Below are 57671 nucleotides of genomic sequence, written 5' to 3'. Positions count from 1 at the left end.
AGATCAGTCAGCTCGTCAGGACCGACGGTGATTTCGCTGAGGACGTCGGCAGGTTCGACCGGGCACAGCGTCAGCGTGTCCGGGTCGAGCCGTGCGCGCAGCACCGGGTGCGCGGCGACGATCGCGGCCAGCGCCGACCGCAATTGTCCCCCGTCGATGTCGGCCGGCACCCGAACCGCCTCGACTTGCCCGAGCCGGCGCGGGCTGCCGTACTGGTAGAGCCACCGGCCGGCCGGCAGCAGTGGCATCGGCCCGTCGTCCGCGACGGCCACCGCGGCGGCTTCGGCAGCTTCAGCGGCTTCACTATCCAAGGCGGCGGCCATGTCCCGGATCGTGGTGCAACTCAATGCGGTCCGCGGACGCAACGACAGTCCGGCCCGGCGGGCCGCCCGCACCATCGCCAACGCCACGATGCTGTCCAGGCCCAGGTCGCGTAGATCGGTCTCGACGCCGGGCGCCGGGCTTTCCGGCCCGCCGAAGATCTCGGCCATCAGCTCGACCAATATCCGCTCGGTCTCGGTGGCCGGCTCATCGCCGTCGCCGACAACGGGCCCGGCCCGGGCGAGGAGCGCCAGCAGCTCTTCAGCGTCCAGCTTTCCGTTGGGGGTCAACGGCATCGACTCCACCACAACGATCCTGGCCGGCACCAGGTACGCCGGCAGCCGGGCACTGACCGCTGTCCGCACCCGGGCCGCGTCCAGGCCGGTGCCGGTGACGAATCCGGCCAGTTGCGTTCCGGTGGCGCCGTCCACGGGCAGCACCGCTGCTGCCGCGACCCCGGTCGCCGCGGCCAGCGCTGCTTCGACTTCGGCGACCTCGACCCGGTAGCCGCGCACCTTGACCTGGTCGTCGGCGCGGCCCAGGTAGATCAGTCGGCCGTCGGTGCGGCGTCGCACCAGGTCCCCGGTGCGATACATCCGGCCACCGGCGTGAAACGGGTCGGCGACGTAGCGGGCCGCGGTCGCGCCGGCCCGGCCCAGGTAGCCGCGGGTGACCTGCGCACCGGCCAGGTACAGCTCGCCGACCACCCCGTCGGGAACCTCCCGCAACGCAGAGTCCAGCACGTGAGCGGTCATGCCCCGCACCGGTTCTCCGATCACCGGCAGTTCGGTGTGAGCGACGTCGGCGACGACAGCCTCCACGGTGGTCTCGGTGGGGCCGTAGCAGTTGTGCACGGCGACCGACGATGCCGCCGCGACCGAACGCAGCCTCGTCCAGACGTGCGGGGCGATCGCCTCGCCGCCGAGCGCCAGCACGGTGAGGCGGTGGGCGGCGTGCGCGTCGAGCAGGCCGGCATCGAACAGCTGGGTGAACATCGACGGCGACGTGTCGATCATGTCCAGCCGGTGTCGGCGGACACCGTCGATGATCGCCTCGGCATCGCGCATCTCCGCTGCCGAGAACAGGTGCACGGTCTGCCCGCCCAGCAGGCCGACCAGCGGCTGCCAGCTCGCGTCGAAACTCAGCGACCAGGCGTGCGCGACGCGCAGTGGCCGTCCCAGCCGGGCCATCGCCGGCGCATACATGCGCTGCTGATGGTCGGCGAAGTACGACGTCAGCGCCCGGTGGGTGCCGATGACGCCTTTGGGCTCGCCGGTGGAACCGGAGGTGAAGATGACATAGGCGGCGGAGTCCGGGTGGATCCCCGCCGGTGTGGGGCGCCGCCGCGCAGCATCGGATCGCAACTGGGCCAACAGCTCGACGGTCAATGTGAGCTTCGGATCAGCTTGGCGCAGAATCGATTCGATCCGCTCCTTCGGAAGATCGACATCCACCGGCACGTAGGCTGCTCCGGACTGCAGCACGGCCAGGATGGCGATGACCGAATCGGCCGAGCGCGGTAGTGCAATCGCAACCCGGTCCTCGGGTCCGATGCCGCGCCCGGCCAGTGCCTGTGCCAGCCGGCTCGACTCGGCCTCCAGTTCGGCATAGGTCAGGATCTGCTGCTCGCCGGTGAGCGCCGGGCTCTCCGGATGGCGTGCTGCGGCGGCGGCGAACAGTGCCGGCACGGTCCCCGCCGGCGCAGCCACCGGCGAGCCGCGGCGAGACCGTTCGACGGGTAACAGTACGTCCAGGTCGGCGACGCGCGGCCGCGCCGGGTCGACCAGTTGGCGCAGCAGCTGCAGCAGTCGCCGGCCCAGGTCCGGCACCGACAGTTCGCCCAAGGCCTCCGGCACCGCTTCCAGCAGCAGGGTGAGCCTGCCGTCGCGCGGCGGGTAGCTGACCACGGTCAGCGGGTAGTGGGTCAGGCTCGCCACGGTGACCGGGATGAACTGCACTCCGTCCGGCGTGGTCACCCCGGCTGCCGCCGACCCGATCGGGGCGTTCTCGAAAACGAGCAGGGTGTCGAAGACGGCGTTACGTGCGGCCCGTTGCACCGATGCCAGGTTGAGGTAGCCCAAGTCGCGCATCGCTGCGGTATCCCGTTGCAGGGCTTGGCAGACCGCGATCACCTCGGCGCCGGCCGGTGTGGCGGCGACTACCGGAACGGTGTTGATGAACAGGCCGACCATGGATTCGACGCCGGTGAGCTGCTGGGGCCGGCCCGACACCACCGCACCGAATCCCACCTCGCGACGGTCGGTGAGCCGTCCAAGCAGCACCGCCCAGGTGAACTGCAGCACGGTGTTCAAAGTCAGCCCGTTTCGGCGGGCCCACTCGGTCAGCCGGGCGGTGTCGTCGGGATCCAGGGCCACCTCGTAGGTCTGCGGCATGACGCTGCCCAGCTCGGTCCGCTCGCCGTCGGCCAGGATCGTCGGCGCGGTCAGTGGCGCCAGATAGTCGCGCCACCGCTCGGTGGCGGCTGCGACATCCTGGGTCGCCAGCCAGCCGATGTAGTCGCGGTAGGGACGCGGCGCGGGCAACGGGTCGGTGCCGCCGGCACGGTAGATCGCCACCAGTTCGTCGAAGAACACCGCCATCGACCAGCCGTCGACCAACAGGTGGTGCACGGTGAGAATCAGCCGGTGCCGATCGGGCGCCGAGCGAGCCAGCACGAAGCGCAGCAACGGGCCGCGGGCCAGGTCGAAACTGGCAGTGCGTTCACTACGTGCTATCTCATCGAATTCGTTTGGTGTCGCGTTGATTTCCCGCCACGGAAGCGTGACCTCGACCGGTACGATCTGCACCGGGTGCGGCAGGTCGACATCCCAGAACGACGCCCGCAGGTTGGCGTGCCGGCCCAGCATGGCCTCGGCACTCCGGCGCAGCAGTTGCGCGTCGACAGCCCCGACGATGTCGATGACGAACTGCACGGTGTAGACGTCAACCCCGTCCGCAGCCGCCAACCCATCGGTGGCCAGCTTTGCCAGTGAGAACAATCCCTGCTGCAGCGGCGACAGCGCCAGCACGTCCTCGATGGATTGCGCATTGCTGCGCTGAGTTGTGGCCTCCGTCACGGTGAGTCGCCCCATGTCGCGGTGAGATCGGCCAGCGCATCGCTGCTCAACCCCGAGACGCTCATCGGGGCGAACGCCGTGTCGACGGCAGTGTCGGTGCCGCCTCCGGTCGCGGCAAGGCGGTCGGCCGCGGCGGCCAGTCCGGCGAATGTCGGGTGCTCGAAGATCATCCGCGGGTCGATGTCCAGTCCGGCGGCGCGCGCCCGGGCGGCCAGTTGCACCGAGAGGATGCTGTCGCCGCCGAGCTCGAAGAATCCGTCACTGCGGCCGATACGTTCGACGCCGAGCAACTCGGCGCAGATGCCCACCAGTGTCTTCTCGGTGGCAGTCACCGGCGGGTCAGCCGCTCCGCGCGTGGCCACCGCCGGCTGCGGCAGGGCCGGCCGATTCAGCTTCCCCGAGTCGGTCAGTGGCATGGTTTCCAGCACCGTCAGCGACGACGGCACCATGTAACCGGGCAGCTCCGCGGCCAGCGCGGCGCGCACCGATGCGACGAACGGCGCCGCGTCGGCGACCGGCTCGGCCGGCACCAGGTAGCCGGCCAGTGTGGTGGCGCCCCGCTGCTCCCAGGTCCGGGCGGCAACCGTCGCCACCCCGGGGGCAGCGCGCAGCGCGGCCTCGACCTCGGCCAGCTCGACCCGGAAGCCACGCACCTTGACCTGGTGGTCGGTGCGGCCGACGAACTCCAGTACTCCATCGGTACTCCAGCGGGCCCGGTCCCCGCTGCGGTAGAGCCGGTCACCGGGGCTGAACGGGTTGGCCACGAATCGGGTGGCGGTCAGCCCGGGCCGCTTCCAGTAGGCCTGCACAATCTGCGGACCTGCGTAGTAGACCTCGCCGACGACACCGGGCGGCACCGGCCGCAGCGCGTCGTCGAGCAGGTAGGCCTGCGAGCCGGGTGTGGGCCGCCCGAGTTTCGGTGTCGGAGGGGTCAACTCGCCGCGCACCGCGGCCCCGGAGGTCTCGGTGGCACCGAAGTTGTTGAGCAGTTGGGTGTCCGAGTCGAGCACCGCGGTCAGCCGGGCCAGCAGGTCCGCGGAGACCGGCTCGCCGCTGCAGACCAGCCGGCGCAGACCTCGTACCGCATCGGGCGCCGAATCCACCAGCACCGAGATCAGGCTGGCCACCGCGGTCACCTGGGCCACCCGCTCGGCCGTGATCAGCCGGGCCAGGGCTTCGGGATCGCGGAACTCGTTGTCGTCGGCCAAGATCATCGTTGCCCCGGCCGCCAGGCCGGCCAACAACTCCATCCCGCCCTCGAGGAACGTCATCGACGACTGGGCAAGCCGGATGTCGTCACCGTGCACCGGGTAGTGGGCCAATTGCCAGTTGAGTCGGGCGCTCATCGAGCGGTGGGTGCCCAGCACTCCCTTGGGCACGCCGGTGGAGCCGGAGGTGAACACCAGATACATCGGGTCGTCCGGGTGCGGCACCGGAAGGACCGTTCCGTCAGGGTCTTTCGCCAGCTCGTCCTGCACGTCCGCGTCGTCCAGGCACAGCAGCGTCGCCCCGTGCGGCATCGCGTCACGCGTCGTCGAGCTGACCACGATCACCTTCGGCGCAACCGGGTCGGAAAAGACGTCGTCGACCATGAACTCCAGGCGCTGCCGCGGATAGCCGGGGTCCAGCGGGAAGTAGCCGGCACCTGCCTTCATGATCCCGACCAGCGCCACGGCCAGGTCCAGGTCACGCCGAACCGACAGGCCCACCAGGGTTCCGGGCTGCACGCCCGCCTCGATCAACAGCCCGGCGAGCCGGTCGGAGCGGCTGTGCAGCTCCGGATAGCTCAGCTCGGCTCCAGCGCAGCGCACCGCGACACCGTCGAAGCTCCGGCTCGGGGCGAGCACCTCGGCGATCGTCTGCGGGTCAGCGTCGCCTATCGACGCTCCGTTGCTCCATTGGGTGAGGATGCGGTCACGTTGCTCGTCGTCGATCAGGCCGATGTCGCGCAGTGTGCGCTCCGGCGCGCCGGCCATCGCCGCCAGCACCCGGCCCAGCCAGTCGGCCAGTCGCTGCACGGTGGATCGTTCGTAGAGGTCGGTGCGGTAGATCAGGTGGCCGTCGTAGCCGGCGCCGTCGCCGCCGGTGGCGGTCGTGGCGAACAGGTTCACCGACAGGTCGGCGTGCGCGATGTCGAACGTCGGCATCACGGTGCGGAAGACCAGGTCGTCTTCACCATCGCCGCTGTCTCCGCTGCTGATGACATGGGTGACCTCGGCGGCGTCGCGTACGTGCACCACCACCTGGAACAGCGGGTTGCGCGACAGCGTCCGGACGGGGTTGAGCGCTTCGACCAGTCGATCGAAGGGCAGGTCGGCGTTCGCGTAGGCCCCCAGCGCCACTTCGCGTGCCCGCAACACGACATCGCGCAGTGTCGGGTTGCCGTCCAACCGGTTTCGCAGCACCAGGATGTTGACGAAGAACCCGACCAAGTTATCCAGGGCGTTGTCGGTTCGGCCGGCGACCGGAACACCGAGCGGGATGTCGTCGCCGCTGCCCGCCAGGTGTAGCAGCACCGCAACCGCGGCCTGCAGCACCATGAACTCGGTGGCGCCGGTGTCGCGGGCCAACGCCGCCAGCCCGGCCCGTACCTCCGGGGTGACGGTGAAGGCGACGGAGTCGCCGGCCCCGTCGGCGGTGGCCGGCCGCGGGAAATCGGGCCGCGGGCCGGTGTCATCGGCCAGTCCGGCAAGTTGTTCCATCCAGTAGCGGCGCTGCGCGTCGATCAACCCGGATTCGTCAAGCAGCAGCTCACCCTGCCAGTGCGCGAAATCGGCATACCGCAAAGCCGGCAGTGGCCACGACGGCGCACTACCGGCAGCCCGGCACCGGTACGCGATCAGCAGATCGGTGAAGAGCACCTCGACCGACCAGTGGTCGGCGGCGATGTGGTGCACCACCAGTGACAGCACCCGCTCATCGCCGGGTAGGTGCAGCAGTGCCGTCCGGATCGGCCAGTCGTGCTCCAAGTCGAAGGCGCCGGCCCGCTGTTCGTCGAGCCGGTCACCGGTCCACCGCTCGACCGCCTCCGGATCGCTTTCCGGGCACCGCAGTTCGGCTATCTCGACCGGTACGGGCGGGTTGATGATCTGGTGGGGCACTCCGTCGATCTCACAGAACGTGGTGCGCAGGCTGTCGTGGCGGGCCACCACGTCGTTGATCGCAGCGGTCAGCGCGGCGGTGTCGCAGGGACCGGTGAGCCGGGCCGACAGCGGGATGTTGTCGCCGGTAGCCCGCGGGTCGAGCCGGTAGGCGAACCAGGTGCGCAGCTGAGACGCGGACACCGGAAGCGGCCCGGTTCGGTCCACTGCGATCAGCGGCGGGCGACCCGGCCCGGAGTCCCCGGCCGGCGCCCGATCGATTGCGGCGGCCAGCCGGGTCACCGTGCTTGCCTCGAAGATGTCGCGGACGCCAATCTCAACGCCGCATCGGGCTCGGATCTCGGCGACCAATTTGGTGGCCAGCAGCGAGTGACCACCGAGGTCGAAGAACGAGTCGTCGGCGCCGACCTGCTCTCGGTCGAGTAGCTGCGAGAACAGTTGCGCCACCGTATGTTCCGTGTCGGTCTGCGGCTCTCGGTAGGGGGCCGACTCGATGGGCCGCGGGTCGGGCAGGGCGGCTCGGTCGATCTTGCCGTGGGCGGTGATCGGGATGTCGTCGACCACCACATAGGCCGCCGGGGCCATGTATTCGGGCAGCGCGGCGGCGACCCGGGCCTGGATCCGGGGGATCTCAACCGTGTCCTCGCCCGCACCACGCTCCGCGGGTGTCAGGTAGGCGACCAGGCTGCGGCCGAGCGCCGGCAGGTCGGACACGACTACCACGCACTGACCCACGCTGGGGTCGACCGAAATGGCCGAGGCCACCTCGCCGAGCTCGATGCGAAAGCCGCGGACCTTCACCTGGTCGTCGGCGCGGCCGATGAATTCCAGGTCGCCGGCAGCGTTGCGGCGGGCCAGGTCACCGGTGCGGTACAGCCGTCCTCCCCGCGTCCACGGGTCGGCGACGAAGCGTTCCGCGGTCAGGCCGGGACGGTCGAAGTAGCCGCGGGCGACATGTGTTCCGCCGATGTAGATCTCGCCGATAACCCCGACCGGCACCGGCTGCAGCGCGTCGTCGAGCAGCCACATGGTGGTGTTGATGTTCGGACTGCCGATCGGCACGACCCGGTTGCCCTGCGCGCCCTCCACCTTGTAGCGCGACGAGTTGACCACCGTCTCGGTGGGGCCGTAGAAGTTGTGCAACATCGCATCGAAGGTGGCATGGAACTTGTCCGCCAGCTCGCCCGGTAGCGGCTCGCCGCCGATCGGGATGCGTCGCAGGGTGCGCCACTGTTTAACCCCGGGCAGCGACAGGAACAGCCCCAGCAGTGAGGGCACGAAGTGCATGGCGGTGACGCCCTCGCGCTGCAGCAGATCGGTCAGGTAGCCGATGTCGCGCAGCCCGTCGGGGCGCGGAATGACCAACCGGGCGCCGTTGCCCAGCGTGCCGAACAGTTCACCGATAGACACGTCGAAGCTGGGCGATGCGACCTGCAGCAGTACGTCGGTGTCGTCGATGCCGTACTCGTCCCCGAACCAAATCAGGTACTCGGTGATCGGAACGTGGGACACCTCGACCCCCTTGGGCAGGCCGGTCGATCCCGAGGTGTAGATGAGATAGGCCAGATTATCCGGCCGGAGCGGGCGCACCCGGTCGGCATCGGTCGGGTCGGTGTCGGGACGGTCGGCCAACGCCTCGGACGTGAAGGGCTCACGCATCACCAGGGCGGCCCGGGCGTCGCCCAGGATGAACTCGATGCGGTCCGGCGGATATTCGGGGTCGACGGGAACGTAGGCCGCGCCGGCCTTGGCGATGCCCAGCGCAGTGACCACCAGGTCGACCGAGCGGCCGAAGAGCACCGCAACCTTGTCTTCGGTGCCGATACCGGCGGCGATGAGGTGATGCGCGATCCGGTTGGCACGGGCGTTGATCTCGGCGTAGGTGTAGCGGCCGTGGTCGTCGACCACGGCGATGGCGTCCGGGGTCAGCGCCGCCCGGTCGGCGACCAGTGCGCCGAGCGTCGTCGGAGTGGCGCTGAAGTCCGGCCCGCGAGAAGCCGTTTCCAGCCAGCGGCGATCGTCGTCTCCGAGCATGTCGAGTTCGCTGACGGCCGCCTGCGGTTGCGCGACGGCGGCGCCCAGCAGTTGCACCAGGTGTCGCAGCAGCTGCTCGACGAGCGCTTCGTCGAGCACGTCGTGCAGGTATTCGGCTTCGATCAGCGCGCCGCGGTCGCGGGAGCCGCCGGCCTCGACCATGATCCCCAACGGCAGCTGGGCGATCTTGCCGCGGTAATCGGCTCGGACACAAGTTATTCCGTCCGGGTGGAAACCTTCACCGCCGCCGGCCCGGAATCCGAAGCTGAGCCGGGTGAGCCGCTCCACGCCCCCGTGCCGGCGGTCCGGGTTGAGCTCACGGACCACCCGGTCGAGATTGATGCCTTGGTGGGCGAACGCACCCAGTGCGCTGTCGCGGGTGCGGGTCAGCAGGTCGCTGAACCGGTCGGATGCGGTGACCCGAGCACGCAGCACCACGGTGTTGCCGAAGTAGCCGATGGTCTCCTCGGTGCCGGCCGTTCGGTTGAGAACGGGTGAGGCGATCAGGAAATCATCGGTGCCGGTGTAGCGGTAGATCAGCGCGGACAGCGCCGCCGCGACCACCATGTAGGGCGTTGCGCCGTAGTCGCGGGCCAGGTCGGTGATGCTGTCCATCAATTCGGCCGGCAGCGGCCGGGTGCACAGCCCGGCCCGCAGGGTGTGGGGCACCGCGGAGCCGCGCGGGCCCGGCAGTTCCAGCGGGTCGGGCGGCGCGGCCAGCAGGGTGCGCCAGTAGTCCAGGTCGGCGTCGTGATCGGAGACCGGCGGTGTGCTGACAACAGCTGCGGGTGGGCGGGCGGCGAACGCGTCCGGGTCGGTGTAGGCGGCGGTCAGATCGGCGAAGAAGACCGGCCAGCAGGCGTCGTCCCAGGCGATATGGTGGGCGACCAGCAGCAGAATGTGTTCGTCGGGCCCGAGGCGGATCACGGTGAGCCGCAACGGGGCATCGGATTCGAGCCGGAACGGGGTGGCGAACTCGCGCTGGGCCAGCACCTCCAGCCGCAGTGCCCGGGCCTGTCCGGCGAGCTCGGTCAGGTCGTGTTCGGTGTAGGCCGGTGTGACCGCTGCGACCACCGGCCGCGGTTCGCCGTTGTCATCGACGCGATATGTGGTGCGGAGCAACGGGTGACGGTCGGCCACCGCGGCCAGAGCTGTGCTCAACCGGTCGCTGTCCAGCCGGCCGGACAGCCGGTAGGAGACCGAGATGTTGGCGACGGTGCCGTCGGGGTCCAGCGCCTGGACGAACCACATCCGGCGCTGCCCATCGTTCATCGCGGGTTCGGCGGGTTCGGTGGCCGGCGCGGTGGCCGGCGCGGTGGCGGCCAGCCCGCGTTCGGCGAGCCTGCGGCGCAGCAACTCCAGTCGCAACTCGGTCGCGTCTGTCGACTGGTCGACGGTGTTAGTCATGGGTGAAAACAGTCCTTTCCGTCGCCGCGGCAGCAGCGGTGTCATCACGGAGCGTCGCGGTCAGTTGCGCCGCGGTCATGCCGGCCAGCAGCGGTCCGAGCGCCACCCTTCTCCCGGTGGTGCGGGCCAGCCGCTTGCGCAGGTCCAGGGCGAGCAGTGAATCCATGCCGAGGTCGACCAATGCCCGATGCATGTCGATGTCGTCGGTGCGGTCCAGGCCGAGCACCGCCGCGAGCTCGCCGACCACGACGTCGCCGACCGGGCGATCCCCCGATATGACACTCGCGGGTGCCGCGGTGACGTCGAAGGGAGAGGGAACGCCCTGGCTGTCGAAGAACACCCCCAGCCGGTCGAAGTCGGCGGCCAAAATCGCCGGGTCGTTCGGCGTGGCGCTGAGCCCTGCGGTGATCGCGGCCTCGGGCGCCATCGGGGTCAGACCCGTCCGGGCGATCCGGGTCTTCTCGTCGCCGCTCACCACGGCCACGCTTTGCCACAATCCCCACCGGATCGAGTTGGCGCTGCGGCCCTGCGCCCGCAGCCGGCTCACCAGGGTGTCGGCCATCCGGTTGGCCGCTGCGTAGAGGCCGTGTCCCGAGCCGCCCCACAGCGCCAACACCGACGAGCAGACCAGCACCCGGGCGTCGGACCGCTGCGGCCAGTGCCGCACCAGATTGTTCAGGCCGATCACTTTGGCGCCGAGGGCGTCCCGAACCGCTGCCTCGGTGATCTGCTCGGCGGCGACCGCTTCCGCCGACGCGGTATGCACCACGAGCCCGGACGGGGCCGGGTGGTGCTCGGCGATCACCGCTGCAAGTGCGGCATCGTCGGTGATGTCGCACCGGATCGCGGTGATGCGAGCCCCAGTACGCACACGCAGGGCATCCAACCGGTCCGCGGTTGCATCGGTGTCGCCGCTGCGGCTGAGCAGGCTGATGTCGCGGGCGCCGTGGTCGGCGCAGAACGCCGCGAAGGCCATCCCGATGGCGCCGGTGCCGCCGCTGATCACCACGACCTCCGGGATTGCGGGCACGGCCGGGGCGGCATCGGATCGCACCAGCCGGCGCACCGAAAGGCGGCCGGCGCGCACCGCGACTTCGGTGTCGGTCAGGCTCAGCGCGGCCACCGCGGCGCCGATGTCGTCGGCGGTCGGATCGACCGGCAGATCCAGGTGCGCGAACGTCTGGTCGGGGTGGGCGAATCCGGTGCTGCGGTGCAGTGCCGCCAGCGCGGCGGCCTGGGGCCGCGGCGGCGGGTCACCGTCGAGTTGCTCGGCGCCGGCGGTGATGAGCCAGACCCGTCGGCAGTGCACTCCGAGCGCCGGTGGCGCCTGGGCCACGGCAGTACCGGTGAACGCGGCTGCCGCCGCGGTGATCTCGATGTCACCGGCAGGGGGTGCGACGAGCACCAGCTGTTCGGCATGTGCCAGGTCCGCGGGGTCTGCGCCCATCGCCGCGATCAGTTCTGCCGCGAGCTTCGGGGATTGCCCGGTGTAATCGATGACGGCCATCCCGGCGGGCCGATCTTCCGGAATCTCGATCGATTGCCATTGTTCGTTCATGACCACCGGCCTCCCTGGGCGCGGCGCGGGGGTTTTCCTGCCGGCCCACAGCCGGGTGGTGTGCATCGGCGCGTGCGGGAAATGGCGCAGCGGCGCGGCGGCCGGCGCGGCGAAATCCCGCCAGCGGTAACCGGGGTCGGCGACGGCCGCGGCGGCGATGTTGGCGGCCAACGCCTCGCCGGCCGGCTGGTCACGGTCGGTGCTGGCCAGCACTTGGGCGGTGCCGGCGACATCTCCGAGCGGCACGAGCAGGGTGGGATGCGCCGACATCTCGATGAAAGTGGTGACACCGCGCGCCACCGCAGCGGCGGCAGCCAGGTCGAACCGCACCTGCTGACGGAGATTGTCGAACCAATACTGCCGGAAGGTCTTTCCCGGCGGTATCGGTCCACCATACACCGATCCGATGAATTCCACCGGGGCGCCGTGGAATTGCGCATCCGGTAACTGCGCGGTCATGCGGTCGCGCAGCGGCTCCAAGACGCTGGTGTGCGCCGGGTAGCGCACCGCCAGCTCGCGGGCGAACACCCCGCGCCGGTCGGCGCGTTCCAGGATCTGCTGCACCGCAGCCCATTCGCCGGAAACTACGACCGACTCGGGACCGTTGATCACCGACAGCTCCAGCCAGCCCGAGACGCCGGCGATGAGTTCGGCGACGTCGTCGGCGGCCAGCGCGATCATCGCCATGCCGAAGCGGCCAGCGGCGTTGTCGGCCAGCAGATCGGTCAGTTCCGCCCGCGCGATCACCACCGCAGCCGCGGCATCCAGGTCCACCACTCCGGCGGTGTAGGCGGCGGCGAGTTCCCCCAGGCTGTGACCGACGGTGATGTCGGGCAGTACGCCGAAATGGCGCCAGGTGGCGGCCAGCGCCGCGGCGTGCGTGAACTGGGCGGCCTGCACCACCACCGGATCCGGATCGTCGGCGCCGCGCAGATAGGTCAGCGGCGAGGCGTGCCCGGCGCGGCGGAATGCATCCTCGCAGCGGTCCGCCTCGGCGCAATAGGCCGCAATTCCGAACAGATCGGCGCCCATGCCCGGCCACTGGTTGCCCTGCCCGGGAAACACGAAGGCGATGCGGGCGGCCTCTTGACGGTGCGACCGGGCCACCAGCGGATGCTCGACCTCGTGGTAGACGGCGTCCAGGCCGCTGATCAGTTCGTTGGTGTCACGCGCCCGAATCACGGTGCGGTACCGGCGGATCGGGCGGGTGGCCCGCAGCGTTTGGGCGACGGCCCCGACCCCCGCGGGCCGGTTGCGCAGGTAGCGTGCCAGCGCGCCGGCTTCGGCCTGTACCAGGTCGCGGGCGTGTGCCGAGATGAGGACGGGGGTGCGGCCGTCGGGCAGCGCGGCCGGGTGACTGTTCAGCACGCCGCCACCGCCTGGCTGTCGCGGCTGTCATCGACAGCGACGATCACATGCGCGTTGGTGCCGCTCATCCCGAACGCCGAGACCGATCCGATCCGACGGCCGTCGCTCGCCGGCCAGGCGGTCAGGGCGTCGGCCAGCGTGATGCCCCCGCCCTCGCCGCCGTCCCAGTCGATGCCGTCGTGCCACCCGTCGTCGACGTGCAGCGTCGGTGGTATCGCCTGGTGTTCGGCGGCAAGCAGCACCTTGCTCAGGCCGAGCGCACCGGCCGCGGCCTGCGTGTGCCCGATGTTGGATTTGACCGACCCGAGCCGCGGTCCAGCGCCCGGTTCGGTGGCTGCGCCGTACACGTTGATCAGCGACCGCAGTTCGACGGGGTCACCGACCCGGGTGCCGGTGCCGTGCCCCTCGATCATGCCGACCTGGCGTGGGTGCACGTCGGCGTCGACCAGCGCGTGCCGGAACAGCCGCTGCTGCGCCTGCTCACTGGGGGTGAGCAGCCCAGTGGTGTGGCCGTCCTGGTTGAGCCGGCTGGCCAGGATCTCGCCGTAGATGTGGCGATGTTCGCGCAGGGCGGCCGACTTGCGCTGCAGCACAAAGATTCCGGCGCCTTCGGCCCATACCGTCCCCGAGGCGGCAGCACTGTAGGGCCGGCAATGGCCGTCGTCGGAGAGCGCGTGCTGCTTGGAGAACTCGACGAAAAAGCCCGGTGAGCCCATCACGCACACACCACCGGCGAGCGCCATGTCGGTGTCGCCGGTCCGAATCGCCTGGATCGCCAGGTGCAGCGCCGACAGCGCTGACGAGCAGGAGGTGTCGACGGTGATCGCCGGTCCGGCCAGCCCGAGGGTGTAGGCGACGCGACCGGAGATCACCGACAACGCGGTGCCGGGTAGCAGGTGACCGCTGTGCTCGGAGAACTGAGCCATGTCCGGGCCGTAGCCGGTAACGGATGCGCCGAGGTAGACGCCGACGTCGTGGCCGGTGAGTTCGTCCGGGTTGATCCCGGCGTCCTCGCACGCACGCCAGGCCACTCGCAGCGCCACCCGCTGCTGCGGGTCCATTGCGACGGCTTCGCGTGGCGCGATGCCGAAGAAACCGGGGTCGAATTCGGTGGCGCCGGAAAGGAACCCACCGGAGTCGCAGAGCCGTTTGAAGCCGTCACGGTGTGATCCGTCGATGAGTTCGCGCACCGCCCAGTCCCGGTCGTCGGGAATGGTGCTCAGCGCTTCGCGCCCGTCGGCCAGCAGTGACCAGTACTGCTCGGCGGTCTCGATACCCCCGGGCGCTTCGACGCCCAGACCGACTATGACGACCGGATCCTCGCACCGGTCAGGCATTGGCGATGATCCGATTCGCGAGAGTGTCAATGTGCTCGTAATGGTAGAAATGCCCGCCGTCGTACAGCGAGATCGTGCAGTTGCCGGTGGTGTGGTCGGCCCAGCGCTTCAGCAGGTCAGTGCCCACCCGGTCGTCGGATCGGCCGCCGAGCACGTTGATGTCGGCGCGGATGGTCGCCTCCGGCGCGCACCGGTAACGGTTGAACGCCTGGTAGTCCGCGCGCACGGGGGTCAGCAGCAAGGCGAGGAATTCCTGGTCGGCGAGGATTCGAGGGTCAGTGCCGCCGAGTTGCTCCAACTCCGCGCGCAGCTCGGCATCCCCGGTCGGCACCTTGCGCAGTCCGGCCACCGCGCCCGGTGCCGGCCCCGCCGAGGCCCACAGTCGCTGCACCTCGATGCCACGCTGTTCGGCAAGGCGGGCGAACTCGAATGCGACGATGGAGCCCATGCTGTGGCCGAACAGCCGCAGCGGGCCGAGTTCCTCCCAGGGGCCGGCGTCGAACAGTCCTTGAGCCAACTCCGGCAGAGTCTCGGCGGCGGGTTCGCGAAACCGGTCGGCGCGCTGCGGGTACTGCATGACGTAGGTGTCGACGCCGCCGGCCAACGCCAGCGCCAGCGGGCGGTAGTTGACGGCCGCGCCGCCGGCGTGCGGGAAGACCAGCGTTGCGGGGCCGGGGCCGGAGAAGCGGCCGATCCAGGTGGGAAAACGCGCGACGGCCGAGATGTCGTCGCCGGCCATCCGATCTCCTCCGCGCACTCGCTGGGTGTTAGTAAAGGCTGCCCTAATTTCCCCGGGTAAGGTTACCCCCATCGGGGGCGGCCGGGAAATCCGGGCGAGCGCTCCGCCGGTTTGCCGGCCGGCGCCCCACCGAGCGTGTACCGGGACCGGTTTCTCGCCGGTTTCATCGCAGGGAATGCGCGTTCGGCAATGGCGGGCCCGCCACCTGGGCCACACTCCTGCCCATGATGGATGTCCGCGCCACGATCGACACCTACCTGCGCGCCTGGATGCAGCAGGACCCAGACCTCATCGTCACGATCTTCACCGACGACGCGACCTACCACGAGCGGGTACTCCAGGAACCGATTCGCACTCGAGCAGGGATCCGCGACTATTGGCAGACCAAGGTCGTGGAAGGCCAAGCCGACATCGACGCCCGGCTGCTCAACCTCTACCGCGCCACCGACGGCACCACGGTGATCGCCGAATGGCAAGCCACCTTCGATGACCGCGTCCAAGGGCAGCGCAAGCGGATGCGCGAAGTCGCCATTCTGGAGTTCGCCGGGGAACAGATCGCCAGCCTGCGCGAATACTGGGCGTCAGAAGTCATCGGCTGAGGGCATCGGCCGCCGCCCCGAATCCCGCTGTGCCACCGCCAGATACAGCTGCCCGGCTGCGTCCATCCGGGCCGGATCGGATTCCGCGGCCGGGCGAGCCGCCTCATCCACGTACGACGACGTTGTCGAACCCGGAGATGCTCACCTCGGGATCCCCGAAGCGGTAGGTCACCCGGTTGTCGACACCGGATGTGGTGATCGCGGGCGTGAAGTCGACGGTGATGATGTTGCCGATGCCCGAGACGGTCAATCCCGCGCACCGGCCGGTGAGCGTGATCGTGTTGCGGACCCCGCTCACCGAGACCTGGTTGCCGGCGCACGCCAGGGTCTTGTCTTGCCCGGCCCCGGAGACGGTGATGGTGTCGGCGCGGCCCGGCGTCGGGTTGGCCGGCAACGCCGGGGCGGGCGGCGCCACCGGGACCGATCGCGATGGTGTCGGCGCCGCAGTGCTGGGCACGGTGGGGAACCCGGGCGTCGTACCGGTTGGTCCGCGCGAGATCAGGAACACCGCTGCGGCGGCGACCGTCACGAAGACCGCCGCCATCGCGCGGACCGCCACGGCGGTCCCGCGCCCGTGGCCTGCCGGCGGCGATGCCGGCTCGGCGCCGGCCGAGGAGACGGTGACTTCGGCGGCTTTGGCGAAGTCCGCCAGCGGGCGCTCCAGTTCCCGGATCCGGGCCTCGGGGTCCTCGTCGGCGTTCACCGTAGGAATGATCGCACGGGAATCAATGGCGATGGCCCGCTACGCCCGGCTCCGCCGCCCTTGCGACCATCGCTGACTCAACGGCGATGGCCCGCTACGCCCGGCTCCGCCGTTCTTGCGACCATCGCTAGCCGGTGTGGATGCGCCATCCGGCGGCATCGTGCTGTTGCCGCCAGAATTCGTCGAAACGCCCGCCGGCGGACTGCAATTCCTCGATCGTGCCGTCCTCGATGATCCGGCCGTCGTCGAGGAACAGCACCCGGTCGGCTTGGGCGATGCTGGCCAGCCGGTGCGCGACGATCACTCGGGTGCGCGGGCGCAGTTCGGCGCCGAGCGCATCGACGACCGCGGCCTCGTTCTCGGTGTCCAGGGCACTGGTCGCTTCGTCGACCAGCAGCACCGGGGCGGGCTTGAGCAGGGCGCGCGCGATGCTGACCCGTTGACGCTCGCCGCCGGACAGTGCCCCGCCGGCCTCTCCGACTTTTGTGTCGGCACCGTCGGGCAATCTGGCGATCAGCTCGTCAACCCGGGCGAGCTCGGCAACCCGACCAAAGGCCTCCTGATCGGCTTCGGGGTCTCCGACCAGGACGTTGTCGCGGATCGTGCCGTCCAGCAGGTAGGGATGCTGGAACACCATGGTGCTTGCCGCTCGGCGTGACACCGCGTCGAGTTCGGCGGTGTCGACTCCGTCCAGTAAGACCCGCCCGCCAGTCGGTTCGTGCAGGCCGGCGATCAGGGCCAGGATGGTGCTCTTGCCCGACCCGGATGGCCCGACGATAGCGGTCGTGGTGCCCGGCTCCAGTGTGAAACTGACCCGGTCCAGCACCGGCTCGCCGGCCGGCTCATAGCCGAAGGTGACGTTGTCGAACTCGATCCGGGGAGCCCCGGCACCAGCGGGCAGCTCACCATCGCCGACCTGCAGCGCCGGGGCGGTCAGCACGGCCCGGATTCGCTCCAGGCTGGCCCGCGTCGATTCCAGTGCCGGTCCCAGCTCGCTAATGGTAGTGAACGGTTCCAGGTAGCGGGCGATCACGACGATCAGCGCGATGGCTTCCGGAACGCCCAGGGTGCCGCGCACGGTCAGCACGGTGGTGGCGCCGGCGAGCAGGATCAGCGCACCCTGGCTGGCCAGGCTGAACAACAGCTGGCCGGGAATCTGCATGAGCAGCAGCCGCATTGCCGCGCCGTGCTGGGCAGTCAGGGCCGCACCGACGGTGCTGCGTTCCGGTTCGACCCGTCGCGCCGCGCGCAGTGCCTGCTGGGTGCGGGCGAACTCGATGATGCGCTCGGTCAGCGCGGTGTTGGCTTCCCCGGCGGCGACGTCGGCGAGGGCACTGAGCCGGTTGGCCGCCCACAGCGCCCCCAGCAGCAGCGGCACGCCGCCCAGGGCGGCCAGACCCAGCTGCCAGGAGACGCCGAGCAGCGCCACCGCGATCGCCGGCGGCAGCAGGATGGCGCTGATCAGCGGGGTCAGCAGGTTGACCACGAGACTGACCAGCTCGGGGCCGGTGGCGGCGATCGCCTGCCGGGCGGTGGCGGTGTTGTCGGCGGTGAACCAGTCCAGCCGGACCGCCGGCAGCCGGTCGGCGACATCGTGCTGGGTGTGGTCGAGGACGGCGAACCCGACATCGAATCCGATTCGTGCGCACGCGAAGTCGATCAGCCAGCCGGCAATGGTCACCGCGGTCAGCCAGCCCAGCCAGCTCAGCGCACGGCTCGGGTTGTCGGAGAACAGCGCGGCCACCAGTGGGACGAGCAAAACGGTGCCCACCGCCCGCGCCACCACCGACAACAGCGTCAGCACGGTGTAGCCCACAAGCCGGCCGCGGCGGTCTCGCGGAATCAGCTGGATCAGGGTGCGGATCACGGTGTCGCCTCCGCTCCCACGCCGACCGCCCGGCGCCCGCTCTCCCACAGCTGCAGATAACGTCCCTCCGCCGCCAGCAGTTGGTCGTGGCGGCCTTGTTCGACGACGGCGCCGTGGTCGAGCACCACGATCTGATCCGCGCCGGTGACGGTGTGCAACCGGTGGGCGATGACCAACACGGTGCGGTCCTTGGTCAGCCGGTTCAGGGCTTGCTGCACCAGGTATTCCGATTCCGGGTCGGCGAAGGCGGTGGCCTCGTCGAGGATGAGCACCGGGGTGTCGGCGAGGATGGCACGAGCGATGGTGAGCCGTTGGCGTTCACCCCCGGAGAGCGCCGCGGCGGCGCCGAGCACCGTGTCGTAGCCGTTGGGCAGCCGCAGGATCCGGTCGTGGATCTGGGCTTGGCGCGCAGCATGGTGCACCTGCTCATCCGTCGCATCGGGCACGGCCAGCGCGATGTTGTCGCGGACGCTACCGTGAACCAGCTGAGTCTCTTGCAACACGAACCCGACACGACGATAGAGGTCGTCGGCAGACAACGACCGAATATCCTGTCCGTCAACGGTTATCGCGCCCTCCTGCACGTCATGGAAGCGAGCCAGCAAAGCGGCCAGCGTGGACTTGCCGGATCCCGACGGGCCGACCAGAGCGGTCACCGTGCCGGGCCGCAGCGTCAGCGACACATCGCGGATCACCGGCACACCGGGGCGGTAACCGAAGCTGACCGCTTCGAAGCGCACCGTCCCGGCCGGCTGCGGTGCCTCCGATGCCGCGGACGCATGCACACCGACCTCGAGTTCGGGTTCATCCAGCGCGATCTGCAGTCGCCGAGCCGCCAGCATGCCGCCGCGGATTCCGCCGACGCCCAGGCCGATACCCAACAGCCGGGCACCGAAGGTGGTGCCCAGCAATAGAAACGGCAGCAGGCTCACCGGGTCCATCCGGTCGAGAATGACAAGCGGGGTACCGGTCAGCATGATCAGCCACAGGAACGTCGACGGGCGGGTGACCAGATCCATCAGCGTCTTCTTGCCGATGAAGGGCCGCTGCCAATCCACCAGAAAGTTGATGTATTCGTCGAGGCGGCGGCGGAAGCTCGAGGCGGCCACCCCGCCGAACACCCGGATCACCGGCTGCCCCTCCAGGTAGGTACCGGCTTCGCCGTTCATCCGCTCGGCCCAGCGCTGCGCCTGACTGATCTTGGGACCCGACTGGGCCATCATCACCGACATCAGCACCAGGTAGATCAGCACCGGCACGAACAGCACGAGCGCCACCCGCCAGTCCACCGCGAACAGGTAGACCAGCACCGCGACCGGCGCCACAACCGCAGCGACCGCATCGGGGATGGCGTGGGTCACCAGATAGTGCAGCGACAGGGTGTCGTCGGCGACCAGTTGCTTGATCGATCCGGATCCGCGCGCGGTGAACCAGCCCAGCGGCAGCCGCGACAGTTTGCTCAGCAATCGAGTACGCAGCGCGCTGGCAAAGCGGGCGTCGACGACATGCAGCCACAGCGTCAGCCCAGCCCCCAGCAATGTGCCCAGGCCCAGCAACGAGAGTGCCGCGATCGCCAGCGTCCACAGCCGTGACTCGTCGGCGCCGGCAACCAACAGCCGGGCCAGCTCCACCAGCAGCACGAACGGGGCCAACTGCAGCAGTGTGATCAATGCCTGCAGGACACCGGAGATGATCAGCGGCACCCGCAGCGGACTAAGCAGCCGGCCCGCCGCCTGGGCACGCCACCTGCCGCGTGGTGTCGCCGCGGTGGCTGCGGGCGTCGCGGCTTCCGGTACGGCAGCAGGTACTGGTTGCTCGGCGGCCGGAGCCTCCGGCCCACGTTGGGTGCCCATGGCACGCCCGGCGGTCCAGTAGGCCTGCGCGTGGAGCTCAGATTTGGGAAACCCGAACTCGTCGCGCAGCCGGGTCCGCAGCGCCTTGAGCGTCGCGGCTTCGGGAGTGGCCCAGGCATACCAGTCCGACCAGTCGCGAGCCTCGATGGCTGCGGCCAGCGAACTCGCATCACGGCGGGGCACCCAGTGCACCCGCAGCCGGGGGTGCTCACGCAGCGGAATCAGCAGGTCCTCGTCATGGTGCTGTTCGAGGTAGAGCTCAATCGGTATCTCCGGCGCGACCGTCCCGATGATCCCGTTGATTCCCGGAATCGACGCCGAATCCCCCACCAGCAGGTAGCCGGCGGGCTGGGCGTCGGCCTCGGGCGCCTCGAAGCGCGAGGAGCCCATCAGCGATACCGCCGCGATGGTGGTTCCGGGTTCCACGGCGCGGGCCCAGCGGGTGGCCGGCCCGGCCGGTTCGTGCAGCACCATGTCGATCGCGAACCGCCCGGTAGCGACGTCACCCTCGGCGATGGTGTACGCGCGCTGGAATTCGGTGTCCGAGCCATCCGGGTCGGGGAACCAGAACCTCAGCCAGGCCGCGGGTTCGACACTCGCCTCGGTGAACAGGGTCGGTGAGTGCATCCAGATGCGGATGAAGTGCGGGGTGATCCAGCTGGTCTCGAGCACCGTTACGACGTGGTCCCGGGCGCCGAAGCCCCTCAGTATCGCGCCCTGCAAACCGCGCGCCATCAAGGTCCTTTCGCCGACGGTTACCCGCCCCGCGGGGTGGGGCCTGGCGCTCGCGCCGCCCAGCCCGACCGAGGTTACCCTATCCTCACTTTGACGGACAGGGCCTCCGGTAGGCTAACGGTTCGTTATGACTGATGCCGCCGCCATCCTGCACCGCGAGCTGACCGACATATCCGACGAGGTTCGCCGCGTCCCTGCTCCCCCGATCCCGGTACTGGCCGAGCCGTACGCGATCCGGGTGGCCGATCCGGATGCCGATGCGGAGATGGTGTCGGAGTGGATGAACCGGCCGCACCTGGCGGAAACATGGGAGTCCGCCTGGCCGCCGGAACGCTGGCATCGGTACCTGAGTGCCCAGGTGGCCGGCACCTTCACTCGGCCGCTCATCGTCAGCCGACACGGACGAGACTATGGCTATATCGAGTTGTACCGGGCCGCAAAAGATTCCATCGCCAAGTACTATGCCGCCGACCCGCACGATCTGGGCATGCACGGGGCCGTCGCCGATGCGGCGGTGGCCAATCGGGGCTTCGCGGCCATCCTGCTGCCGCGCGTCATGACAAGCGTGTTCGACCTCGAACCGCAGTGCCGGCGGATGATGTTCGAACCCGAGTACCGCAATACGGCGATGCGTCGGCTGGCCGAGTATGTGGGCGGTACCTTCCTCGGCGAACACGACATGGGTTATCGCACGATGGCGCTGTACGCGGTACTGCGCTACCCCGACGACGACCCGCTGTCGAACAGCTCGTCGTAGCCGTCATAGTCGGGACGCATCCCGGCGGCCACCAACTCCCAGAGCACTTCGTCGGTGCCGCCGCCGACCCGGGCCAGTTTCATGTCCCGCCACCAGCGCCCGATCGGTGTCTCGTCGACCAGGTAGCCCGAACCGCCGAAGATGTGCATGCATTCGGAGAACACTTCTTCACCGAGCCGGGCGGCGGTAACCTTCATGGCCGCGGCGGTTCGCAGATCGAGCCGCCCGTCGGCGGCGATGCCGTTGAGTGCGTGGCGAAGCAGATCGACACGGGCTTGCAGGTCGGCCACGCGCATCCGTAGCGCCTGGTGCTCGAACAGGGTGGCACCGAACTGTCGGCGGCGCATCATCCGAGCGTGCGTGAGCCCCAGCACCAGCTGGCACGACGCGGCGACCTGCCCGGCGATCGACATGCGTTCATGGGCCAGACCCCAGGAGATCGCGGCCAGGCCGGTGCCCGGGCGGGCGATCAGGGCATCAGCGGGCACCCAGGTGTCGATATCGACCGCGGCGGTGTCCAGCGGTCCGGCCCCCACCTTGCGGTAGGGCTCGTTGACCTGCACCTGGGACGTCGGAACCGCGATCACCATGACGTTGCCGTGGCGGCTGTGCTCGTCGTGGTCCACACCGCGCGCCACCACCACGATCTGATCTGCGATCGGCGACAGCGATACGAACTTCTTGCGGCCGCGGACTTCGAAACCGCCTCGCGCGGAACGGACTTCGGTCTCGACAATCTGCAGGTCGGAGCCTCCGGACTCCTCGGATGCCCCGATGCACAGCACCGCCTCGCCACGAATGGCCTGCTCGCAGATGTCCTTCAGGTACTCCGATCGCCCGAATCGACGCAGGATCGCGATCGCGGAGTCATGCAGGCTCACCCCGACACCGATCCCGGCCGATCTCAGCTGTCCCAGTTTGAACGCCAGCGCCACCAGCTTCGCGACGTCGGGATGCTGCTCGTTGGACCATTTGCCGGCGAACACGCCGGTGCGGCCCAAGTGCTCGATCAGTTCACGTGGAAACCGTTCGGTGACTTCGGCTTCCGCAGTCCAGTCGACAACTCGCTGATCGAACACCTCATCCAGCAAGGCGCGATAAGTCGCGATGTCGGGCCCGGCGGTCACGTCGGTCACTTCATAACCTCCAGGCTCCGTTTGACTTCCAGCCGCCGCAGCTTCCCCGACGATGTCCGCGGCAGCGAGCCCGGCGCCAGGAACACCACATCTGCGGGCACCACCCCGCACTGCGATGCCACCCGGGAGATCAGGTCGGCACGCGCACCGGCCTCGTCGCGGCCGCGGAACTCCGCAGCGATCACCAGTCCCGCGCGGATCCCATCGGTGCCGACCGCCACCACCGCGCCATCGCGGACACCGCGCACCTCGGCGGCCACGCGCTCGATCTCGGTGGGAAACACATTGCGTCCGGCGATCGAGATGATCTCTTTGGCACGACCGCAGACCACCAGTCCGGCGTCGGTGAAGTAGCCGAGGTCGCCGGTGGCGAACCACCCGTCCGGGTCCAACGGCGGCTGGTCCACATAGCCCGACATCATCGACGTTCCGCGGATCTCGATCTCACCGACCTCGCGCTGCGACAGCTCCTCGTGAGGTTCGGCTGCCGGACCGATTCGGACCTGCATCCCGGGAATCGGTTCGCCGAGCACCGCATGTCTGCGCACCGCTGGGGTGTCATCGCTTGCCGCGCCGACGATTTCGTCGTACTGCAGGCCGGTCCCTGGCCGTGGTGCGGTCACCGCGCAGGTGGCTTCGGCCAGGCCGTACGACGGCATGAGAGCACCGGGATCGAGGCCGTATCTGCTGAGTTCGGCGGCGAATCGTTCCAGTCCGGCGCAGTCGACCGGCTCGCCTCCGTTGATCGCCACCCGTAGCCGGCCCAGGTCCACTTCGGGCACCCGACGGGCATACTTGCCGATCACGCCGTACGCGAAGTTGGGTGCGGCAGTCAAGGTTGCCCCGCTGTCGTGCAGCCAGCTCAGCCAGCGAAACGGCGAAGCAGCGAACGCCGCGGTGGGCGCCAGCCACAGCGGGGAGCCGGTCAACGCCGCGCTGAGCAGGAAGGTCAGCCCCATGTCGTGGTAGAGCGGCAGCCAACTGCAGCCGACGTCGGTCGCTGAGTCGACGCTGAGGTGCTCGGCCAGGCCGGAGACGTTGGCCAGCACCGCTGCCGGTGACAGCTGGGCGGTGCGGGGGGTGCCGGTGGAGCCGGCGGTGCCCTGCAGTACTGCCGGCACATCCGGTGCGGCGGTCACCGCGTTGAAGGCCGCCGAAGGCTCGGTGGCCGCGGCGGTGACGTCGTGCACGGTGATGGCGGCGCCGGGATCGTCCAGCAGCTGCCGGGGCCCGCCGTGAGTGAAGACGGTGTCGACACCGATACCGCTGAACCGGTTTCGAGTCGCCTGGGCCCACTGCTGCGGGTCGGAGCCGCGGACCGGCCCGGGCAGGATCGACACACTGCGCCCGGCCAGCCAGGCGCCCTGGATCGCGGCGACCAGTTCGACGGTCGGCTCCCCAACCAGGCCGACCGCGCCGTCGCGGCCGGTGTCGAGAATCCTCGACGCCACCCCCTGGGCGCGGGCGTGCACCTGGGCCCACGGGTGACGCTGCCAGCTGCCACTGGCCTGGTCAAAGACCACCAGGTCCCCGTCCGAGGCGGTCATCGCCCTGGTCAGGGCGCTTGCCAGCGCACTCACGCGTCGGCGGGGGCTTTCGCCCGGATGGCGGCCTCGAGGTCTCCGACGGTGTCGCAGGTCAGCAGATCTTCCTCAGACAGGGCCACGCCCAACCGATCCTCGATGGCGACCATGCCGATCGCGAAAGCCACCGAATCAAGGCCGACCTCATCGACCAGCCGCGACTCCGCCGTCACCTTGGTCAGGTCGACATTCAGATCATCGCGGAGGATCTCCCGCAGCGCGACGCTGACGGCATCGGATGGCGAGGCACTCATGCCGAGGGACGCTACACCACCGTTGAAAGTAAGGTTAGCTTACCCTAGTTTGTGACGGTCCCCACATAGTTAGGTTAGGCTTGCCTAGCGAATAAAGATGTGGTTAACGTAAGCGGGCATTTACAAATACACAGGTACCTCATGCCAGGTTGAGGTCACGATAAGGAGAAGCAATGCAGCTCGCTCTCGTCGCCGGTTCGGCGGACCGCGGCACCGAATCTTACGCCCGAACCACCGGGCTCTTGGCGGCCGGCATCGCACTGGCCGGCGCCGGCATGCTCGCCGTCAGCCCGGTCAGCCCGCTGGCTCCTGCGGTCACCCACCAGCCCGCCGTGGAGCTCACCGCGACCACGGCGGAGAACCTCGACTACATCATGGACCTGCTCAATGGTCCGAACCCGATCGCTACGGCATTGGGCGAGCTGAGCAGCTACTACGGCGAGGTCACCCAGAACAGCCTCGACGGGGTGCAGGCCGGCCTCGAGATCATGTGGTCCGGCGGCGGCCGAGTCCTCGGGCTGGAGAACATGATCCCGCAGGCGCTCGAGGCCTTCCAGAACGGCGACTTCACCGAGGTCTGGAACCTGATCAACAACGACTGGCTGTACAACATGAACAACATCTTCCAGCCGCTCTTCGACCACGTCCCGCGCGGCGAGGACTTCGAGGTCCCCGGCGTGATGGGCATCGGCGCCGACATGACCCATGTTCTGGGGAACCTGCAGGAGCTCTTCGGCGACTTCAGCTTCTGGAAGTCCACCGCCAAGTACCTGATGGAACCGCTCACCGGTTTCGCATTCGCGTTGTCGGAGAACCTGACCGGCGTGCCCGACGGCGTGGCACACGTGGCACAGGACCCGTTCGACGCATTGCTCAACGGTTACATCACCTGGGATTCGGACACCGGCGAAGACACCGGCCAGTGGTGGGGACTACTCACCGAGCAGGGCACCTTCTCCTACTTCCTCGACGTGCTGCCCAGCCGGATCGCCGAAGCGCTGACCGCGAACCTGCCGGTAGACGACGTGGTGGACCCTGACGTCGGCGCCTCGCTGGCAGACCCCAGCCTGTTCGACCTGGACTGGCTGACCGGCCTGTTCAACTAACTGCACACCGCCTGCGCACACACGCAGGTACCGCCTCCTGCGCGAGCGTGCGCGTCTGCGATAGACACGCCGATGTTTACCGCGAAAGCACGCACGCTCGCGCAGTGCGGATGCCGGGCTCGGGTAGCAGCTACCCGGGCCCGGCTCATTACATTGCCGGCCGTCGGCCGTTACCGGCCGGCTCGGCTGAATTCCCCACCATCACCCGTTGGCCGAACCTGCATCGAGTGCCACCATCACGTCGGCCTCCGACATCGCCGCGACTTCGAGATACGCCTCGGCAACCGACTCCATTCGGCCGGCGTCACTTTCCCGGCCGGTGAGTACCTCTGCCAGCGCGGCAACCGTGCGGGCAGCGAACATGTCTGACACCATCGTCCGCGACGAATCGAGCCACACCCGGATCTCGGCCACGACCTTCGTTGCGAGGACCGAATCACCGCCGAGCGAAAAGAAGTCGTCGTGAACATCCACGGCGTCACCGTCACAGCCCAAGACCCCCGCGACGATATGGCACAGCGCCCGCTCCAAGGTCGATCGCGGCCCGGTGACAGATCCCGTCGCGCCGCCGAGTTGGCCGAACTCCTGGTCAAGCCGGCTGGCAACGGCCGCACGGTCGATCTTGCCGGCATCGGTGAACGGGATCCGATCCACCGGCGAGATCCAACGCGGAATCATGTGCGCGGGAACGAGATCGATCAGCGCATCGCGAATCCGGCCTGCCGTCAAACCCGAATCTTCGTCCACGCGGACCAGCGCCGCGAGCCCGTCTGAGCCACCGGGGGCAGGCAGGACCGCAGCCACCGCGGCATGTACGCCGGGAATTCTTCCCAGCGCGGCCTCAACCTCACCGAGTTCGACGCGGTAACCGCTGATCTTGATGCGGTGATCAGCGCGGCCGACGAATTCCAGCGTGCCGTCCGGCCAGTACCTGGCGAGGTCCCCGGTTCGGTACCAGCTGCGCGTCACACCGTGCAGTGGATACTCGACGAAGCGCTCCCCGGTGAGGTCGGGGCGACCGCGGTAGCCGCGGGCGATGCCGCGTCCGGTCACCCAGAGTTCGCCGATCACCCAATCCGGGCAATCGCTGCCGCTTTCGCTGACCACCCGGCAAGCCATGTTCGGCAGCGGCACACCGTAGGGCACCGAGCTGCCGTTCGCCAGTAGCCCCGCCGCCTCGTCAACCTCGAAAATAGTGGCGTGCACCGCCGTTTCGGTGGCGCCACCCAACCCCGCGAAGCGGGCTCGGGGGGCCTGCAGCAGCAGCCGGCGGGCCAACTCCGGGCGCACCCAGTCTCCGCCGACGGCCACGGCCCGCAGCGACGACAACCGTCCCTCACCGACCGCGAGCAGCATCTCGAGCCAGCCGGGCATGAAGTTGAGAGCGGTGACCTGGTGCGCCTGGATCAGGCTGGCCCAGGCGTCGGGGTCACGGCGCTGGTCTTCGTCGACCACGACGATCGCCCCACCCGCACGCAGGTTGGCGAAGATGTCCGGCACCGACATGTCGGACTCCAACGTCGCCAGCGACAGCCAGCGGTCGCCGGCACCGATGTCGAAATGCCGGAGCAGAAACTCGACGGTGTTCATCACCGCGTCGTGCGTGAGCTCCACGCCCTTGGGCTCTCCAGTGGAGCCCGAAGTGAACAGAACGTAGGCCGGCGCTTCGGGATCGCTTGCGACAGAAATCGATTCATCCGGATTCGTCGGGCCGGAAAGCAGCTCGGCTAGCCGGAGCGCGGGCACCGACGACGGTGTCTGCTGCGCGCCGGACAATAACGCCAGGCGGACGGATCCGGTCTGCAGTAGACGTTCCACCCGCTCACGGGGCTGGTCGGCACCGATGGGCAGATACACCGCCCCCGCGGCCAGGATCCCCAGCACGGCCGGCAGCTGCTCGGCGTTCTTCGGTCCCAGCACCGCGATCGTGTCACCGCCCTGCACCCCCTCGGCACGCAGGGCGGCGGTTACCGCCAGTGCCTGATCACGCAACTGCCGGTAGCTCAGATCGCCGGAACGGGCGAAGACCGCTGGAGCATCGGGTTGGCGCTCTGCCTGCCGGAAGAACCCGGTGTGCAGCGCCTCGCCGCTGGAGTCGGCGACGGTGCTGTTCACCGCCGCCCGCACAACCCGCTGGGATTCGGGGACCTCCGGTGGATCGGGCGCGGTCCAGGCGTCGGGGTCGGCAAGCCGGTGCAGTTCATCGAGTTGGTGACCGAACATGGCATCGACGACACCGGGCTGGAACGCCTCCTCACGGACGTCCCAGTTCACCAGCAGGCCGCCGCCCAGCGGTGTCACCTGAGCATCCAGCAACACCTGCGGCCCCTGGGAGATCGTCCACACCGGCGCGCCGAACAGCTCGGTCACCTCACCACCGAACAGATCACCCAGACCGAGTCCACTGGTGAATACGAACGGGGCCAGCGTCTGGACACCGCGGTGGCGGCTCAGCTCGCGCAGCACCGACAGCCCGGAATAGCCGCGGTGGCGCGCGCTGGAGTGCAGCGCCTCCTGTACTGCGACCGCCCGCGACAACGGCGAGTGCGCCTGCGTCAGATCGACATCGAGCATCAACGACGACGTGAAGTCGCCGACCAGCATGTCTACCTGCGGGTGGAACGGCTCACGGCCGAACATCGGCAGGTTCAGCAAAAACCGACGGCTGGTGGACCATCGGGCCAAGGTCCCGGCATAAGACGCCGCGAACGCCATCGCCGGCGTGACGCCGTGGCTGCGGGCCGCAGCGAACAGTGCCTCGCGGGCTGCTGCGTCGAACCAGTGCCAACGCCGAACGCTGCGTCGGGGATTCGACTGCTCAGATGTCGGGACGAGCGGCAACGACGGCGGGCCGGGCAGATTCGGTATCCGTTCGCTCCACCAGGGCTGGTCCTCAGCCGACCGTGCCGCCTCCAGCGGGGCCATGGCGGCGCGATACTCCCGATAGGTGTAGTCCAGCGGCGGCGGGGTTCCACCTGCGTACAGCACCGCCAGGTCGGACATGAATCGGCGGTAACTCACGGCATCACCCGCCTGCATGTCCAGATCGACATGCAGTCGCGTTCGCCCGCCCGGCAGCAGAGACAGGCTCAGCTCAAGCACCTCGCCGTCGAGCAGCTGGTGAGACTTGGCCTCGCGCGTCGCAAGCAGCTGCTGCTCGACGGCCTCGGCGTCCAGGGCGCGCAGGTCACTGATCTTGACCGGCAGCTCACGGTCTCCGATGCGTTGGGTGCCGTCGGTCATGATCTCGACCCGCAACATCGGGTGGCGGGCGGCCAGTTCGGCAGCCGCCGCGGCCAGACGCTCGGGATCGACGCCGGCACCGTCGAATTCGACGTACAGGTGCGCGGCTACCCCACCGAGTTGCTGCTGATGGTTTCGACCCACCCAGTAGGCGTGTTGCAGCGGCGCAAGGGGAAACGGCGCTGCGGGGTCGCCGTGGTCCGCGGACGAGGCGCCGGTCTCCGGCGCGGCGTCGAGCGCGTCGGCCCCCGGAGCGTGCGCGGCAACCAGGTCCGACCACGCCCGAACGGTGGGATCGGCCGCCAGGGTCGCGAAATCGACGTCGATCCCCCGTTTTCGCCAGCGGCCCGACAACGACATCATTCGGATCGAATCCAGGCCCGACGCGATCAGGTCCTGCGCCGGATCAATGGTGTCTGGACTCACGCCAAGCAGTTCGGCGACCTCGTCACGGACCGACTGCGAAGGTGTCGCACCACCGCGCACGACGTCTCCTTAAGTTAGTATAGGATGGCCTAACTTTACGAAGGCTATCTCATGGGGGTCGGTCGCACACCACCATGATTGACCGAGGGGTGGTTCGACTGGATGAGCGCTGTGCTCCAGCCCGAACCCGACGGACTCCTCGCCGGCTTCGTGCCCTTCCCGGCTGACCGCGCCACCGAGTATCGACAAGCGGGTTACTGGACCGGACGCACCTTGGACTCGATCCTCACCGAGGCGGCGGCCACGTGGCCACAGCGGCCTGCGGTCATCGATTCGGCCCGCAGCTATTCCTTTGCCGAACTCGATTCGGCTGCCGACCGATTCGCGGCAGGCCTGGCGCGGCTCGGCATCGCTGCGGACGACCGCGTCCTGCTTCAGCTGCCGAACTCGACACAGTTCGCGCTGGCGTTTTTCGGCATACTGCGGGCCGGCGCCGTGCCGGTGATGTGCTTGCCGGGCCACCGTGCCGCCGAGCTCGGCCATTTCGCCGACGTGAGTGACGCGGTGGCTCTGATAATCGCCGACCGTGCAGGCGGTTTCGATTACCGCGAACTTGCCGCGCGCGTCACCGAAAGCCGCCCCAGGCTGCAGCACGTCATCGTCGATGGAGATCCCGGACCGTTCACGGCGTGGTCGACAGTTGCCCAATGCGCCGGTCCGGCCCTTCAGCGCGTCGATGTCGACACCACCACGCCCGCTCTGCTGCTGGTATCGGGTGGCACGACCGGCATGCCCAAGCTCATTCCCCGCACCCATGACGACTACGTCTACAACACGACCGCCTGCGCTCAGGCGTGCGAACTGACCGGCGACGACGTCTACCTGGTGGCGCTTCCCGCCGGTCATAACTTTCCGCTGGGATGCCCGGGAATGTTGGGCGCGATGTCGGTGGGCGCCGCCACGGTGTTCACCGCCGACCCCAGCCCCGAAGCCGCTTTTGCGCTGATCCACCGGCACGGCGTGACCGCCACCGCGCTGGTCAACGCCCTGGCGAAGCTGTGGGCTCAGGCCTGCGATTGGGAGCCGAACCCGCCGACAGCGCTGCGATTGCTGCAAGTGGGTGGATCACGGATGGCGCCCGACGAAGCCCGCTATCTCCGGGAGACCCTGGGGCCGGGGCTGCAGCAGATTTTCGGAATGGCCGAGGGAATGCTGAATTTCACTCGCCCCGGCGACCCCGCCGAGGTCGTCGAGCAGACGCAGGGCCGGCCGATGTCACCACACGACGAACTGCGCGTCGTCGACGACAACGGCCAGGACGTGGCGCCGGGTGAGGAAGGCGAACTGCTGGTGCGCGGGCCGTACACGCTCAACGGCTACTACCGAGCGGATCAGGCCAATGCGCGATCGTTCAGCCCCGATGGATTCTTCCGGACCGGAGACCAGGTGCGTATCTTCGCCGACGGTCCGCTCGCCGGCAATGTGGAAGTCACCGGGCGGATCAAGGACGTGATTCACCGTGGCGGTGAGACAGTTTCGGCGTCTGACATCGAGGAGCACATCCTTACCCACCCGGCTGTCTCGGCTGCCGCCGCGATTGCGCTACCGGACGAGTTTCTGGGTGAAAAGATCTGCGCTGCAGTGACCTTCAAGAGCGAGCAGATCGGCCTCGCCGAACTCAACCGCTACCTGGACGAGCGCGGCGTCTCTGCCCATTCTCGCCCGGACATGCTCGTTGCGATGCCCTCGCTGCCCATCACCGCCGTCGGGAAGGTCGACAAGAAGCAGATCGTCGCCCAGGTGGGCAGCAGATGACGACTCGCGGCATCCACCAGCACGCCGTCCCCTCCGACGACACTGCCGAACCTATCGCCATCATCGGCATCGGATGCCGACTGGCCGGTGATATCGCCACACCGGCGGACTTCTGGCGGTTTCTGCTCGACGGTCGCAGTGCGGTTCGGCAGGTACCTGCCGAACGCTGGGAGCCGTATCTGCGGCGTGACCCGCGAAACGCCGCGGTGCTGCGGGACACCACACCGTGGGGCACCTTCTTAGACGATCTTGCCGGCTTCGACGCGGAGTTCTTCGGCGTCTCGCCGCGCGAGGCCGAACTGATGGATCCGCAGCAGCGTCTCGTACTCGAAGTGTGCTGGGAGGCAATCGAGCACGCCGGTATCGCACCCCGGTCGTTGGCGGGCAGCGACACCGCGGTGTTGATGGGGGTCAACGCCGACGACTACGGCAAGTTGATCATGGAAGACCTGCCCGGCATCGAGGCCTGGGCCGGCATCGGAACAGCACTGTGCGGAGTCGCCAACCGGGTCTCACACCTACTTGATCTTCGTGGTCCCAGTGTCGCCCTCGACGCGGCGTGCGCCGCATCGTTGGTGGCGGTACATCAAGCGTGTCAGCAATTACGTACCGGCGAAACGTCACTCGCGCTGGCTGGCGGCGTGAGCGCGCTGATCGGGCCCGGTTTGACCCGGGTGCTCGATCAGGCTGGCGCCACCGCACCTGACGGTCGGTCCAAAACGTTCGACATGGCGGCCGACGGCTACGGCCGCGGAGAGGGCGCGGCAGTGGTGGTCCTCAAGCGTCTCGGCGACGCCAGACGGGACGGCAACCCGGTGCTGGCCGTGGTCCGTGGTGGCGCGGTCGCCCATGACGGCAACACGCCGGGCATCATGTCGCCCAACGGTAGGGCCCAGGAAGATCTGTTCCGGCTTGCCTGCGCGTCCGCCGAGATCGAGCCCACCAGCGTTGACTTCGTCGAGGCGCACGGGACCGGTACACCGGTCGGCGATCGGGTCGAACTGGCCGCTCTCGCTGCGGTATACGGCGCCGGACGCTCCTCGACCGCACCGTGCCTGGTCGGATCGGTGAAGCCCAATACGGGTCACCTCGAAGGCGGAGCGGGGGTGGTCGGCCTCATCAAGGCGGCACTGGCGCTCCATCAGGAGGCAATCCCGCCGACAGCCGGGATCAGCAAACTCACCACGGCCATCGACTGGGCGGACAGCGGCCTGCGGGTCGCCACCGAGGTCGAGGCCTGGCCCCGACAGCAGCACAGACGGCGCCGCGCCGCGGTGTGCAGTTACGGCTATGGGGGCACCATCGCCCACATCGTCCTGGAAGAAGCGCCGCCGGGGCCCGCCGAGCACCCCGGGCCGGTCCCGGCGCCCGCTGCCGGGCCGGTCGTCGTTCCGATCTCCGCGCGCACGCACGCCCGATTGGCTCGCCAGGCCGATGCATTGGCCGGCCACCTGCGAGCCCGCGACTGCTCCGTGGAACAGGTGGCGGCGACACTGTGGACCCGGCGTTCGCACGACCGGATCCGCGCGGCCGTGCTCGCCGACAACTGCGACGAGCTGGTGGCCGGTCTGGATTCGCTGGCGAACGACGCCCAACAACCTGCCGTGGTCACCGGTGCCGTGGTACCCGGCGCCTCGGATGGCGCCGTCTGGGTTTTCTCCGGGCACGGATCGCACTGGGAGGGCATGGGCAGCGAACTGCTGACAAATGAGCCCGCCTTCGCCGCCGTCATCGACGAAATCGATCCGGTATTTCAAGCGGAGTTGGGATTCTCCGCCCGCGAAGCGCTGAGCACCGGAGACCTGGGCGCCACCGACCGGGTGCAGGCGTTGACCTTCGCGATTCAAGCCGGCCTCGCCGCATTGTTGGCCGAGCGCGGCGTCACTCCGGCAGCCATCATCGGTCATTCGGTCGGCGAGGTCGCCGCATGCGTGGCAGCCGGTGTTCTCGACTTGGCGCAGGGAGCCAAAGTGGCGTGCTACCGGGCCCGCGGTTTCCGCAGGGTCGCCGGACACGGCGCGATGGCGCTGGTGGGACTCTCACTCGAGGAGGCACAACGGCGCCTGTGCCAGCGAAGCGACGTGGTGGCGGCGATCAGCGCCACACCTGAGTCCGCGGTGGTCTCCGGCACCGTCGAGGCAATCGATCAGATCTGCCAACGCTGTTCGGACGACGGCATTTCGGCGCGTCGGGTGAACACCGACGTGGCCTTCCACAGCCCGCAGATGGACGCACTTACCCACGACCTTGCCCGGCTTACCGCAGGACTCCCGCCGGCAGACGAACCCTCCGTCCCGCTGTACACGACCGCGCTGGACGATCCCCGCTCAACGGCGCCCCGCGACTCGCGCTATTGGGTGGCCAACCTACGGGGTCGAGTGCGATTCGCTGAGGCCGTTATCGCCGCGGCCGACGACGGGCACCGACTGTTTCTGGAGATATCAGCCCATCCGGTGGTCTCGCACTCGATTGCCGAAACGTTGTCACACCTCGGGATCGACGAGCACGGCGTGGTCCCCACCCTCCGGCGTCAACAGCCCGAGCTGCGCGCGGTCACCCGTGCGCTGGCTTCGCTGTACTGCCACGGGGCGTCGTTCCCGCACGGCGTCACGGCCACCTCGCCCTGGACCGACAACCTGCCGGTCACCCAATGGCAGCATCAGCACTTGTGGCGCACTCCGACTCCCCCACCGGCCGGCGGCGGGATTCACGACGTCGATACCCACACGCTCCTAGGCGGCCCAGTGGATATCACCGGCGCCGTTCCCACCCGCATGTGGCAGACCCGACTGGATATGTCCAACCGGCCCTATCCCGGCGATCATCCCGTACAGGGCACCGAGATCGTCCCCGCCGCCGTTCTACTGAACACGATGCTGAACGCCGCCACAACGGATTTGGCAGATGTGCGGCTACGCACGCCGGTCGCACCCGGACGGACCCGCGACATCCAGGTGGTGCTGCAGGAACACTGCCTGAGCCTGGCCTCACGCCTCGTGGAGCCAGACGACACGCCGGCCGGGGGCGGTTGGCTGACCCATTGCACGGCGGTTGCCGAGGTCAACAACGTCGTCGCAGCGCCGGCCTTCGAACTGCCGGTCGTGCAACGACGTTGCACGGAGGTGCTGCCTTCGACCCACGTCATCGACCTGCTGGAATCGCTCGGTGTCACCGCCATGGGATTCGAGTGGGAGATTCTGGAACTACGCTGCGGCGACGGCGAATTGCTGGCGCGGGTCAACGCCGAGCCGGACGGATCGACTCCGGCGACCTGGGCAGGACTTCTCGATGCCGCGACATCGACGGCGTCGGTCCTTTTCAGCGACCCGGGACGCCTCAAGATGCCCGCGCGTATTGAGCGGGTGGCGGTGTTCGGCCCGCCTTGCGGCGAGGCCGTGCTCCACGCGCGCCGCCGCGCAGCAGGAGCGATCACCGACGTCGTGATCACCGACCTTGCCGGCACGGTGCTGGTCGCGATGACCGGGTTGGCCTTCGAAGATCTCGAGCGGTCCGGAGCACGTGAATCCAGCCGCCTGGTACACAGATTGGCGTGGCACCCGACAGCGTGGCGTGACACCGATCGCCCCGAGCACGTCACCCTGATCGGCGGCACCGACGAAACGCGAGCATGGTGTACCCGCGATCTGGCCGCTGCCGGCGTGCCTACCCGCAGCGTCGCAGACCCTGCGGAACTAAGGTCTGGTGACGCAAGCTCTGGTTCCGGTGCGGTGGTCCTGGTATTGACCGAGCCGCGCGATGAGCCGAGGGTGTCCATCGACTTAGTCCTGCGGACACTGAAATGCCTGGTAGGACAGGGCTCTAAGGCACGGCTGTGGGTGCTGACCCGAAACGTGCATGAAGGCACCGATATCGAGCAGGCGCCGCTATGGGGTCTGTCCCGGGTGGCCGCCGCCGAACACCCCCAGCTCTGGGGCGGGGTCTTGGACCTGTTTGAGGAGCTGTCCGAGCCCCAGCTGCCCGTACCCGCGCTGAGTTCCCTGACCGGACACGGGGTGGTGGTGGTGCGTGACGGCATCGCCTACACCGCACGCCTGGCGCCCGCGACGTGCGTCGGTGAACCGATGCAGTGCTCGCCGGGCGGTACCTACCTGATCACCGGGGGTACCGGCGCCCTCGGACGGCAGATGGCCCACCGGTTGGTCGACCTCGGCGCCAGACGCCTTGTGCTCGTGTCGCGTTCGGGAATGCCGGACAGGGCACTAGCGGATGCCCCGGCGAACCCGGGGTTGGCGCAGACGGTCCGATCGCTGGAGGAACGCGGGGTATTCGTGCGAGTGGCCGCCGTCGACATCGGCGCAGCCGGGGCTGCGGCGGCCCTGCACCACGCGTTGAGGGATCTGCCGCCGGTACTCGGGGTAGTGCATGCCGCAGGTATCGAGACCGGCGCGCTGCTGACTGACACCACGCTTGCGCAGGTCGACGCTTCCATGCACGCAAAAGTCACCGGCGCACGGGTGCTTGATGAAATGTTCCCACCGGGGACGCTGAACTGGATGCTGCTGTTCTCGTCATGTGGTTACCTCACCGGCTTTCCGGGTCAGGGCGCCTACGCGTGCGGAAATGCGTTTCTCGATGCGTTCGCCCGGCAACGCCGCAAGCTGGGTGACCGAACCATCAGCGTCGCCTGGACGGCGTGGCGTGGTCTGGGGATGGGGTCGACCTCCGAGTACGTTGCCGCGCAGCTCGAGTCCATGGGCATGGAAACCGTCAGCGCCGACGATGCGATGTGGGCGCTGGACCTGGCGATGCGCGATGACCAAGCCAACGCTGTCGTACTGCCGGTCACGCCGCTCGCGGCGTCGGTAGCCATGCTTGCCGACATCGCCCCCGCCGAATCCGACGTCGCCGAATCGCGCGATCTGGTACAGGCGGGCTTGCCCGAGGATCCCGCCGAGGCCTCCGATTGGGTGGCGGAACGGGTATTCGCCGCGATAGCGGGCCAACTCGGTCTCCCCGAGGACGGCGTAGACCCCCACCTTCCGTTGATCGAAATGGGCGTCGACTCGATCATGACCGTCGCCGTGCGACGTCGATTGGAAAAGCAGATCGGGCTGACGCTGTCGCCGACGCTGCTGTGGGAGCATCCGACGGCGGCCGCGGTGACGAAAAAGATCCTCGAACTGCTCGCGTAGCCCTCGGCTGGCCCGGCATGCGGTGTCGCGACGGTACCGGCCCGTCAAGCCAGGGCAAGGAACAATTTTTCGAGTTCGTCCTCGGTGAGCGGGGCTTTTCCGCTGTCGGAGTCGCCGGTCAGGCATTCGCGAAGCCCACTGGCGACGATCTTGAAACCTGCCCGGTCCAGCGCGCGCGAAACCGCGGCAAGCTGCGTGACGACTTCCTTGCAGTCCCGGCCGCTTTCAATCATCGCGATCACGCCGGCCAGCTGGCCGTGGGCACGGCGCAGCCGGTTCAGCACCGCCTTGACGCTCTCGTCGTCACCAACCACGTCAGACCCCTTCCCGCATCACCCCCCTTTATACCCTGCCGGGTATCTCACCCGTCGATCTTGACCTTCGGCCTCCGAGTAGCCGGTCCGGGCCGTCGCGGATCGTGACGCTCACCGCTGCACCGCCGGCGCGGTGAGGTGTTACGGGCGTTCACGATTCGGTATCGGTCCTCACACAACGGTTGGCAAGTCGGGCGCCCGTATGGAATATGGAGACATGCTAAGCATTCGAAACTTCGTGGGAACGATGTTCGTAGCCGGCGCCGCTGCGGCGATCGCTGTCGCCCCGACCGGCCTGGTGCCGGCAGCTACGACCGATCAGACCGGTCAGACCGTAGCGGCCCAACCGCACGGTTCCGGTGGGCCCGACGGCAACGGCGGTGGCAGTGGCTGTGGACACGACGCCGGCTGGCAGGGCTGCGGCGGCTTCATCCCCGGTCAGGGCGGTTTCGGCCATGGCTGCTTCAACGGCATCTGCGGCAGCTGGGACGGCGGGCGCGGCTGGTTCAGCGGCTGACCTGTCGCTCCGCTGCGGCGGCTACCCCAGCAGCGAACGCACCACCGCATCGGCCAGCAGTCGCCCGCGGTCGGTGAGCACCAGCCGGTCGCCGTCGACGCACAGCAAGCCATCGTCGACGGCGGACTCGGCGCGTTCGCGCTCACCCGGATCCAGAACCGCCAGCGCCAGCCCCTCGCGCATGCGTAACCGCAACATCACCTCTTCGGTGTGCCGGTCGACCTCGGAGAGTTCCTCGAAGCCCGCGATCGGCAGCGTCATCTCGCCCAGGAGCTGCGCGTAGGCGTTGGGGTGCTTGACGTTCCAAAACCGCAGCGCGCCGTCGTAGCCGTGCGCCCCCGGGCCCGCACCCCACCATCGGCCGCCGTTCCAGTAGCCCAGATTGTGCCGGCAGGCCGCGCCGGGACGGGCCCAGTTCGACACCTCATACCAGTCCATCCCGCCCGCCCGAAGCCGGCTGTCGACCAGCTCGTAGCGATGCGCCATCACGTCGTTGTCTGGCAGGGGCAGTTCGCCGCGCCGCACCCGTCGGGCCAGCGCGGTGCCGTCCTCGACGATCAGGCTGTACGCCGAGACATGGTCGGCACCCGCCTCCAGCGCGGCGTCCACCGAGCGAAGCAGATCATCGTCGGACTCACCCGGGGTGCCGTAGATCAAGTCGATGTTGAGGTGTTGGAAGCCGGCTGCGCGCGCCTCGCGGGCAGCAGCAACCGGCCGGCCCGGCGAGTGGATGCGGTCCAGGGTGGCCAGTACCTGCGGCGCCACCGACTGCATCCCGAGCGACACCCGGGTATAGCCGGCAGCCAGGATCGACTCGAAGAACTCCGGCGACGTCGACTCCGGGTTGGCCTCGGTGGTGACCTCGGCGTCGTCGGAGAGCCCGAAATGCTCGCGCACATGATCGAGCACCGCCGCCAGCCGCGCTGAGCCCAGCAGCGAGGGCGTGCCGCCGCCGACGAACACGGTGTCGGCGCGTGGGCCGCCCAGCCGGGCGGCGGCCAGCTCCAGCTCCCTGGCCAGCGCCGCCACCCAGGCGTCGGGGTTGGCCCCGCCCAGTTCAGCCGGGGTGTAGGTGTTGAAGTCGCAGTACCCGCAGCGGGTGAAGCAGAACGGGACATGCACATACACCCCGAACGGGCTTTGCTGGTCAAACCGGGCCGGCGCCAGCTCGGGCAGCGCTACCGCGGTCGCGGTGGTCATAGGGCCCGATCATCCCACGACGCTAGGTACCGCGCTGCCGGGTAGCTACTTCAGTCGGCCGGTACGGCCGGCCCTACGGTGTCCTCGAACTGCGCCGACAGATAGTGGGTCAGCGAGCCAACCGGGGCCGCCCCGGCACCGGTGGTGGCCGCGGCGCCGCGGGACGCGCATGCCGGCCAGGCGGCAGGCCCCTCGCTGGCCATGATGCGCTTGGCCACAGCGATCTGCTGCTGCCGGCTGGCGTCCGACGGCAGCCCGACTCCACCGTTGGCATCCCAGGTCGCGGCACTGATCTGCAAACCGCCGTAGTCGCCGTTACCGGAATCGGCCGCCCAGTCGCCACCGGATTCACAGTTGGCGATGGCCTCCCAGTTGATCGGGTCGGCGTGGGCCAGCGCGGTCAGTTCGGCAGTACCGATCAGCAGCACACCGGCCGCCAGCGCTGTGAGTTTCCTCATACCAACTCCACCTTGCTGGCCAGCCAACGGCCGTCGATCCGGTCCATGGTCATCCGGATCCGGCTGCGGTCGATCACCGGTTCGGGGTTGTCGGCGTTGCGCACCGCCTGGTTGACCAGCAGCACGACCACGGCATGGTTCCGGTCGGCGGACTTGACCACCGCTTCGGCGACGTGGCCGCGCGCGGTCGCCTTGTTGTCGATCAGCAGCTGGCGCAGCCTGGCCGCGGACCGGGCATGCATCGCGTCGAACTCGCCGGTGGCGCCGTCGGCGATGTCGGCGAAGCTCCGGTCTACGTCGTCGGCGTCGATGTTGGTCAGCCGCAACACATATGCCTCGGCCACATCGAGGGCCTGCTGGCCGGCGATATGGGTTTCGTAATGCCGGACCGCCAGCCAACCGCCGCCGCCCACCGCGGCCACCAGGGTCGCGATGGCCAGCCAGCGTCGCAGCATGGCGCGTCCGTTGGTCCGCGGCGGCGGTTCAGGCGCCGGTGGCGGTTCCCACACCGGCTCCCATCCGAAGTCGACGACACTCACCTGTCCCACCCGCCTTCCGATCGGCTTTCCATCAGCTCGTTGGGTGCGGTCCGCACCCGGATCCGCACCCGGCTGTCCCGATCCGGTCCTCCCGTACCGACCGCTTCGCCCTCGGGCCCCAACTGAGTTTTACGCACGCTGATCACAACTTTGCGCCGGTAAGGAAGATTTTCGGCATCCATGGCATAATCGGCCGTGTGACTGCCGCCTACTGCACCGCATCCGGGGTTGCCCTGGTGGCTCGGCGGCACATCGATTTCAAGCGGGTTTGCACCTGTCGCTGTCTGCCTTGATGTCGTAGAGCCGCCCACCTGTATCTTCCAGCTGGCCGACGGATCTGCGCCGCCGGACTCAGCCACCGGTGACCCGCGCTCCATCCCGCCAGCTCCTTTTTCGAAGGAGAATCGATGACCGCCACCCCGTCCGCGCCGAGCAAGGGCCGGCAGCGCAGCGAGGCCCAGTGGGCACTCGGTGAGACCGAACCGGTCAACAGCAACGAACAGTTCAAGAAGGATGACCCGGCGCTCAACGTGCAGGCGCGCATCATCGACGTCTACTCCAAACAGGGCTTCGACAGCATCCCCAAGGACGACCTGCGTGGCCGGTTCCGCTGGATGGGTCTCTACACCCAGCGTGAGCAGGGTTACGACGGCACCTTCACCGGCGATGAGAACGCCGACCTGCTGGAGGCCAAATACTTCATGATGCGGGTGCGCTGCGACGGCAAGGCGCTGTCGACCACCGCGATGCGCACCCTCGGTCAGATCTCGGTCGATTACGCCCGGGGCACCGCCGACATCACCGACCGGCAGAACCTGCAATACCACTGGATCGAGATCGAGAAGGTTCCAGAGATCTGGGATCGCCTCGCCGCCGTCGGTCTGCAGACCCTGGAGGCCTGCGGCGACTGCCCGCGCGGCATGCTGGGCTCACCGCTGGCCGGGGAGTCTCTCGATGAGGTGCTCGACGCCTCCCCCGCGCTCGACGAGATCGTCCGGCGCTACATCGGCAAGCCCGAGTACGCCAACCTGCCACGCAAGTACAAGACCGCGGTGTCGGGCCTGCAGGACGTCGCCCACGAGATCAACGACATCTCCTTCATCGGCGTCAACCATCCCGAGCACGGGCCCGGCCTGGACCTGTGGGTCGGTGGCGGCCTGTCGACCAACCCGATGCTGGCCAAGCGGCTCGGCGCGTGGGTGCCGCTGGATGAGGTCCCGGACGTCTGGGAAGCCGTCACCCGGGTCTTCCGCGACTACGGCTACCGGCGGCTGCGGTCCAAGGCCCGGCTGAAGTTCCTGATCAAGGACTGGGGCGTGGAAAAGTTCCGCGAGGTTCTCGAAACCGAGTACCTGGGCCGCAAGCTGATCGACGGCCCGGCCCCTGCCCAGCCCACCGCGACCATCGACCATGTCGGGGTGCAGAAGCTCCGCAACGGCCACAACGCGGTCGGGGTGGCCCCGATCTCCGGCCGGGTCAACGGCGCCACGCTGCTCAAGATCGCCGAACTGATGGAACAGGTCGGTAGCGACCGCGCCCGGTTCACCCCATATCAGAAGCTGATCATCCTCGACGTTCCCGACGAGAAGCTCGACGGCCTGCTGACCGAACTCGAGGCGCTGGGCCTGCCGGCCAACCCGTCGCCGTGGCGGCGCAACCTGATGGCCTGCACCGGCCTGGAGTTCTGCAAGCTGTCGTTCGTTGAGACGCGGGTGCGCGCGCAAAGCCTGGTGCCCGAACTCGAGCAGCGTCTGGATGACCTCAACGCGCAGTTGGACGTCCCGGTCACCGTCAACATCAACGGTTGCCCCAACTCGTGCGCCCGCATTCAGGTGGCCGACATCGGGTTCAAGGGCCAGATGATCGATGACGGCAACGGCAACTCGGTCCCGGGTTTCCAGGTGCACCTCGGCGGCAGCCTGGGCGCCGACAGCGGTTTCGGCCGAAAGCTGCGTCAACACAAGGTGTTCAACGACGACCTCGGTGACTACATCGACCGGGTGGTGCGCAATTTCATCAAGCAGCGCAACGCCGGCGAGCGATTCGCGCAGTGGGCGGTGCGGGCCGAGGAAGACGACCTGCGATGAGGCCGCACAGCGAAGACGAGTTGCGAGAACTGGCCGCCAAGGGGGCTGCCGAGCTCGACGGCGCCACCGCCGCCGAGCTGCTGGAGTGGACCGAGGCGAACTTCGGCGGTGTCAACGGACCGCGTGGCGGCGCCACCTGCAACTACGTGGTGGCCTCCAATATGGCCGACGCTGTGCTGGTGGATCTGGCGGCCAAGGTGCGCCCGGGGGTACCGGTGCTGTTCCTCGACACCGGGTACCACTTCGCCGAGACCATCGGCACCCGCGATGCGGTCGAGGCGATGTATGACATCGCGTTGGTCAACGTGACCCCCGAGCAGACCGTCGCCGAGCAGGACGCCGGCCACGGCAAGGATCTGTTCGCGTCGAATCCGGCGCTGTGCTGCCGGCTGCGCAAGGTCGAGCCGCTGGCCCGCACGCTGAGCGGCTACTCGGCGTGGGTGACCGGGCTGCGGCGGGTGGAGGCGCCGACCCGGGCCAACGCCCCGCTGATCAGCTTCGACGAGCAGTTCGGTCTGGTGAAGATCAACCCAATCGCGGCCTGGACCGACGACGAGTTCAACGCCTACATCGCCGCGAACAACGTGCTGGTGAACCCGCTGATCGACGAGGGCTACCCGTCGATCGGCTGCGCGCCGTGCACCGTCAAGCCGGCGGCCGGTGCCGATCCGCGCAGCGGCCGCTGGGCCGGTAGCGCCAAGACCGAATGCGGGCTGCACGCCTCGTGACCACCCTGGTCTTGACGGCGCACGGCAGCCGGGATCCGCGCTCGGCCGCCAACACCCGGGCGATCGCCGGGCATCTGCGCCGGGTGGCGCCCGAACACGATGTGCGGGTGGCGTTTTGCGAACACAACACCCCGAATCTGCGCGAGGTGCTGGCCGACGTCGGCGACGACGCCATCGTGGTGCCGTTCCTGTTGGCCAGCGCCTACCACGCTCGCATCGACATCCCGGGGATGATCGAAGAATCCGGGGCGACCGTCCGGGTGGCTCCCACGTTGGGCGAAGACCGTCGGCTGGTGCAGGTGCTCGGTGAGCGGCTGACCTCGGCCGGGGCGTCGCGGTTCGACCCGCAGCTGGGCGTGGTGGCGGTCGCGGTCGGATCGTCGGACGCTGTCGCCAACGCCCGCACCGCGCGCGTCACCGACCGGTTGTCGCGCGGAACCCGTTGGACGGGTGTAGAAATGGCTTTCGCCACCATGGCGGGCTCGGTGTCGCAAGCGGCCGAGCGGCTCCGGGCGCGCGGCGCCGAGCGGCTGATGATCGCGCCATGGTTCCTGGCGCACGGCAAGATCACCGATGGCATCGCCGAATACGCACGCCGCGAGGGCATTCCGATGGCCGAACCGCTCGGCGCGCACCGCCTGGTAGCCGCGACCGTGCTGGACCGGGTGGAGACGGCGCTGGCTGCCAAGGGCTTGGCTGCCTGATTACGCCGGTCGGGCTACGTGCCCGTCAGGAAGCGTGCGGCCGAGACCACCATATCGGCAAGCCCTTTGGCGACATTGTGGGCGACTTCGGTCGCGAACTGCGCGACCGGCAAGAGCGGGTCGGTGGCCCAGCCGATCCAGCTGCCAACTGTGTAGATCCAGCTGCCAACGGTATATAGCGGCGCGATGAACCAGTCATTGAGGAAGCGATATACCGAATCCTCCACCTGGTTGTGGAGTTGGAGCGGGTCTGCCCACGGCGAATTGATGTCCGGAAGATTGCCGCCCGGGAAACCGTCGCCACCGGGGACACCCACACAACTGTTCATGTCGCCGGTGAGCTCCCAACATTGCATCATTTGCAGACTCTTTGCGATGTTCTCGTAGTAAGGGTCGTAGAACGCACGTTCGTCTGGGGAGAGGTAGACCCGCTGCGACGCATAATTCGCCAACACCGCTTGGTAGTACTCGATCTGTTCGTGGATACCTTCGGGAACGGTGGCAGCAGCGGAGCCTGCCGCATCATGAGCGGCCTCAGAATCGTAAGTCGCCCCGAAGTCGTGAGCCGCGGCAAACTCCTCCGCACCGACTACCGGTGGCGCCGGCGGGCCGGAATCCACGTCCACAACAGGCCCGGTTTCAGACGAGAGATGGATCAGCGAGCTATCGAGGTCCAGGTGCGGGTCGAAGGTAAGTCCATCCAGCAACGGCGGCAAATCAGCGTCACTCGTCACGTCGACCACCGGTGCCGCGAGGTCAGACAGTACGTCGTCGAAGTCAGGAATGTCGGCGTTGGCCGGGGCGCCGACGCTCAACGTGGCCGCGCCGAATGTCAAGGCCGCGGCCGTGACCGCCCGCAATCGAGCGGCGCGACGCCGCTGCTCCCGGCTTCCGTCAACGGAACGCGACATCGCAACACCCCCAAGTATATGAACAACCTGAAAACTACGTGAGCGACACGTTACGAAATTTAGTGGGCGATTGTCAACGAATCCAAACAAAACGACCGAAGGTGGGTCAGTTCACTGGGAACGTGGACTCGCGCAGCGGCGGCACCCGGGTGGCCCGCACATAGACGGTGTCCCCTTCGGCCAAGGCCAGCGCCTCGGCGTCGCCGCGGGTGATCTGGGCGATGAAGGGCGCATGGGTGGCGGCGTTGATCAGCTCGACACGGACCTCGAAGCCCAGCGCAACCACCCGGTGCACTACCGCGCGCAGCACCGCGGACGCCTCGGCGGTGTCGCCGACGGCGGCCACCGCCATCTCCGGGGTGCGACCGACCCGGATGTCGTGCGGGCGCACCAGGGCACCGTTGAGCGAGGACACCGCCCCGAGGAACGACATCACGAACGCGTTCGCCGGAGCGTCATAGACCTCGGTCGGGGAACCGAGCTGTTCGATACGGCCCTGATTGAGTACCGCGATACGGTCCGCGACATCCAGCGCCTCGGCCTGGTCGTGGGTGACGAGCACCGTGGTGACGTGGACCTCCTCGTGCAGCCGGCGCAGCCACGCCCGCAGATCCTCCCGTACCTTGGCGTCCAATGCCCCGAACGGCTCGTCGAGCAGCAGCACCTGCGGGTCCACCGCCAATGCCCGCGCCAACGCCATCCGCTGCCGCTGCCCACCGGAGAGCTGGTTGGGATAGCGGGCCTGAAACCCGCTGAGCCCGACCACTTCCAGCAGGTTGTCCACTTTCTCCTTGACCTCGGACTTGGGTCGTTTGCGGATCTTGAGCCCGAACGCCACGTTGTCGCGCACCGTCATGTGCTTGAACGCCGCATAGTGCTGGAACACGAATCCGATGCCGCGCCGCTGCGGCGGGACACCGGTGACGTCGACGCCGTTGATCGTCACCGTTCCGCTGTCCGGGTGGTCGAGGCCGGCGATCGCCCGCAACAGCGTGGACTTGCCCGAGCCGCTGGGGCCCAGCAGTGCGGTGAGGGACCCGGACGGCACCGCGAAGTTGACGTTGTCGAGTGCGACGAAGTCTCCGTAGCGTTTGTTGGCTCCGCGCACGCTGATTGCGTCGGTCATCTGCTCCCCTTTCCGGCCCGCCGCATGTCGAGCACCACAGAGACGATCAACACCAACGCCGAAACCGTCATCAACAGCGTCGACAAGGCGTAGGCGCCGTATTCGGCGCCGCGGTTGTAGCGGTCGGACACCAGCAGTGTCAGCGTCTGGGATGTGCCGGGCAGATTGGACGACACGATCAACACCGCGCCGTACTCACCCAGCGTGCGCGCCACGGTCAGCACGATTCCATAGGTCAGTCCCCACCGGATCGACGGAAGTGTGATCCGCCAGAACGTCTGCCACGAGCTTGAACCCAGCGTCGCGGCCGCTTCCTCCATGTCGGCGCCCAGTTCGTGCAGCACCGGTTCGACTTCCCGGATCACGAACGGCAGGGTGACGAAAATGCTGGCCAGTACGATGCCGGGCAGGCCGAAGATGATCTTGAGACCCCAACTGTTCTCCACGAAACCCAGCAACCCGGCCGATCCCCACAGCACGATCAGCGCGACCCCGACGATGACCGGCGACACCGCAAAAGGCAGGTCGATGATCGCCTGGAGCGCTCCCTTGCCGCGGAACCTGTTGCGGGCCAGCACCAGCGCCGTCGGGATACCGAAGGCGACGTTCAGCGGCACCACGATCGCCACCACCAGCAGCGACAGCTGCAACGCCGAAATCGCCGCCGGAGTGGAGATGTAGGCGAAGAACTGTCCGAATCCGGGCGCGAAGCTGCGCCACAGGATCAATGACACCGGAACGATCAGCAACAAGCCGATGTAGGTCAGCGCCAGAAAGCGGGTGAGGTAACGGACTTTCGGTGACGGAGTCATCAGGACCGCTCCTGTCGCTTGGCCACCCGCGCACCCAGTACCCGCAGTGCCAGCAACACCAAGAACGAAACTGTGAGCAGTACAAGGGAGATCGCCGCGGCTCCGGTGCGGTCGTCGTTCTCGATCAGGGTCCGGATCCACTGCGAGGACACCTCGGTCTTACCGGGCACCGCCCCACCGATCAACACCACCGAGCCGAATTCGCCGATGGCCCGGGAGAATGCCAGGCCCGCTCCGGTCAGCAGCGCCGGAGTCAACGACGGCAAGACCACCGAACGAAAGATCGTCGCACCCGAGGCGCCCAGCGACGCGGCGGCCTCCTCGACCTCCCGATCGATCTCCAACAGCACCGGTTGTACCGCGCGCACCACGAATGGCAGGGTGACGAAGGCCAGCGCCAAACCGACGCCCCAGGCGGTGTGCTGCAGGTGCACGTTCACCGGGCTGGCCGGGCCGTACAGCGCCAGCATCACCAGGCTGGCGACGATGGTGGGCAACGCGAACGGCAGGTCAATGATGACGTCGACGAAGCGCTTGCCGACGAAGTCGTCACGCACCAGTACCCAGGCAATCAGCAGCCCGAACGCGAGGTTGACAACGGTGACCCCGGTCGCGATCGTCAGCGTCACCCGGAAGGACTCCAGCGCGGCGTGCGAGGTGACCGCCAGCCGGAACGCCTGCCAGCCACCACCGGCGGCCTGCCAGCTCACCGCGGCCAGCGGCGCCAGCACGATCAGCGACAGCCACACCACCGCGGCACCCACCCGCAGCGAGACGCCTTCGCGATGCAACCCGGTGTACACCGGCGGCTCGTCTCCGCCGGTCCGGGTCGCCTCGGTGACCACGATCTCGGTCATCCGGTGGCCCGGGTGTAGACCTTGGTGATGGCGCCGCTGTCCTTGTCGAACAGACCGCTGTCGACGACCTCCCAACCGCCTAGATCGGCGACCGTCCACAGCTGGCCCGGCGCCGGGAACGCCTCGCGGAACTCGGCCGCCACGCTTGGGTCGACCGGACGGAAGCCCGCCTGCGCCCACAGCCGTTGCGCGGCGGGCGTGTACTGAAAGTTCTTGAACGCGGTGGCAGTGTCCAGGTGTCGGCTGGAGGTCACCACCGCCAGCGGATTCTCGATCTTGAACGTCTGCGGCGGATTCACGTGCTCCACGGGTTTGCCCTTGCGCTCGACGGCGATCGCCTCATTCTCGTAGCTGATCAATACATCGCCGCTGCCCTGCAGGAACACATCGGTGGCCTCCCGTCCCGAGCCCGGACGCAGCTTGACATGGTCGGTCACAAGTCTGTCGACGAAGTCCAGGCCGGCCTGCGGATTTTTGCCGCCCTCACTCTTGACGGCGTACGGGGCCAACAGATTCCACTTCGCGGATCCGGAACTCAGCGGGCTGGGAGTGATGACCTCGATGCCGGGCGCCAGGAGGTCGTCCCAGTCCTTGATGTGCTTGGGATTGCCCTGCCGCACCATCAGGGTCACCACCGAGCCGAACGGGATGCCCTTGGTGACGTCGGCGTTCCAGTCCTCGCCGATCTTGCCGGCCTTGACCAGCCTGGTGATGTCGGGTTCGACGGAGAAGTTCACGATGTCGGCGGGTTTGCCGTTGGCGACGCCACGAGACTGGTCGCCCGAGGCTCCGTAGGAGGTGACGACCTGCACGTCGGCGCCCGCCTCGGTGCCGTAGAAGGCCGGGATCACCTTGCTCCAGCCGGGTTCGGGCACCGCGTAGGCCACCAGGGTCAACGTGGTGTGAGCGTCGGACCGTTCACCGCCGCCGACGACGTCGCTGGGGCCGCCGCCGCACCCGGCGATCAGAATGGCGGCCAGACCGAGGGCAGCGCCACGGGTGACAGTGTGAGGCATTGGTGACCTTTCCGTGCAGACTGAGGGAATCGGTTCCCGTCGCGTGGCAAAGGTCATGGCCCGATGAATGAGAAGCCGGGCATTGCGACCCCCAAGCGCCGACGGGCGGGAGTCAGCGACAACAGTGCACGTCGGCCACAGCGCAATTACCCACGGCGATATACACCCGGAGGGCCGGGCCGCGGCACACTCCATCACCGGACGCTGCGAACATGCGGGGAAGCCTAACAGAACCCCGCGGTTCAGTGAGGCTCGACGGAGGAGAGCCGAAGCTGGAACCGCGGCACGGGCCCCCGCGGTTCAGCGAGGCTCCACGGAGGAGAGCCGAAGCTGGAACCGCGGCACGGGCCCCCGCGGTTCAGCGGGTCAGCAGCCAGCTGACGATTACCAGCGCGATCAATCCGACCAGAATCAACGTCACCTGCGAACGCGGCATCTACCGGGCCTCGCCGTCGTCGGGGCGGACCCGTTCCAGTATCCGGATCCCCTGCCCCAGCATCGCGTCCAGCACCACCGCCAGGATGTAGGCCAACGCCAGCACCACCGGCATCACCACCGCGGTCTGGATCACGAAGCCGAGTCCGGATAGCCACAGCTCAACGCCGTCCCACCAGCTCAGGAAGCCAACCACCCCGCCCACCTTAGCGGCGATCGCGAGCGCGGCGAAGCCGGGCGAAGCGGATCACCGCCCACAGCACCGCGGCGATCGCGAGCGCGGCGAAGCCGGGCGAAGCGGATCGCCGCCATCAGCACCGCGGCGATCGCGAGCGCGGCGAAGCCGGGCGAAGCGGATCGCCGCCATCAGCACCGCGGCGATCGCCGACACGGGGTGGGTCAGGTGGACTCACGGCAGGCCGCCAGCGATGATGTCGGAATGGTCCTGCACCCCCCGCCGGGCGATGCACCCGACAAGACCGCTCCCGAAGTCATCGGAGAAGCCCCCGATGCCCGTGTCGCGACCAAAATGACCCCGCCATTGTCGGCCACCGCGCCCGTGCCCTATTCGGCCGCCCCGGGGCAGGTCCGCAACTCGTTCCCCCCGATCGCCGACTACGCGTTTCTGTCGGACTGCGAAACGAACTGCCTGATCTCGGCGGCCGGCTCGGTGGAGTGGATGTGCGTGCCGCGGCCCGACTCCCCCAGCGTCTTCGGGTCGATCCTGGACCGCAGCGCCGGGCACTTTCGGCTCGGACCGTACGGGGTTTCGGTGCCCGCGGCGCGGCGTTACCTTCCCGGCAGTCCCATCATGGAGACCACCTGGCAGACCCATACCGGCTGGCTGATCGTGCGAGACGCGCTGGTGATGGGCAAGTGGCACGACATCGAGGCGCGGTCGCAGACCCACCGGCGCACCCCTACCGACTGGGACGCCGAGCACATCCTGTTGCGCACGGTGCGCTGCGTCAGCGGCACCGTCGAACTGACCATGAGCTGCGAGCCGGCTTTCGACTACCACCGCACCAGCGCCACCTGGGAGTACTCGGCCAACGCCTACGGCGAGGCGATCGCGCGGGCCCGGCAGAACCCGGACGCCCACCCGACACTGCGGTTGACGACGAACCTGCGACTGGGTCTGGAGGGCCGGGAGGCGCGGGCCCGAACCCGGCTGACCGAGGGCGACGACGTGTTCGTGGCGTTGAGCTGGTCCAGACACCCGGCACCGCAGACTTACGCCGAGGCCGCCGACAAGATGTGGAACACCACCGAGTGCTGGCGGCAGTGGATCAACATCGGCAACTTCCCCGACCATCCGTGGCGGGCCTACTTGCAGCGCAGCGCGCTGACGCTGAAGGGACTGACATATTCGCCGACTGGCGCCCTGCTGGCCGCAGCCACCACGTCGTTACCGGAAACCCCACAGGGCGAACGCAATTGGGATTACCGCTACGCCTGGGTGCGCGATTCGACTTTCGCATTGTGGGGGCTCTACACACTGGGCCTGGACCGCGAGGCCGACGATTTCTTCTCGTTCATTGCCGATGTGTCCGGCGCCAATAACGGCCAGCAGCGTCCGCTGCAAGTGATGTATGGCGTCGGCGGTGAACACGAACTCGCCGAAGAGGAACTGGAGCATCTGTCGGGCTACGACAACGCCCGCCCGGTGCGGATCGGCAACGGCGCCTACAACCAGCGCCAGCACGACATCTGGGGCACGATGCTCGACTCGGTGTATCTGCACGCCAAGTCCCGCGAGCAGATCCCCGAAACGCTGTGGCCGGTGCTCAAACGTCAGGTGGAGGAGGCGATCGCGCACTGGCGCGAGCCCGATCGCGGGATCTGGGAGGTGCGCGGCGAACCGCAGCACTTCACATCGTCGAAAGTGATGTGCTGGGTGGCGCTGGATCGTGGCTCGAAACTGGCCGAGTTGCAGGGCGAGGTCTCCTACGCCCGGCAGTGGCGGGTGATCGCCGAGGAGATCAAGGCCGACGTGCTGGCCAACGGGGTGGATTCGCGTGGCGTGCTGACGCAGAGTTACGGCAGCGATGCGCTGGACGCCTCACTGCTGCTGGTGGTGCTCACCCGGTTCTTGCCGGCCGACGATCCGCGGGTGCGTGCCACCGTGATGGCGATCGCCGAGGAACTCACCGAAGACGGCCTGGTGCTGCGTTACCGGACCGAGGAGACCGACGACGGACTATCCGGGACCGAGGGCACCTTCACGATCTGCTCGTTCTGGCTGGTCTCGGCGCTGGTGGAGATCGGAGAGGTCAGCCAGGCCAAGCATCTGTGCGAGCGACTGCTGTCGTTCGCCAGCCCGCTGCACCTTTATGCCGAGGAGATCGAGCCGCGCACCGGTCGGCACCTGGGCAACTTCCCACAGGCGTTCACCCACCTGGCGCTGATCAACGCCGTGGTGCACGTGATCCGCGCCGAGGAGGAGGCCGACTCCACCGGGGGTTTCCAGCCCGCGAACGCGCCTAACTAGGGGTCGTTTTCGCCGGGAGCGCGGGGGTCGCCCGGTCTGGGTCAGCCGCTCAGGTTGCGGACCTTGTCCAGCATCGCTCTGGCCAGGTCGGCCGCGGTGGTATCCCCGGCCGGTGGGGCGTCGGCATGGTCGTCCTCGCCGACGAACCAGAACACGTCGACGTCGACGATGCAGTTCACCAGGACCGCCACTGCGCGTGACACCCGCAGGCCCACCTCGCCGTCCACGGTGGTCCGTACGGTGGCGGTCAGTACCGTGTCGCCGATGGAGACGTCGACGATCTCGCCGCTGGCCTCGCCGCTGGCCTCGTCGCCGCGGGTCACCGTGACCCCGTCGCAGCGGCCCCATTGCTGCGTGAACTTCTCGAAGAGCGCGTCGGCGTCGGCCTGGGTGGCCAAGGCGATCACGGCCTCGCCGACCCCGGTCAGGGCCGAGTGCCCGGTGGTGGACGTGCTGTCCCAGAACTCGTGGGCGACATCCTGTACGCCGGCGGATTCGTAGACCGCCTGCTGTCCGCCCACCGCAGCGCCGACGCAGTCTTTCGGGCCCGCGGTGTCCCAGGCATCGGGCAGACTGTCGACGCCGCCGAACCGTGGCGGCAGCGAGGGGTCGCTGCGGAAGGGTTGACCGATCAGCTTCGCCAACTCTGCATCGTCGAGCAACACCTGCCGGACCGCGATCCCGGTCACCGGCGTGGGCGCCAATCCCGGTGCCGGCCTGACGGTTCCGCTGACCACCGTGGTGCACCCGCTCGCCAACAGCGCCAGCGCCGCCGCGCCGGCAGCGGTTCTGCCCACCCGGTTGGCCACTATTTCTTGGCTCTTTCCCCGGCGGTCCCGCCGCCATCGGTGGACAGTGCCGCGACGAACGCCTCCTGCGGCACGTCGACCCGACCGATGGTCTTCATCCGCTTCTTGCCTTCCTTCTGCTTTTCCAGCAGCTTGCGCTTACGGCTGATGTCACCGCCGTAGCACTTGGACAGCACGTCCTTCCGGATGGCCCGAATATTCTCCCGGGCAATGATTTTCGAGCCGATCGCGGCCTGCACCGGCACCTCGAACTGCTGGCGCGGAATCAGTTCTTTGAGCTTGGTGGTCATCTTGTTGCCATAGGCCGACGCCGAATCCTTGTGCACGATCGCACTGAAGGCGTCCACCGCCTCGCCCTGCAGCAGGATGTCGACCTTGACCAGATCGGCCTCCTGTTCGCCGGCCTCCTCGTAGTCCAGGCTGGCGTAGCCGCGGGTGCGTGACTTCAGCGAGTCGAAGAAGTCGAAGATGATCTCGCCCAACGGCATCGTGTAGCGCAGCTCGACGCGTTCCGGCGACAGATAGTCCATGCCGCCCAGTTCACCGCGCCGGGACTGGCACAGTTCCATGATGGTGCCGACGAATTCGCTCGGCGCGATGATCGTCGTCTTGACGACGGGCTCGAAAACGGTGCGGATCTTGCCTTCCGGCCAGTCCGACGGGTTGGTGACGATCACCTCGGTGTTGTCTTCGCGAATCACCCGGTAGACGACGTTGGGTGAGGTGGAGATCAGATCGAGGTCGAATTCGCGCTCAAGGCGTTCCCGGGTGATCTCCATGTGCAGTAACCCCAGGAAGCCGCAGCGGAAGCCGAAACCCAGCGCCACCGAGGTCTCCGGCTCATAGGTCAGGGCGGCGTCGTTGAGCTGCAGCTTGTCCAGCGCATCACGCAGGTTCGGGTAGTCCGAGCCATCCACCGGATACAACCCGGAGTAGACCATCGGCTTGGGCTCGCGGTAGCCGGTGAGCGCCTCGGTGGCGCCGCCCCGCGCGGTAGTGACGGTGTCGCCGACCTTGGATTGACGCACGTCCTTCACGCCGGTGATCAGGTAGCCGACCTCTCCGACGCCGAGCCCCTTGGTGGCCTTGGGTTCCGGGGAGACGATGCCGACTTCCAGCAACTCGTGGGTGGCGCCGGTGGACATCATCGCGATCTTCTCGCGCGGCATGATCTTGCCGTCGACGACGCGGACATAGGTGACAACGCCGCGGTAGATGTCATAGACGGAGTCGAAGATCATCGCCCGGGCGGGCGCATCGGCGTCGCCGGTGGGTGGGGGCATCTGCTTGACGACCTCGTCGAGCAGGTCGGCCACCCCTTCGCCGGTCTTGCCGGACACCTTGAGGACATCGCCGGGTTCGCAACCGATGATGTGGGCCAGTTCGGCGGCGTAGCGCTCCGGGTCGGCGGCAGGCAGGTCGATCTTGTTGAGCACCGGGATGATGGTCAGGTCACGGTCCAGCGCCAGGTACAGATTCGCCAGGGTCTGGGCCTCGATGCCCTGGGCGGCGTCGACCAACAGGATGGCGCCCTCGCAGGCCTCCAGCGCTCGGGACACCTCGTAGGTGAAGTCGACGTGTCCGGGGGTGTCGATCAGGTGCAGGACGAACTGTTCACCGTCGACCTCCCAGGGCAGCCGCACATTCTGCGCCTTGATGGTGATGCCGCGTTCCCGCTCGATGTCCATCCGGTCCAGGTACTGGGCGCGCATCGACCGGTCGTCGACGACGCCGGTCAGCTGCAGCATCCGATCGGCCAGAGTGGACTTGCCGTGGTCGATGTGGGCGATGATGCAGAAGTTCCGTATCTGCGCCGGCGCGGTGAAGGTCTGGTCGGCGAAGCTGCTGATGGGAATCTCCTGGTGAAGCGGTGGTGTGGCGGTGTGTGCCTACTGTCCTGTCAGGGTAGCGAGGCGACAGCCCCAAAACGAAACCCCCGGAGGCGGCGGCACCTCCGGGGGTTTGCGTTCTCAAGCAGCGATCACATGTCGAGCGCGCCCAATCCGAAGTACCCGAACAGGTCGGCCACGCCCGCCTGGAAGAAGTTGCCGAAGTCGGCGAAGAAGCCGTCACCGGCCAGACCCGCTGCGATCCCGGCGTCGGAGCCGAACAGGTAGTCGTTGGCGTCAGCGATGTCGATCTCGCCACCACCGGTCAGCAGCGCGTACGTCAGCACGTTGCTGGCGTCGTAGAACTGCGTCAGCGCGCCGTTGAACAGGCTGTAGGAACCGGGGTCGCTCGACATCTCGTCTTCCCAGTTCGGACCGAACAACATCGCCGCGAAGACCGGGTTTTCCGTCAGGTTCTCAGCGGAGATGGTGCTGAACGACAGCGGGTCCGCCAGCGTCGGCTCGCCCGCGGTGATGAGGTCACTGTCGACCCCCGACGCCGTGGCCTGGGCGCCGAAGAGCCAGTTCATCGACTGCACCTGGCCCAGCAGGATGTTGCTGAAGTCGGGCGGCACGGGTGGGTCACCCGGGTCCGCGGCCGCCAGCGGCGCCAATGCGAATGCCGCGCCCGCTGCGAAAGCCCCAACCACGCCGATCTTGCGAATGTTCATAGCCCCATATGCCTTTCACGATGTCCAACCGGCGGGCCGTTTTGCCACCGCCGGATGCTCCCCCAGCACCGTCCGCTGCAAAGCCGTTCAAATCTAACAGATACCTGTGATTAAGCACAACTACCCGTTCACATAGCTGTGCGCCGGCAAGCGCTATTGCGAGCTTTTCCCCAGGTAACTAAGGGGGAATAGTCGGTGTCGGCGAGTTCTTAGCTGCCCTAAGTCGGCGCGTCACATCGTGGTCGACGAACGTAGCCGAACGCACCGAACGCGGTACGCCGGCGCCCGGCCCCGTTTCGCCTATGCTGCGAACATGGCTTCCCCGCGGAAGACACCATGGCAGACGGTGCAGCAATTCGCGGAGAACCTGGTGTTCAACGAAGCTCCACGGTTCCTCCGTCAGCTCGAACAGTCACCGCTGGTGCAGCAGCGCATCCAGCGGGGCATCGAGCAGGGCATCAAGATCGGCCTGGAAGTGCTGACCGGCACGGCGTCGGAACCGTCGCCGGCGATTCCGGCTGGCCGCCCGGTAACCAATAGCAGTGTCCCCACCGCACACCGCGCACGCCGCCTGGTGTACGCGCCCGATCTCAACGGCCGAGCCGACCCGGGCGAGATCGTCTGGACCTGGGTGGCCTATGAGGACAATCCGCGCGAAGGAAAGGACCGGCCGGTGCTGGTCGTCGGACGTGACCGCAGCATGCTGCTGGGACTGATGTTGTCCAGCCAGCCGCGCCACGCCGAGGACGCGAATTGGTTGGGCATCGGCGCGGGCAGTTGGGACGAAGCCCACCGGCTCAGCTGGGTACGGCTGGACCGGGTGCTCGACGTGCCCGAGGAGTCGATCCGGCGCGAGGGCGCCACCCTGGAACGCGCGGTGTTCGACGTGGTGGCCGCGCGGTTGCGTAGCGACTACGCGTGGAGCTGAGCCCTGCCGGGTGCGGGATCCGCTATCCCTGGCTGATGTAGGAGCGCAGCTGCGCGTGCTCGGCCTGCAACTCCTCCATCCGCGACTTGACGACGTCGCCGATGCTGACGATCCCGGCCAGCCGGCCGTCTTCAAGCACCGGTATGTGGCGCGCCCGGTGCTCGGTCATCAGCATGCTGACCTCGTCGGCGGTGTCGGATTTGGTGCAGGTCGCCACCAACCGGGTCATGATCGCCGAGACCGGCCGGGCCAGCAGGCTGGCGCCGTGAACGTGCAGTTGCCGAACCACGTCACGCTCGGAGGCCACCCCCTCCAGGCCGTCGGTTCCGATCACGACCATGGCGCCGATGTTGTGCTCGGCCAGTCCCGCCAGCAACTCCATGACGGTGGCATCCGGATGGATGGTCACCACCGCCGCGCCCTTGTTCCGCAATACGTCCGAGATCCGCATAGAAGCCTCCCGCCGCAGTGATCTGCTTCACACCAGGCTAGGCCATTTTGCCCGGTCGGGGGGCGGCGATGCCCAAACTCTGTCAATCAGCAAGCGGCGGACGGAGTTCTGTGGCATATGTGACGTCATGACGATCGAGATCACCCTGCTGGGCACCGGAAGCCCGATCCCCGACCCCAACCGTGCCGGTCCCTCGACCCTGATCCGGGCGGGCGGCCAGGCGCTGCTGGTCGACTGCGGACGCGGGGTGTTGCAGCGGCTGGCCGCTGCGGGCGCATCGGCCAACACGCTGTCCGCGCTGCTGCTCACCCACCTGCACAGTGACCACATCGCCGACCTCGGCGACCTGTTGATCACCCGGTGGGTCACCACGTTCGCCCCCGACCCCGCGCCGCTGCCGATCATCGGGCCGCCGGGTACCGCCGATGTCGTGGCGGCGATGCTGCAGGCGTTCGGCCATGACATCGGCTACCGCATCGCCCACCACGACGACCTGACCGCCCCGCCCCCGGTCGACGTGCAGGAACACACCGCCGGCCAGGTCTGGGATCGCGACGGCGTGCGGATCACCGTGGCGCCCACTGACCACCGGCCCGTGACACCGACCATCGGGTTCCGCATCGAGCACACCGACGCGTCGGGAACCGCCTCGGTGGTCATGGCCGGCGACACCGTGCCCTGCGACAGCCTCGACGAGCTGGCCGCCGGCGCCGACGCGCTGGTTCACACCGTGATCCGAAGCGACCTCATCGCTGCGCTGCCGCAGCAGCGGATCCGCGACATCTGCGACTATCACTCCTCGGTCGCCCAAGCCGGCGCCACCGCCCGGCGCGCCGGAGTCGGCACGCTGGTGCTGACCCATTACGTGCCCGCGATCGCCCCCGGGCAAGAGGAAGAGTGGCGGGCGTTGGCGGCCGCGGAGTTCGATGGGCCGATCGAGCTCGGCGACGACCTGCACCGAGTCGACGTGGTCGCAAGAGGCTGAGCACAGCGGCCACCGTTGAGCCAAGTTGGGGAGTTGACCGGCCAGCTGGTAATCTGAACAGCCGTTGCCCCCACGTCGGGAGGCGAACCCAACCAAGCTTTTAAGAAGGAACTACTTCGTGGCCAACATCAAGTCGCAGGTCAAGCGCAACCGGACCAACGAGCGCGCCCGGCTGCGCAACCAGTCGGTGAAGTCGGCGGTGCGCACCGCGATCCGCGCCTTCCGTGAGGCAGCCGAGGCCGGCGACAAGGAAAAGGCCAGCGAGCTGTTGCTGTCGACCGGCCGGAAGCTCGACAAGGCCGCCAGCAAGGGCGTGATCCACAAGAACCAGGCCGCCAACAAGAAGTCGGCGCTGGCTCGGGCTCTCAACAAGCTCTGATCCACTCGCGAACAGTCGCAAAAGCCCCCGTTCCGGTCGGAATTCGGGGGCTTTCGCGACTGCTCGGCACTCCTCAGCGGGCGGCCAGTTCGGCGACCTTGCGCACCGCTGCCTCCAGCGCGTAGTCGGCGTCGGCTGCGGCGCCCTTGACGTCCGCGTTGAGGCCCGCCACCAGCCGCACCGCGGCGGCGACCGATTCCTGCGACCAATGCCGGGCCTGTTTCTGTGCCCGCTGCACCCGCCAGGGCGGCATGCCCAACTCGCCGGCCAGCCGGTAGGGGTCTCCGGATTTGGGCCGCACCCGGGCAATGGTGTGGATCGCCTCGGCCAGCGCGTCGGCCAGCACCACGTGCGGCTCGCCCCGGATCATCGCCCATCGCAGCGCCTCGGTGGCGCCTTCGACATCCCCGACGACCGCCCGATCGGCGACGTCGAAGCCCTTCACTTCGGCTTTGCCGCTGTGGTAGCGGCGCACCGCGACGGCGTCGACATGCCCGCCGGTGTCGGCAACCAGCTGTGAGCAGGCCGCGGCGAGCTCGCGGATGTCGGAGCCGACCGCGTCGAGCAGCGCCGTGACGCAGGCGTCGTCAACCCGGACCTTGAGCCGGCGGAACTCGGCGCGGACGAAGTCGGCGCGTTCGGTGGCCTTGGTGATACGGGCGCACGGATGCACCTGCGCGCCGAGCTGCCGCAGCTGACCGGCCAGCGCCTTGGCCCGTCCCCCGCCGGAATGCACCACGACCAGCACGGTGCCCGGCGGGACGTCGGCGGCCGTCGCGCCGATGAGATTCACCGCATCCTTGCCGGCCTCGCCGGCGGCCTCCAACACCACCACACGCTCATCGGCGAACAGCGACGGGCTCAGCAGTTCGGCCAGTTCGCCGGCCTCGACCTCGCCGGCCCGCAACCGGTCAACCGGGATGTCGGCACTGCCGGCCTGGGCCCGCACCGCCGCCAGCACCTGCGCGACGGCCCGTTCGACCAGCAGTTCCTCGTCACCGAGGATCAGGTGTAGCGGCGAAACCGGTTGGCTCACCCGCCAATCGTGTCACGCAGCCCCGACAACCGCCCAGCCGGTCAACACCTCCGTGACCGACCACGCCAGCAGGCATACGACCAGGACGGCCAGCATCCGCCGGCAGCACCGCCAGCGCCAACAGCGCACCATCGCGACGGCAGCGGCGCCGACGCC

Annotated in this window: 40 protein-coding genes and 1 pseudogene (1 of these 41 running past the window's edge); 13 read left to right on the top strand and 28 right to left on the bottom strand. The window is 68.3% G+C overall.

The window, feature by feature from the left end; all coding sequences use genetic code 11:
• The 5 genes in view from DQP56_RS05895 to DQP56_RS05875 are tightly spaced (each overlapping or abutting the next) and all read right to left on the bottom strand, a layout consistent with a single transcriptional unit that may run on beyond the window.
• On the bottom strand, nt 1-3398 hold the 5' portion of the coding sequence (locus tag DQP56_RS05895) for a non-ribosomal peptide synthetase (RefSeq protein WP_234825520.1). It extends 1015 nt beyond the left edge of the window; 3398 of the gene's 4413 nt are visible here — the first part of the coding sequence; the start codon lies at nt 3396-3398; its stop codon lies beyond the left edge, outside the window.
• Entirely contained in the window at nt 3395-9940 is a 6546-nt protein-coding gene (locus tag DQP56_RS05890; RefSeq protein WP_112684027.1) for a non-ribosomal peptide synthetase, read from the bottom strand. Before DQP56_RS05890 ends, DQP56_RS05895 begins: the two co-directional genes overlap by 4 nt.
• Nucleotides 9933-12866, bottom strand: a complete 2934-nt coding sequence (locus tag DQP56_RS05885; protein WP_112684026.1) for an SDR family NAD(P)-dependent oxidoreductase — start codon at nt 12864-12866, stop codon at nt 9933-9935. Before DQP56_RS05885 ends, DQP56_RS05890 begins: the two co-directional genes overlap by 8 nt.
• The gene (locus DQP56_RS05880) at nt 12860-14203 is read right to left on the bottom strand and encodes a beta-ketoacyl [acyl carrier protein] synthase domain-containing protein (protein WP_112684025.1); all 1344 of its coding nucleotides are present in this window, start codon (nt 14201-14203) and stop codon (nt 12860-12862) included. The genes DQP56_RS05885 and DQP56_RS05880 overlap by 7 nt, the downstream gene beginning before the upstream one ends.
• Nucleotides 14196-14942 carry a thioesterase II family protein gene (locus DQP56_RS05875; protein ID WP_112684024.1) on the bottom strand — a complete coding sequence of 249 codons (747 nt, stop codon included), beginning with the start codon at nt 14940-14942 and terminating at the stop codon, nt 14196-14198. The genes DQP56_RS05880 and DQP56_RS05875 overlap by 8 nt, the downstream gene beginning before the upstream one ends.
• A gap of 224 nt (nt 14943-15166) precedes the next feature.
• Here DQP56_RS05875 and DQP56_RS05870 point away from each other — a divergent pair, with 224 nt between their 5' ends.
• Nucleotides 15167-15541: a nuclear transport factor 2 family protein gene (locus DQP56_RS05870; RefSeq protein ID WP_234825519.1), complete on the top strand. Its 375-nt coding sequence runs from the start codon at nt 15167-15169 to the stop codon at nt 15539-15541.
• A 103-nt stretch (nt 15542-15644) separates the two neighbouring features.
• Here the strand turns inward: DQP56_RS05870 and DQP56_RS05865 are convergent, their stop codons facing one another.
• The 3 genes from DQP56_RS05865 to DQP56_RS05855 all read right to left on the bottom strand — a co-directional run bounded on the left by DQP56_RS05865 (nt 15645) and on the right by DQP56_RS05855 (nt 20699).
• Nucleotides 15645-16244 carry a DUF3060 domain-containing protein gene (locus DQP56_RS05865; protein WP_112684023.1) on the bottom strand — a complete coding sequence of 200 codons (600 nt, stop codon included), beginning with the start codon at nt 16242-16244 and terminating at the stop codon, nt 15645-15647.
• Nucleotides 16245-16371: 127 nt separating this feature from the next.
• Nucleotides 16372-18111: an ABC transporter ATP-binding protein gene (locus tag DQP56_RS05860; protein WP_112684042.1), complete on the bottom strand. Its 1740-nt coding sequence runs from the start codon at nt 18109-18111 to the stop codon at nt 16372-16374.
• Entirely contained in the window at nt 18108-20699 is a 2592-nt protein-coding gene (locus tag DQP56_RS05855) for an ABC transporter ATP-binding protein/permease (protein ID WP_112684022.1), read from the bottom strand. Before DQP56_RS05855 ends, DQP56_RS05860 begins: the two co-directional genes overlap by 4 nt.
• Nucleotides 20700-20826: 127 nt before the next feature.
• On the opposite strand from DQP56_RS05855, the gene DQP56_RS05850 reads away from it, so the two are divergent.
• Nucleotides 20827-21456 (top strand): GNAT family N-acetyltransferase, encoded by a 630-nt coding sequence (locus DQP56_RS05850; protein WP_112684021.1) that lies wholly within the window; start codon nt 20827-20829, stop codon nt 21454-21456.
• Here the strand turns inward: DQP56_RS05850 and mbtN are convergent.
• The 3 genes and pseudogenes from mbtN to DQP56_RS05835 form a co-directional block, all read right to left on the bottom strand.
• On the bottom strand, nt 21417-22583 hold the full coding sequence (gene mbtN / locus DQP56_RS05845) for a mycobactin biosynthesis acyl-ACP dehydrogenase MbtN (protein ID WP_112684041.1): 1167 nt from the start codon (nt 22581-22583) through the stop codon (nt 21417-21419). The two genes, DQP56_RS05850 and mbtN, sit on opposite strands and share 40 nt — an antisense overlap.
• A 5-nt stretch (nt 22584-22588) precedes the next feature.
• Nucleotides 22589-24172 carry a long-chain-fatty acid--ACP ligase MbtM gene (mbtM, locus tag DQP56_RS05840; protein WP_112684020.1) on the bottom strand — a complete coding sequence of 528 codons (1584 nt, stop codon included), beginning with the start codon at nt 24170-24172 and terminating at the stop codon, nt 22589-22591.
• A pseudogene (locus DQP56_RS05835) lies at nt 24169-24435 on the bottom strand (acyl carrier protein); the annotation flags it as partial. The pseudogene DQP56_RS05835 and the gene mbtM, both read right to left, overlap by 4 nt.
• Before the next feature lie 167 nt (nt 24436-24602).
• Here DQP56_RS05835 and DQP56_RS05830 point away from each other — a divergent pair.
• The gene (locus DQP56_RS05830; RefSeq protein ID WP_112684018.1) at nt 24603-25535 is read left to right on the top strand and encodes a hypothetical protein; all 933 of its coding nucleotides are present in this window, start codon (nt 24603-24605) and stop codon (nt 25533-25535) included.
• A 201-nt stretch (nt 25536-25736) separates the two neighbouring features.
• On the opposite strand, the gene DQP56_RS05825 is transcribed toward DQP56_RS05830, so the two are convergent.
• On the bottom strand, nt 25737-29264 hold the full coding sequence (locus DQP56_RS05825) for a non-ribosomal peptide synthetase (protein WP_112684017.1): 3528 nt from the start codon (nt 29262-29264) through the stop codon (nt 25737-25739).
• A 102-nt stretch (nt 29265-29366) separates the two neighbouring features.
• Here DQP56_RS05825 and DQP56_RS05820 point away from each other — a divergent pair, with 102 nt between their 5' ends.
• The gene (locus DQP56_RS05820; protein WP_112684040.1) at nt 29367-31019 is read left to right on the top strand and encodes a (2,3-dihydroxybenzoyl)adenylate synthase; all 1653 of its coding nucleotides are present in this window, start codon (nt 29367-29369) and stop codon (nt 31017-31019) included.
• A complete protein-coding gene (locus DQP56_RS05815; protein WP_112684016.1) occupies nt 31016-36172 on the top strand; it encodes a type I polyketide synthase in 5157 nt (1718 codons plus the stop codon). The genes DQP56_RS05820 and DQP56_RS05815 overlap by 4 nt, the downstream gene beginning before the upstream one ends.
• A 44-nt stretch (nt 36173-36216) precedes the next feature.
• On the opposite strand, the gene DQP56_RS05810 is transcribed toward DQP56_RS05815, so the two are convergent.
• The gene (locus DQP56_RS05810; RefSeq protein WP_112684015.1) at nt 36217-36486 is read right to left on the bottom strand and encodes a metal-sensitive transcriptional regulator; all 270 of its coding nucleotides are present in this window, start codon (nt 36484-36486) and stop codon (nt 36217-36219) included.
• Between the two features lie 247 nt (nt 36487-36733).
• Here DQP56_RS05810 and DQP56_RS05805 point away from each other — a divergent pair, with 247 nt between their 5' ends.
• Nucleotides 36734-37003, top strand: a complete 270-nt coding sequence (locus DQP56_RS05805) for a hypothetical protein (RefSeq protein WP_165824911.1) — start codon at nt 36734-36736, stop codon at nt 37001-37003.
• A gap of 21 nt (nt 37004-37024) precedes the next feature.
• Here the strand turns inward: DQP56_RS05805 and hemW are convergent, their stop codons facing one another.
• Genes hemW through DQP56_RS24405 form a run of 4 tightly spaced genes read right to left on the bottom strand, consistent with a single transcriptional unit; the run spans nt 37025 to nt 39577 of the window.
• Nucleotides 37025-38203 (bottom strand): radical SAM family heme chaperone HemW, encoded by a 1179-nt coding sequence (gene hemW / locus DQP56_RS05800; protein WP_112684014.1) that lies wholly within the window; start codon nt 38201-38203, stop codon nt 37025-37027.
• A 50-nt stretch (nt 38204-38253) separates the two neighbouring features.
• Nucleotides 38254-38661 (bottom strand): transglycosylase family protein, encoded by a 408-nt coding sequence (locus DQP56_RS05795; RefSeq protein WP_112684013.1) that lies wholly within the window; start codon nt 38659-38661, stop codon nt 38254-38256.
• Nucleotides 38658-39200, bottom strand: coding sequence for an Rv1363c family protein (locus DQP56_RS05790; protein ID WP_234825518.1), 543 nt, complete (start codon nt 39198-39200; stop codon nt 38658-38660). Before DQP56_RS05790 ends, DQP56_RS05795 begins: the two co-directional genes overlap by 4 nt.
• The gene (locus DQP56_RS24405) at nt 39197-39577 is read right to left on the bottom strand and encodes a hypothetical protein (protein ID WP_133258889.1); all 381 of its coding nucleotides are present in this window, start codon (nt 39575-39577) and stop codon (nt 39197-39199) included. The genes DQP56_RS05790 and DQP56_RS24405 overlap by 4 nt, the downstream gene beginning before the upstream one ends.
• Before the next feature lie 30 nt (nt 39578-39607).
• Between DQP56_RS24405 and DQP56_RS05785 the strand changes: the two genes are divergently transcribed.
• From DQP56_RS05785 to DQP56_RS05775, 3 genes are read left to right on the top strand one after another with little or no spacing between them, the layout of a single operon-like run.
• Complete coding sequence (locus DQP56_RS05785) at nt 39608-41287, top strand: nitrite/sulfite reductase (RefSeq protein ID WP_112684011.1); 1680 nt, start codon at nt 39608-39610, stop codon at nt 41285-41287.
• A complete protein-coding gene (locus tag DQP56_RS05780; protein ID WP_112684010.1) occupies nt 41284-42015 on the top strand; it encodes a phosphoadenylyl-sulfate reductase in 732 nt (243 codons plus the stop codon). The genes DQP56_RS05785 and DQP56_RS05780 overlap by 4 nt, the downstream gene beginning before the upstream one ends.
• Nucleotides 41994-42719 carry a sirohydrochlorin chelatase gene (locus DQP56_RS05775; protein ID WP_112684009.1) on the top strand — a complete coding sequence of 242 codons (726 nt, stop codon included), beginning with the start codon at nt 41994-41996 and terminating at the stop codon, nt 42717-42719. The genes DQP56_RS05780 and DQP56_RS05775 overlap by 22 nt, the downstream gene beginning before the upstream one ends.
• A gap of 14 nt (nt 42720-42733) precedes the next feature.
• Here the strand turns inward: DQP56_RS05775 and DQP56_RS05770 are convergent, their stop codons facing one another.
• From DQP56_RS05770 to DQP56_RS05740, 6 genes are all read right to left on the bottom strand, one after another.
• Nucleotides 42734-43630: a hypothetical protein gene (locus DQP56_RS05770; protein ID WP_133258888.1), complete on the bottom strand. Its 897-nt coding sequence runs from the start codon at nt 43628-43630 to the stop codon at nt 42734-42736.
• A 106-nt stretch (nt 43631-43736) separates the two neighbouring features.
• Nucleotides 43737-44756, bottom strand: a complete 1020-nt coding sequence (locus DQP56_RS05765; protein WP_112684007.1) for a sulfate/molybdate ABC transporter ATP-binding protein — start codon at nt 44754-44756, stop codon at nt 43737-43739.
• A complete protein-coding gene (gene cysW, locus DQP56_RS05760) occupies nt 44753-45568 on the bottom strand; it encodes a sulfate ABC transporter permease subunit CysW (protein WP_112684006.1) in 816 nt (271 codons plus the stop codon). Before cysW ends, DQP56_RS05765 begins: the two co-directional genes overlap by 4 nt.
• A complete protein-coding gene (cysT, locus tag DQP56_RS05755) occupies nt 45568-46425 on the bottom strand; it encodes a sulfate ABC transporter permease subunit CysT (RefSeq protein WP_112684005.1) in 858 nt (285 codons plus the stop codon). The genes cysW and cysT overlap by 1 nt, the downstream gene beginning before the upstream one ends.
• On the bottom strand, nt 46422-47441 hold the full coding sequence (locus DQP56_RS05750) for an extracellular solute-binding protein (protein WP_112684004.1): 1020 nt from the start codon (nt 47439-47441) through the stop codon (nt 46422-46424). The genes cysT and DQP56_RS05750 overlap by 4 nt, the downstream gene beginning before the upstream one ends.
• Nucleotides 47442-47877: 436 nt before the next feature.
• Entirely contained in the window at nt 47878-48081 is a 204-nt protein-coding gene (locus DQP56_RS05740) for a hypothetical protein (RefSeq protein ID WP_435673822.1), read from the bottom strand.
• A gap of 324 nt (nt 48082-48405) precedes the next feature.
• Here DQP56_RS05740 and DQP56_RS05730 point away from each other — a divergent pair, with 324 nt between their 5' ends.
• Nucleotides 48406-50367 carry a glycoside hydrolase family 15 protein gene (locus DQP56_RS05730; RefSeq protein WP_112684037.1) on the top strand — a complete coding sequence of 654 codons (1962 nt, stop codon included), beginning with the start codon at nt 48406-48408 and terminating at the stop codon, nt 50365-50367.
• A gap of 41 nt (nt 50368-50408) precedes the next feature.
• Here DQP56_RS05730 and DQP56_RS05725 read toward each other — a convergent pair whose 3' ends face one another.
• The 3 genes from DQP56_RS05725 to DQP56_RS05715 form a co-directional block, all read right to left on the bottom strand.
• Nucleotides 50409-51164 (bottom strand): sensor domain-containing protein, encoded by a 756-nt coding sequence (locus tag DQP56_RS05725; RefSeq protein ID WP_234825517.1) that lies wholly within the window; start codon nt 51162-51164, stop codon nt 50409-50411.
• Between the two features lie 11 nt (nt 51165-51175).
• A complete protein-coding gene (lepA, locus tag DQP56_RS05720; RefSeq protein ID WP_112684002.1) occupies nt 51176-53032 on the bottom strand; it encodes a translation elongation factor 4 in 1857 nt (618 codons plus the stop codon).
• A gap of 125 nt (nt 53033-53157) precedes the next feature.
• On the bottom strand, nt 53158-53736 hold the full coding sequence (locus DQP56_RS05715) for a hypothetical protein (RefSeq protein ID WP_112684001.1): 579 nt from the start codon (nt 53734-53736) through the stop codon (nt 53158-53160).
• A gap of 313 nt (nt 53737-54049) precedes the next feature.
• Here DQP56_RS05715 and DQP56_RS05710 point away from each other — a divergent pair, with 313 nt between their 5' ends.
• Nucleotides 54050-54664 (top strand): type II toxin-antitoxin system PemK/MazF family toxin, encoded by a 615-nt coding sequence (locus DQP56_RS05710; protein ID WP_112684036.1) that lies wholly within the window; start codon nt 54050-54052, stop codon nt 54662-54664.
• 22 nt (nt 54665-54686) lie between these two features.
• Here DQP56_RS05710 and DQP56_RS05705 read toward each other — a convergent pair whose 3' ends face one another.
• The gene (locus tag DQP56_RS05705) at nt 54687-55115 is read right to left on the bottom strand and encodes a CBS domain-containing protein (RefSeq protein ID WP_112684000.1); all 429 of its coding nucleotides are present in this window, start codon (nt 55113-55115) and stop codon (nt 54687-54689) included.
• Between the two features lie 127 nt (nt 55116-55242).
• Here DQP56_RS05705 and DQP56_RS05700 point away from each other — a divergent pair, with 127 nt between their 5' ends.
• Together DQP56_RS05700 and rpsT are read left to right on the top strand one after the other, a co-directional pair.
• Nucleotides 55243-56100, top strand: coding sequence for a ribonuclease Z (locus DQP56_RS05700; protein WP_112683999.1), 858 nt, complete (start codon nt 55243-55245; stop codon nt 56098-56100).
• Between the two features lie 118 nt (nt 56101-56218).
• Complete coding sequence (gene rpsT, locus DQP56_RS05695; protein WP_112683998.1) at nt 56219-56479, top strand: 30S ribosomal protein S20; 261 nt, start codon at nt 56219-56221, stop codon at nt 56477-56479.
• Nucleotides 56480-56552: 73 nt separating this feature from the next.
• On the opposite strand, the gene holA is transcribed toward rpsT, so the two are convergent.
• Nucleotides 56553-57515: a DNA polymerase III subunit delta gene (gene holA, locus DQP56_RS05690; protein ID WP_112683997.1), complete on the bottom strand. Its 963-nt coding sequence runs from the start codon at nt 57513-57515 to the stop codon at nt 56553-56555.
• Between the last annotated feature and the right edge of the window lie 156 nt (nt 57516-57671).

The organism is Mycolicibacter senuensis (genome assembly GCF_003284925.1).
Classification (GTDB): domain Bacteria; phylum Actinomycetota; class Actinomycetes; order Mycobacteriales; family Mycobacteriaceae; genus Mycobacterium; species Mycobacterium algericum_A.
This window is presented reverse-complemented; position numbering and strand designations above follow the sequence as displayed.

Excerpts from the sequence above, each read along its gene's own strand:
- DQP56_RS24405 (WP_133258889.1), bottom strand. The coding sequence starts at position 39,577 with ATGGAGCGCGGGTCACCGGTGGCTGAGTCCGGCGGCGCAGATCCGTCG.
- DQP56_RS05855 (WP_112684022.1), bottom strand. The coding sequence starts at position 20,699 with ATGGCGCGCGGTTTGCAGGGCGCGATACTGAGGGGCTTCGGCGCCCGG.
- DQP56_RS05715 (WP_112684001.1), bottom strand. The coding sequence starts at position 53,736 with ATGAACATTCGCAAGATCGGCGTGGTTGGGGCTTTCGCAGCGGGCGCG.
- DQP56_RS05705 (WP_112684000.1), bottom strand. The coding sequence starts at position 55,115 with ATGCGGATCTCGGACGTATTGCGGAACAAGGGCGCGGCGGTGGTGACC.
- DQP56_RS05870 (WP_234825519.1), top strand. The coding sequence starts at position 15,167 with ATGATGGATGTCCGCGCCACGATCGACACCTACCTGCGCGCCTGGATG.
- cysW (WP_112684006.1), bottom strand. The coding sequence starts at position 45,568 with ATGACTCCGTCACCGAAAGTCCGTTACCTCACCCGCTTTCTGGCGCTG.
- DQP56_RS05820 (WP_112684040.1), top strand. The coding sequence starts at position 29,367 with ATGAGCGCTGTGCTCCAGCCCGAACCCGACGGACTCCTCGCCGGCTTC.
- DQP56_RS05700 (WP_112683999.1), top strand. The coding sequence starts at position 55,243 with ATGACGATCGAGATCACCCTGCTGGGCACCGGAAGCCCGATCCCCGAC.
- DQP56_RS05770 (WP_133258888.1), bottom strand. The coding sequence starts at position 43,630 with ATGTCGCGTTCCGTTGACGGAAGCCGGGAGCAGCGGCGTCGCGCCGCT.
- DQP56_RS05775 (WP_112684009.1), top strand. The coding sequence starts at position 41,994 with ATGCGGGCTGCACGCCTCGTGACCACCCTGGTCTTGACGGCGCACGGC.
- DQP56_RS05710 (WP_112684036.1), top strand. The coding sequence starts at position 54,050 with ATGGCTTCCCCGCGGAAGACACCATGGCAGACGGTGCAGCAATTCGCG.
- DQP56_RS05750 (WP_112684004.1), bottom strand. The coding sequence starts at position 47,441 with ATGCCTCACACTGTCACCCGTGGCGCTGCCCTCGGTCTGGCCGCCATT.
- DQP56_RS05890 (WP_112684027.1), bottom strand. The coding sequence starts at position 9,940 with ATGACTAACACCGTCGACCAGTCGACAGACGCGACCGAGTTGCGACTG.
- DQP56_RS05815 (WP_112684016.1), top strand. The coding sequence starts at position 31,016 with ATGACGACTCGCGGCATCCACCAGCACGCCGTCCCCTCCGACGACACT.
- DQP56_RS05830 (WP_112684018.1), top strand. The coding sequence starts at position 24,603 with ATGCAGCTCGCTCTCGTCGCCGGTTCGGCGGACCGCGGCACCGAATCT.
- hemW (WP_112684014.1), bottom strand. The coding sequence starts at position 38,203 with ATGACCACCGCGACCGCGGTAGCGCTGCCCGAGCTGGCGCCGGCCCGG.
- cysT (WP_112684005.1), bottom strand. The coding sequence starts at position 46,425 with ATGACCGAGATCGTGGTCACCGAGGCGACCCGGACCGGCGGAGACGAG.
- DQP56_RS05850 (WP_112684021.1), top strand. The coding sequence starts at position 20,827 with ATGACTGATGCCGCCGCCATCCTGCACCGCGAGCTGACCGACATATCC.
- DQP56_RS05875 (WP_112684024.1), bottom strand. The coding sequence starts at position 14,942 with ATGGCCGGCGACGACATCTCGGCCGTCGCGCGTTTTCCCACCTGGATC.
- DQP56_RS05765 (WP_112684007.1), bottom strand. The coding sequence starts at position 44,756 with ATGACCGACGCAATCAGCGTGCGCGGAGCCAACAAACGCTACGGAGAC.
- DQP56_RS05795 (WP_112684013.1), bottom strand. The coding sequence starts at position 38,661 with ATGAGGAAACTCACAGCGCTGGCGGCCGGTGTGCTGCTGATCGGTACT.
- DQP56_RS05780 (WP_112684010.1), top strand. The coding sequence starts at position 41,284 with ATGAGGCCGCACAGCGAAGACGAGTTGCGAGAACTGGCCGCCAAGGGG.
- DQP56_RS05805 (WP_165824911.1), top strand. The coding sequence starts at position 36,734 with ATGTTCGTAGCCGGCGCCGCTGCGGCGATCGCTGTCGCCCCGACCGGC.
- DQP56_RS05785 (WP_112684011.1), top strand. The coding sequence starts at position 39,608 with ATGACCGCCACCCCGTCCGCGCCGAGCAAGGGCCGGCAGCGCAGCGAG.
- DQP56_RS05880 (WP_112684025.1), bottom strand. The coding sequence starts at position 14,203 with ATGCCTGACCGGTGCGAGGATCCGGTCGTCATAGTCGGTCTGGGCGTC.
- DQP56_RS05730 (WP_112684037.1), top strand. The coding sequence starts at position 48,406 with ATGACCCCGCCATTGTCGGCCACCGCGCCCGTGCCCTATTCGGCCGCC.